54 protein-coding genes (2 of these 54 cut by a window edge) are annotated in these 56,849 nt (G+C 66.6%); 26 read left to right on the forward strand and 28 right to left on the reverse strand.

What is annotated here, in order from left to right; genetic code table 11:
• Together ACJH6H_RS02425 and ACJH6H_RS02430 are read left to right on the forward strand one after the other, a co-directional pair.
• Positions 1–143: the final stretch of an Mce protein gene (locus ACJH6H_RS02425; protein WP_212806507.1), read on the forward strand. 466 nt of this gene lie to the left of the window's left edge; 143 of the gene's 609 nt are visible here — the last part of the coding sequence; its start codon lies off the left edge, out of view; it ends in the stop codon at positions 141–143.
• Positions 133–939, forward strand: a complete 807-nt coding sequence (locus ACJH6H_RS02430; protein WP_244872819.1) for a hypothetical protein — start codon at positions 133–135, stop codon at positions 937–939. The genes ACJH6H_RS02425 and ACJH6H_RS02430 overlap by 11 nt, the downstream gene beginning before the upstream one ends.
• 7 nt (positions 940–946) lie before the next feature.
• On the opposite strand, the gene ACJH6H_RS02435 is transcribed toward ACJH6H_RS02430, so the two are convergent.
• From ACJH6H_RS02435 to ACJH6H_RS02445, 3 genes are all read right to left on the reverse strand, one after another.
• The gene (locus tag ACJH6H_RS02435) at positions 947–2,146 is read right to left on the reverse strand and encodes a BTAD domain-containing putative transcriptional regulator (RefSeq protein ID WP_212806506.1); all 1,200 of its coding nucleotides are present in this window, start codon (positions 2,144–2,146) and stop codon (positions 947–949) included.
• Between the two features lie 88 nt (positions 2,147–2,234).
• Positions 2,235–3,374 carry an acyl-CoA dehydrogenase family protein gene (locus ACJH6H_RS02440; protein ID WP_212806505.1) on the reverse strand — a complete coding sequence of 380 codons (1,140 nt, stop codon included), beginning with the start codon at positions 3,372–3,374 and terminating at the stop codon, positions 2,235–2,237.
• A 17-nt stretch (positions 3,375–3,391) separates the two neighbouring features.
• Positions 3,392–5,152 (reverse strand): AMP-dependent synthetase/ligase, encoded by a 1,761-nt coding sequence (locus tag ACJH6H_RS02445; RefSeq protein ID WP_406774169.1) that lies wholly within the window; start codon positions 5,150–5,152, stop codon positions 3,392–3,394.
• A 188-nt stretch (positions 5,153–5,340) separates the two neighbouring features.
• On the opposite strand from ACJH6H_RS02445, the gene ACJH6H_RS02450 reads away from it, so the two are divergent.
• Positions 5,341–6,024, forward strand: a complete 684-nt coding sequence (locus ACJH6H_RS02450; RefSeq protein ID WP_212806503.1) for a TetR/AcrR family transcriptional regulator — start codon at positions 5,341–5,343, stop codon at positions 6,022–6,024.
• Positions 6,025–6,040: 16 nt separating this feature from the next.
• Here the strand turns inward: ACJH6H_RS02450 and ACJH6H_RS02455 are convergent, their stop codons facing one another.
• The 5 genes from ACJH6H_RS02455 to ACJH6H_RS02475 all read right to left on the reverse strand — a co-directional run bounded on the left by ACJH6H_RS02455 (position 6,041) and on the right by ACJH6H_RS02475 (position 11,169).
• A complete protein-coding gene (locus tag ACJH6H_RS02455) occupies positions 6,041–6,730 on the reverse strand; it encodes an Abi-alpha family protein (protein WP_212806502.1) in 690 nt (229 codons plus the stop codon).
• A 78-nt stretch (positions 6,731–6,808) separates the two neighbouring features.
• A complete protein-coding gene (locus ACJH6H_RS02460; RefSeq protein WP_226519051.1) occupies positions 6,809–7,648 on the reverse strand; it encodes a short-chain dehydrogenase/reductase in 840 nt (279 codons plus the stop codon).
• Entirely contained in the window at positions 7,645–9,162 is a 1,518-nt protein-coding gene (locus ACJH6H_RS02465; RefSeq protein WP_212806501.1) for an NAD(P)/FAD-dependent oxidoreductase, read from the reverse strand. The genes ACJH6H_RS02460 and ACJH6H_RS02465 overlap by 4 nt, the downstream gene beginning before the upstream one ends.
• Positions 9,163–9,193: 31 nt before the next feature.
• Positions 9,194–10,276, reverse strand: coding sequence for a PDR/VanB family oxidoreductase (locus ACJH6H_RS02470; protein ID WP_406774170.1), 1,083 nt, complete (start codon positions 10,274–10,276; stop codon positions 9,194–9,196).
• Positions 10,273–11,169 carry a metal-dependent hydrolase gene (locus ACJH6H_RS02475; protein ID WP_406774171.1) on the reverse strand — a complete coding sequence of 299 codons (897 nt, stop codon included), beginning with the start codon at positions 11,167–11,169 and terminating at the stop codon, positions 10,273–10,275. The genes ACJH6H_RS02470 and ACJH6H_RS02475 overlap by 4 nt, the downstream gene beginning before the upstream one ends.
• A gap of 94 nt (positions 11,170–11,263) precedes the next feature.
• Here ACJH6H_RS02475 and ACJH6H_RS02480 point away from each other — a divergent pair, with 94 nt between their 5' ends.
• Entirely contained in the window at positions 11,264–11,872 is a 609-nt protein-coding gene (locus tag ACJH6H_RS02480) for a TetR/AcrR family transcriptional regulator (RefSeq protein WP_406774172.1), read from the forward strand.
• Positions 11,873–11,888: 16 nt separating this feature from the next.
• Here ACJH6H_RS02480 and ACJH6H_RS02485 read toward each other — a convergent pair whose 3' ends face one another.
• Both ACJH6H_RS02485 and ACJH6H_RS02490 read right to left on the reverse strand, forming a co-directional pair.
• Positions 11,889–12,554 carry a helix-turn-helix domain-containing protein gene (locus ACJH6H_RS02485; protein WP_212806498.1) on the reverse strand — a complete coding sequence of 222 codons (666 nt, stop codon included), beginning with the start codon at positions 12,552–12,554 and terminating at the stop codon, positions 11,889–11,891.
• A complete protein-coding gene (locus ACJH6H_RS02490; RefSeq protein ID WP_212806497.1) occupies positions 12,551–14,005 on the reverse strand; it encodes an APC family permease in 1,455 nt (484 codons plus the stop codon). The genes ACJH6H_RS02485 and ACJH6H_RS02490 overlap by 4 nt, the downstream gene beginning before the upstream one ends.
• A gap of 185 nt (positions 14,006–14,190) precedes the next feature.
• On the opposite strand from ACJH6H_RS02490, the gene ACJH6H_RS02495 reads away from it, so the two are divergent.
• From ACJH6H_RS02495 to ACJH6H_RS02520, 6 genes are all read left to right on the forward strand, one after another.
• Positions 14,191–15,531, forward strand: coding sequence for a diiron oxygenase (locus ACJH6H_RS02495; protein ID WP_406774173.1), 1,341 nt, complete (start codon positions 14,191–14,193; stop codon positions 15,529–15,531).
• A gap of 77 nt (positions 15,532–15,608) precedes the next feature.
• Positions 15,609–16,037: a nitroreductase family deazaflavin-dependent oxidoreductase gene (locus tag ACJH6H_RS02500; protein ID WP_212806496.1), complete on the forward strand. Its 429-nt coding sequence runs from the start codon at positions 15,609–15,611 to the stop codon at positions 16,035–16,037.
• Positions 16,038–16,393: 356 nt separating this feature from the next.
• Positions 16,394–17,140 (forward strand): ABC transporter permease, encoded by a 747-nt coding sequence (locus tag ACJH6H_RS02505; RefSeq protein ID WP_406774174.1) that lies wholly within the window; start codon positions 16,394–16,396, stop codon positions 17,138–17,140.
• Positions 17,137–17,283 (forward strand): hypothetical protein, encoded by a 147-nt coding sequence (locus ACJH6H_RS02510; RefSeq protein WP_346416855.1) that lies wholly within the window; start codon positions 17,137–17,139, stop codon positions 17,281–17,283. The genes ACJH6H_RS02505 and ACJH6H_RS02510 overlap by 4 nt, the downstream gene beginning before the upstream one ends.
• Positions 17,259–17,384, forward strand: coding sequence for a hypothetical protein (locus ACJH6H_RS02515; RefSeq protein WP_346416854.1), 126 nt, complete (start codon positions 17,259–17,261; stop codon positions 17,382–17,384). Before ACJH6H_RS02510 ends, ACJH6H_RS02515 begins: the two co-directional genes overlap by 25 nt.
• Positions 17,381–18,481: a hypothetical protein gene (locus ACJH6H_RS02520; RefSeq protein ID WP_346416853.1), complete on the forward strand. Its 1,101-nt coding sequence runs from the start codon at positions 17,381–17,383 to the stop codon at positions 18,479–18,481. The genes ACJH6H_RS02515 and ACJH6H_RS02520 overlap by 4 nt, the downstream gene beginning before the upstream one ends.
• 10 nt (positions 18,482–18,491) lie before the next feature.
• Here the strand turns inward: ACJH6H_RS02520 and ACJH6H_RS02525 are convergent, their stop codons facing one another.
• Positions 18,492–19,445 (reverse strand): helix-turn-helix transcriptional regulator, encoded by a 954-nt coding sequence (locus tag ACJH6H_RS02525; protein ID WP_244872826.1) that lies wholly within the window; start codon positions 19,443–19,445, stop codon positions 18,492–18,494.
• A gap of 335 nt (positions 19,446–19,780) precedes the next feature.
• On the opposite strand from ACJH6H_RS02525, the gene ACJH6H_RS02530 reads away from it, so the two are divergent.
• Positions 19,781–20,362, forward strand: a complete 582-nt coding sequence (locus ACJH6H_RS02530) for a PAS and ANTAR domain-containing protein (RefSeq protein WP_346416879.1) — start codon at positions 19,781–19,783, stop codon at positions 20,360–20,362.
• 30 nt (positions 20,363–20,392) lie between these two features.
• Here ACJH6H_RS02530 and gap read toward each other — a convergent pair whose 3' ends face one another.
• Positions 20,393–21,412: a type I glyceraldehyde-3-phosphate dehydrogenase gene (gap, locus tag ACJH6H_RS02535; protein WP_346416852.1), complete on the reverse strand. Its 1,020-nt coding sequence runs from the start codon at positions 21,410–21,412 to the stop codon at positions 20,393–20,395.
• A 133-nt stretch (positions 21,413–21,545) separates the two neighbouring features.
• Here gap and ACJH6H_RS02540 point away from each other — a divergent pair, with 133 nt between their 5' ends.
• Complete coding sequence (locus ACJH6H_RS02540; RefSeq protein WP_406774175.1) at positions 21,546–22,754, forward strand: ROK family protein; 1,209 nt, start codon at positions 21,546–21,548, stop codon at positions 22,752–22,754.
• On the opposite strand, the gene ACJH6H_RS02545 is transcribed toward ACJH6H_RS02540, so the two are convergent.
• Complete coding sequence (locus ACJH6H_RS02545; RefSeq protein ID WP_406774176.1) at positions 22,743–23,768, reverse strand: DNA topoisomerase IB; 1,026 nt, start codon at positions 23,766–23,768, stop codon at positions 22,743–22,745. The genes ACJH6H_RS02540 and ACJH6H_RS02545 overlap by 12 nt on opposite strands.
• Before the next feature lie 338 nt (positions 23,769–24,106).
• Here ACJH6H_RS02545 and ACJH6H_RS02550 point away from each other — a divergent pair, with 338 nt between their 5' ends.
• A complete protein-coding gene (locus ACJH6H_RS02550; protein ID WP_212806484.1) occupies positions 24,107–24,337 on the forward strand; it encodes a hypothetical protein in 231 nt (76 codons plus the stop codon).
• Positions 24,338–24,410: 73 nt separating this feature from the next.
• Here the strand turns inward: ACJH6H_RS02550 and ACJH6H_RS02555 are convergent, their stop codons facing one another.
• The 3 genes from ACJH6H_RS02555 to ACJH6H_RS02565 all read right to left on the reverse strand — a co-directional run bounded on the left by ACJH6H_RS02555 (position 24,411) and on the right by ACJH6H_RS02565 (position 28,549).
• Positions 24,411–25,292 carry a universal stress protein gene (locus tag ACJH6H_RS02555; RefSeq protein ID WP_318984182.1) on the reverse strand — a complete coding sequence of 294 codons (882 nt, stop codon included), beginning with the start codon at positions 25,290–25,292 and terminating at the stop codon, positions 24,411–24,413.
• On the reverse strand, positions 25,289–27,115 hold the full coding sequence (locus ACJH6H_RS02560; RefSeq protein ID WP_318984183.1) for an amino acid permease: 1,827 nt from the start codon (positions 27,113–27,115) through the stop codon (positions 25,289–25,291). Before ACJH6H_RS02560 ends, ACJH6H_RS02555 begins: the two co-directional genes overlap by 4 nt.
• 108 nt (positions 27,116–27,223) lie before the next feature.
• Positions 27,224–28,549 (reverse strand): PucR family transcriptional regulator, encoded by a 1,326-nt coding sequence (locus ACJH6H_RS02565; protein WP_406774177.1) that lies wholly within the window; start codon positions 28,547–28,549, stop codon positions 27,224–27,226.
• A gap of 116 nt (positions 28,550–28,665) precedes the next feature.
• Here ACJH6H_RS02565 and ACJH6H_RS02570 point away from each other — a divergent pair, with 116 nt between their 5' ends.
• Complete coding sequence (locus tag ACJH6H_RS02570) at positions 28,666–29,415, forward strand: hypothetical protein (RefSeq protein ID WP_406774178.1); 750 nt, start codon at positions 28,666–28,668, stop codon at positions 29,413–29,415.
• 3 nt (positions 29,416–29,418) lie between these two features.
• Here the strand turns inward: ACJH6H_RS02570 and ACJH6H_RS02575 are convergent, their stop codons facing one another.
• The 3 genes from ACJH6H_RS02575 to ACJH6H_RS02585 form a co-directional block, all read right to left on the reverse strand.
• Positions 29,419–30,258, reverse strand: a complete 840-nt coding sequence (locus ACJH6H_RS02575; RefSeq protein ID WP_406774179.1) for a cutinase family protein — start codon at positions 30,256–30,258, stop codon at positions 29,419–29,421.
• Positions 30,259–30,438: 180 nt separating this feature from the next.
• The gene (locus ACJH6H_RS02580; protein ID WP_406774180.1) at positions 30,439–31,173 is read right to left on the reverse strand and encodes a sulfite exporter TauE/SafE family protein; all 735 of its coding nucleotides are present in this window, start codon (positions 31,171–31,173) and stop codon (positions 30,439–30,441) included.
• A gap of 62 nt (positions 31,174–31,235) precedes the next feature.
• The gene (locus tag ACJH6H_RS02585) at positions 31,236–31,895 is read right to left on the reverse strand and encodes a cysteine hydrolase family protein (protein WP_162563619.1); all 660 of its coding nucleotides are present in this window, start codon (positions 31,893–31,895) and stop codon (positions 31,236–31,238) included.
• A 135-nt stretch (positions 31,896–32,030) separates the two neighbouring features.
• On the opposite strand from ACJH6H_RS02585, the gene ACJH6H_RS02590 reads away from it, so the two are divergent.
• From ACJH6H_RS02590 to ACJH6H_RS02600, 3 genes are all read left to right on the forward strand, one after another.
• Positions 32,031–33,485, forward strand: a complete 1,455-nt coding sequence (locus ACJH6H_RS02590) for an aldehyde dehydrogenase (protein ID WP_061006329.1) — start codon at positions 32,031–32,033, stop codon at positions 33,483–33,485.
• A 182-nt stretch (positions 33,486–33,667) separates the two neighbouring features.
• On the forward strand, positions 33,668–35,497 hold the full coding sequence (locus tag ACJH6H_RS02595) for an acyl-CoA dehydrogenase (protein WP_061006330.1): 1,830 nt from the start codon (positions 33,668–33,670) through the stop codon (positions 35,495–35,497).
• Between the two features lie 127 nt (positions 35,498–35,624).
• Positions 35,625–37,277, forward strand: a complete 1,653-nt coding sequence (locus ACJH6H_RS02600; protein ID WP_406774181.1) for a CocE/NonD family hydrolase — start codon at positions 35,625–35,627, stop codon at positions 37,275–37,277.
• Here ACJH6H_RS02600 and ACJH6H_RS02605 read toward each other — a convergent pair.
• Together ACJH6H_RS02605 and ACJH6H_RS02610 are read right to left on the reverse strand one after the other, a co-directional pair.
• Positions 37,264–38,235 (reverse strand): NADPH:quinone oxidoreductase family protein, encoded by a 972-nt coding sequence (locus ACJH6H_RS02605; protein ID WP_061006332.1) that lies wholly within the window; start codon positions 38,233–38,235, stop codon positions 37,264–37,266. The two genes, ACJH6H_RS02600 and ACJH6H_RS02605, sit on opposite strands and share 14 nt — an antisense overlap.
• A gap of 56 nt (positions 38,236–38,291) precedes the next feature.
• Entirely contained in the window at positions 38,292–39,146 is an 855-nt protein-coding gene (locus ACJH6H_RS02610; RefSeq protein ID WP_406774182.1) for an EamA family transporter, read from the reverse strand.
• 69 nt (positions 39,147–39,215) lie between these two features.
• On the opposite strand from ACJH6H_RS02610, the gene ACJH6H_RS02615 reads away from it, so the two are divergent.
• Genes ACJH6H_RS02615 through ACJH6H_RS02625 form a run of 3 tightly spaced genes read left to right on the forward strand, consistent with a single transcriptional unit; the run spans position 39,216 to position 42,851 of the window.
• A complete protein-coding gene (locus ACJH6H_RS02615; RefSeq protein ID WP_406774183.1) occupies positions 39,216–40,307 on the forward strand; it encodes an NAD(P)-dependent alcohol dehydrogenase in 1,092 nt (363 codons plus the stop codon).
• Between the two features lie 59 nt (positions 40,308–40,366).
• Positions 40,367–41,323: an alpha/beta fold hydrolase gene (locus ACJH6H_RS02620; protein ID WP_406774184.1), complete on the forward strand. Its 957-nt coding sequence runs from the start codon at positions 40,367–40,369 to the stop codon at positions 41,321–41,323.
• A 55-nt stretch (positions 41,324–41,378) separates the two neighbouring features.
• Positions 41,379–42,851: a flavin-containing monooxygenase gene (locus ACJH6H_RS02625; protein WP_406774185.1), complete on the forward strand. Its 1,473-nt coding sequence runs from the start codon at positions 41,379–41,381 to the stop codon at positions 42,849–42,851.
• A gap of 10 nt (positions 42,852–42,861) precedes the next feature.
• Here ACJH6H_RS02625 and ACJH6H_RS02630 read toward each other — a convergent pair whose 3' ends face one another.
• From ACJH6H_RS02630 to ACJH6H_RS02650, 5 genes are all read right to left on the reverse strand, one after another.
• Positions 42,862–43,200 (reverse strand): MmcQ/YjbR family DNA-binding protein, encoded by a 339-nt coding sequence (locus ACJH6H_RS02630; protein WP_346416850.1) that lies wholly within the window; start codon positions 43,198–43,200, stop codon positions 42,862–42,864.
• A gap of 85 nt (positions 43,201–43,285) precedes the next feature.
• The gene (locus ACJH6H_RS02635) at positions 43,286–44,197 is read right to left on the reverse strand and encodes a LysR family transcriptional regulator (protein ID WP_318984196.1); all 912 of its coding nucleotides are present in this window, start codon (positions 44,195–44,197) and stop codon (positions 43,286–43,288) included.
• Between the two features lie 12 nt (positions 44,198–44,209).
• Complete coding sequence (locus tag ACJH6H_RS02640; protein WP_406774186.1) at positions 44,210–46,594, reverse strand: CoA transferase; 2,385 nt, start codon at positions 46,592–46,594, stop codon at positions 44,210–44,212.
• Positions 46,595–46,599: 5 nt separating this feature from the next.
• The gene (locus ACJH6H_RS02645) at positions 46,600–47,784 is read right to left on the reverse strand and encodes an acyl-CoA dehydrogenase family protein (protein WP_318984198.1); all 1,185 of its coding nucleotides are present in this window, start codon (positions 47,782–47,784) and stop codon (positions 46,600–46,602) included.
• A 1-nt stretch (position 47,785) separates the two neighbouring features.
• Positions 47,786–48,889 carry an acyl-CoA dehydrogenase family protein gene (locus ACJH6H_RS02650; RefSeq protein ID WP_318984199.1) on the reverse strand — a complete coding sequence of 368 codons (1,104 nt, stop codon included), beginning with the start codon at positions 48,887–48,889 and terminating at the stop codon, positions 47,786–47,788.
• 244 nt (positions 48,890–49,133) lie between these two features.
• Here ACJH6H_RS02650 and ACJH6H_RS02655 point away from each other — a divergent pair, with 244 nt between their 5' ends.
• The 4 genes from ACJH6H_RS02655 (at position 49,134) to ACJH6H_RS02670 (ending at position 51,893) form a co-directional block, all read left to right on the forward strand.
• Positions 49,134–50,606, forward strand: coding sequence for an acetyl-CoA acetyltransferase (locus ACJH6H_RS02655; protein ID WP_318984200.1), 1,473 nt, complete (start codon positions 49,134–49,136; stop codon positions 50,604–50,606).
• Between the two features lie 140 nt (positions 50,607–50,746).
• Complete coding sequence (locus ACJH6H_RS02660) at positions 50,747–50,929, forward strand: hypothetical protein (protein ID WP_318984201.1); 183 nt, start codon at positions 50,747–50,749, stop codon at positions 50,927–50,929.
• A 77-nt stretch (positions 50,930–51,006) separates the two neighbouring features.
• Complete coding sequence (locus ACJH6H_RS02665; protein ID WP_318984304.1) at positions 51,007–51,375, forward strand: DUF4345 domain-containing protein; 369 nt, start codon at positions 51,007–51,009, stop codon at positions 51,373–51,375.
• A 179-nt stretch (positions 51,376–51,554) separates the two neighbouring features.
• A complete protein-coding gene (locus tag ACJH6H_RS02670; RefSeq protein ID WP_406774257.1) occupies positions 51,555–51,893 on the forward strand; it encodes a DUF1589 domain-containing protein in 339 nt (112 codons plus the stop codon).
• Positions 51,894–52,564: 671 nt separating this feature from the next.
• On the opposite strand, the gene ACJH6H_RS02675 is transcribed toward ACJH6H_RS02670, so the two are convergent.
• Positions 52,565–53,722 carry a phosphotransferase family protein gene (locus tag ACJH6H_RS02675; protein WP_318984203.1) on the reverse strand — a complete coding sequence of 386 codons (1,158 nt, stop codon included), beginning with the start codon at positions 53,720–53,722 and terminating at the stop codon, positions 52,565–52,567.
• Positions 53,723–53,766: 44 nt separating this feature from the next.
• Between ACJH6H_RS02675 and ACJH6H_RS02680 the strand changes: the two genes are divergently transcribed.
• Both ACJH6H_RS02680 and ACJH6H_RS02685 read left to right on the forward strand, forming a co-directional pair.
• Complete coding sequence (locus tag ACJH6H_RS02680) at positions 53,767–54,375, forward strand: TetR/AcrR family transcriptional regulator (protein WP_212806463.1); 609 nt, start codon at positions 53,767–53,769, stop codon at positions 54,373–54,375.
• A 228-nt stretch (positions 54,376–54,603) separates the two neighbouring features.
• On the forward strand, positions 54,604–55,479 hold the full coding sequence (locus tag ACJH6H_RS02685) for a glycoside hydrolase family 16 protein (protein ID WP_318984305.1): 876 nt from the start codon (positions 54,604–54,606) through the stop codon (positions 55,477–55,479).
• 94 nt (positions 55,480–55,573) lie between these two features.
• On the opposite strand, the gene ACJH6H_RS02690 is transcribed toward ACJH6H_RS02685, so the two are convergent.
• Positions 55,574–56,849: the 3' portion of an APC family permease gene (locus tag ACJH6H_RS02690; RefSeq protein WP_406774187.1), read on the reverse strand. Its footprint extends 146 nt past the window's final position; only the last 1,276 of its 1,422 coding nucleotides appear in the window; the start codon falls outside the window, past its right edge; it ends in the stop codon at positions 55,574–55,576.

Consider the following 56,849-nt stretch of genomic DNA (forward strand, 5'->3'; position numbering starts at 1 on the left):
TGAAGCAGGACGTCACCAGTGCCGGGGTCAAAGAGAAGCGGACCGATTACGTCAGCGTGTCGATGACGATGCGCAAGGTGGGAGACAGGTGGCTGGCGGCCGAGGTGCTGCTCGCCGGAGCGGACGGTAAACGTGGCAAGTAGAGTCCGGGCGGCCCTGGCTGCCGTGGGTGCAACGGTGGTCGCCACGACGTGTTTGACTGGCGCGCCCGTCGCCCACGCGGCCATCGATAGTTTCTGCTCGCAACTCGGCGCGGTCTGGGACGGCGGTGCCTGCACCGCCGTCGTCAAATCTCAGCGAGAAGCCGAAATGCTGCTGTCCCTGCGGGTTCCGGCCGAACTGATCGACAACCCGACCGCCGGGCCGGTATTGCGTGACTACTACACGCGGCTGTTCAACGGCTGGCGTGCCACCGGCAACACCACGCCGCGGGACAGCAGTGCGCGTGCCGACTACGAGATCATTCCCGGGCCCGGGGGCCTGCAGTCGGTGGTCGTCCACGAGACGTTCGAGCCTTTCGGCATCCAGTCCAACAACGCCTACCGGTCCTTCCTCTTCGACATGAATGCCGGCCGCCGGCTGTACCTGCCCGATTTGTTCCGGGCGGGAGTCAATGCCAATCAGGCGGTTTCGGCTGCCGCCGCACCGATCCTGCCGCCGGTGCTCGACGCCGCCGCGCCGCCGCACGCACCGGGCACCTATCCGTTCACCGTGGAGGAGTTCCAGCCCGACGGCGACGGTCCGGGTTACTCGGGCAACTACCGGGCGTTCGCGCTGACCGGTGATTCACTGCGTCTCTACATGCCGGACCAGCCGATGTCCCGTGAAAGCCCAAGTCCACGAGATCGTTTCAGCTGGTCGATGGACGGTGGGACCGTCGTCGCCAATGTGCCGCTGGCGTCGTTGGCGGGTCAGCTCAAGCCGCAGTACGGCGGCTGAGCTCGGGTCAGTCCCGGTCACCGTCCCGCGCTGTAGCCGGCGGGTAGGTCTGGAAGACGAACACCTGACCACCCACTCGAATGGTGTCGCCGTCGTGGAGTTCAGCCGTGGCGCGGATGCGCTCGCCGTTGACATGGACGCCGTTGGCAGACCCGAGGTCGGTGATGATGTGGGTGGAGCCGGTGTTGTTGATGACGGCGTGGTGCCGGCTGACCTTGTCGTCGGCCACGACAAGGTCGTTGTCGGGGTTGCGTCCGATGCGGGTGGCCGCCCCCTTGAGTCGATGAAGGTGATCGTGCACGTCGCGCAGGGCCGCGGTGACAGGGTCGATCAGGGTCGTCACATCGGGTTCGAAGGCGATGATCGTCTGGGCCGCAGCCTGGGCATTGCGCTGTACGTCGAGCGGTTCCTGGCGCAGGATTTGTTCGTACAGGGTGCGCAGTGCCGGCGCGGGGTCGATGCCGAGGTCATCGGACAACGTTGTCTTGAGCCGGTGATAGGTATCGAGTGCGTCGGATTGGCGGTCGGTGAGGTAGTACGCCGTGATCAGTTGCGCCCAGAGCGGTTCGCGGTAGGGATGTTCGCCGACCAGGGTTTCGAGCTCACGAACGACGGTATGGGCTCGGCCACAAGCGATCTCGGCGTGGGCGCGTGCGGTCTGCGCAACGATTTTGTCCTCGGCTAACGCGTTGCGCAGCGCCTCCGTGAAGGCGAAGTCGCGCAGGTCGTCGAGGACGGGGCCGCGCCACTGGCGCAGCGCAGCGGTGAGGTGAGCACTGGCCGCCTCGAAGCGTCCGGCGGCCACGGCGTCGATCCCGGCTTGCTGTTCGGTGGCAAACCGGGCCAGATCGCTTTGTTCTGGGGTGATTTCGAGTCGGTAGCCATGGGGTGCGGTGGACACCACGGCATGGGCATCGACGCCCGCCTCGGTGAGGATGCGGCGCAGATTCGACACGTACGCACTCACGGAGATGCGAGCGGCGGCCGGTGGCTCGTCTTCCCAGATTGCGGTGATCAAGTCAGTGGCACTGACGGCGCGGTTGGCGTTCGCCACCAACATGGCAAGTACCGCGCGCTGTTTCGGCGTCCCGACCTGAATCGGCCTCGACGCGATGGTCACCTCCAGCGGACCCAGCACCCCGAATTGGATGTCGTGTTCGGCGCCACCGCGTTGAGGTGCGGGCGTCGCCGGTGTCTGGCCACCCATCAATAGCTCCCCGCTTGGCCGAACCTACCCAATTGCACGGGTAGAGGGTTGCACACCAAGCCCGATCAGGACGGCCGAATCATCCGGGCTAGAGGTGGCGCGCGATGAGGTCCTTCATGACTTCGTTGGCACCGGCATAAATCCGCGAGATCCGACTGTCGACGAACAGGCGGGAGATGGGGTATTCCTCCATGTACCCGTAACCGCCATGTAGTTGCAGGCAGCGATCGACGACTTGTGTCTGTTGTTCGGAGCACCAGAGTTTGACTTGCGCGGCGCGTTTGACGTCGAGGTCGCCGCGGACGTGACGTTGAATCGCGTCGTCGACGAACGTGCGCATGACGTCGATCACGGTGGCGATCTCGGCCAGTTCGAAACGGGTGTTCTGCAGGGCGAAGAGGGGTTTCCCGAACACGTGGCGCTCCTTGACGTACGCCAGCGTGTGGTCGTATGCGGCTTCGACCGCGCCCAGGGCGGCGACGCCCACGATCAGGCGCTCCTGCGGCAACTGCTGCATCAGCTGGACGAAGCCGCGACCTTCGACGCCGCCGAGCAGGTTCTCCGCGGGGACACGAAGTTCATCGAAGAACAGTTCGGTGGTGTCCTGCCCTTTCTGGCCGATCTTCTTCAGCTTGCGGCCGCGCTGGAATCCCTGAGTGTCGTCGCGAACTTCGGCGGCGAACAGCGACAACCCGGCCGCACCCTGCTGCGGATCGGTCTTGGCCGCGATGATGATGAGGTCGCACGTCGCGCCGTTCGAGATGAACGTCTTGGCGCCGGAGATCACGTACTCGTCTCCCACGCGAACGGCTCGCGTCGAAATGGCCTGCAGATCTGATCCGGTACCGGGTTCGGTCATGGCGATCGCACCGATCCATTCACCGGCAGCGAGTTTGGGCAGCCAGCGCAGCTTCTGCGCGGAGGTGGCGTAGGCGTTCAGGTAGTGCGGGACGATGCCCGTGTGGACGCCCAACTGCATGGACAGATCACCGGCGTAGGCCTGCTCCCGGAAGAGCACCGCCTCGTGCGCGAAAGTCGCGCCACCGCCGCCGAATTCCTCCGAGATCGACATCAATAGCAACCCCAGGTCGCCGGCACGGCGATACAACGCGCGGTCGGGCTCGCCGGCGGCGGCGAATTCCTCGTGACGCGGAACGACTTCCTTGGCGAAGAAGTCGCGGGCCAAACCGGACAGGTCGGCAAGTTCGGTCGTCGATGCGGGGGTCACTGTCTTGTTCCTCTCCTTCAACGCGCGTACAGCGCGTCGATCTGTGCGGCATATTTTTCGGCGATGGGTGCGCGGCGCAGCTTGAGCGTCGGCGTCAGCTCATCCCCGCCGGGAATCCAGTACTGCGGCAGGACTTTCCAGCTCCGAATCTGCTCCACCCGGGATAGCCGGGTATTCGCCGACGCCACCGCATCAGACACCGCCTGCTGTGTCGCCTCGTGGTCGACCATCTCGTCGACGGTGGCGCCGGCGAATCCATGCCGGGAGGCGAAGTCAGCGGCCGCATCGGGGTCGAGCGTGATCAGCGCGGCGATGTGCGGACGGTTGTCACCGATGGCAGCGACAGCGCCGATCAGCGGGCTGGCCGCTTTGAGTGCTCCCTCGATGTTGCTGGGGGACATGTTCTTTCCGCCGGAGTTGATGATCAACTCCTTCTTGCGGTCGACGATACGCAGATACCCGTCGGCGTCGACCGAGCCGATGTCGCCTGTGTGGATCCAGCCGTCGACATCGAGGATTTCCGCGGTGCGACCGGGATCGCGGTGGTAGCCGCGCATCACCCCACATCCGCGGACCAGAATCTCGCCATCGGTGGCCAGTTTGATTTGTGTGCCGGGGATTGGTTTACCCACCGTGCCGAGCTTGAGCCGGTCTCTGGGATTGACGGTCGTTACCGCGGAGGTCTCCGACATGCCCCATGCCTCCAACACGGGAATACCGATCGCAAGCATGAACTCGAGTACGGAGACATCGATGGGGGCAGCGCCCGACACGGCCGCGCTCAGTTGGTCCATTCCGAGGCGCGCGCGAATCTTGGACAACACCAACACGTCCGCCGCGACGGCGGCTGCTTCGTCGAGCAGTCCCAGCCGGCCTCCCACCAGGGTGGCTCCCGCCTTTTTCTTGCCGGCTGCCAGGGCCCACCGCGCGAGCGCGCCTGCCGGTCCGGTCTGCTCCGCGATGAGTGCCTCGACGCGAGCCCGAATCTTGTACCAGAGCATCGGTACCGCGACGAAGAACGTCGGGTGCACGCGGCCCAGTACGTCGATCAGCATCTTCGGGTCATCGACATCGGTGACCGTGATGCCGAAGTACATCGGCGCGTACTGGCCGATCCAACGGTTGATCAGGTGTGCATCCGGCAGATAGGACAGCACTCGACCCCGGCTGAGATTGCCCACCACACTGGGGATCACCTCGAGTTGGTACAGCAAGTTGCCGTGCGTCAGCTCTACGCCTTTGGGGTGCCCTGTGGTCCCGCTGGTGTAGATGAGGGTCAGGATGTCGTCGCGCTGAACGGCTTTCCACACGGCGTCGAAGTCGAAATCCTCAGCACCACCATCTGCTACCTCATCGAGGGTGAGCACACCGTGGTTCGGTTCGTCGACCGAGATGACGTTGCGCACATCGGTTCCTGACGAGGCAGCGAGCACCTTCTCCAGATATTGCGCCTCGCTGACCACGACTGCCGGCTGGGCGTTGTCGAACAGGTACGTGATCTGCGCCGCGGCGCTGGTGTTGTACACCGAAAAGCCGATCGCACCGAGATGCATCACCGCCGCGTCGACAACGTGGAACTCGGGACGATTGGTGAGCATCATCGCCACCACATCGCCGCGCCGCACGCCCAGCGCGGCCAGACCGGCGGCCACTCTTTGAACTTGGTCGCCGTACTGCGACCAGGTCAATGCCACTGTGCCGTCGGCGCGGCAAATCGCCGCGGTGTCACCGAGTTCGGCAACGCGCCGCTGGAAGTGCGCGCACAGACTTTCGCTCATCACAACCCTTCTCGCAGCAGTGCCGTGCGGGGTCCGGACCGGGGGTGCGGCCGCAACGGCTCAGGCTGAAACAGTAGAACATATTGCGTATGATTGTTTCAATCGTGGGCGATGGAGAGGTCTCACGCACGTCGTCCGGTGCCCGCTGTGTTCAGTGAAATACCTTGCCCGACAAAAGGAGAGCCGTGATGTTGGCAACTCGACGTCAACCGAACGGCACGTGCTGCCAGGCGCGCCCGACTGCCACCGACAGTCCGAGCACCACCGGTCGTGACCGAACGACGATCACCAACCGTGGTGATCACGCCCGTACGGCGATCTTGACAGCGCTACGCGAATTGCTGGATCGAAACCCGATTACGGAGGTTTCAGTACAGGCGATCACTCGGCAGGCCGGTGTCACGCGAACCGCGTTCTATTTCTATTTCGAATCCAAGTACTCCGCCCTGGCGGAACTGCTGCACGGACGCACCACTGCCGCGATGCTCGATAAGTCGTTTGCGTTGCGGACACCGGGGGAGTCCACTCCGGCATTGGTCGCACGGGTCATCGCCGGTATCCGTGCCGCCCTGGCTGCCGACGACCCGGTGTGGGCCTCGTGTCGCGCATCGTCAGGCTACGAACCGGAGATCGCCGAGATCGTCGCCGCCGTGGAGGACGCGATTACTCGCCGCATCGTGGAGATTGTGTCGGCCGAGGTACATCAAGGCGCCCAACCGATCTCGACCGACCTCCCTGCTCTGGTGCGTGTCCTGACCACCGCGACGGTCGCCGGCAGTGCACCCGCGGGTGTCGGTGCGCAATCCGCCCACCTCGATCGCACTATCGACGCGGTGTCAGCCCTATGGCGGAACGCATTGTGGCCCAGGTAGTTCGAGAATTTGTGCCTTACCGGGAACTGTCGCACGTCGTTGTCGTCCACAGCTCGCGTCCCAGGTCGGACAGGCGCAGACTGAGCCGTTCCACCCGAGTGGACTGCCGCGCCGCCTGCGCATCGGCGATTGCGCGCCTGACGCTTGGTTCGGCCATGAGCACCTCGTAGCCGGGCTCGGATCCGTCTGCGTGGGGTCCGATTTCAACCAGACCGAGCCGCAACAGGTTCGCGACGTAGATCGGCACCATGGTCGGCAGCGTCACGCCCGCGGTGCGGCCGATCAGCGAGGTGTTGGTCACGACGGCTCGAGGCAAGGACCACCGCCGAGACTGCGCATAGACGTTGACCAGGGGAGAGGTGGTGCCGTCCGAAAGTGCACGGAGAATCCTCGCCTCGTCGGCAACAAGCTGGTCGACGATACGGTCGTAGAGCTCCAGCCGCGTCTCGCCCGTGCTCTGGTCCAGTGAGCGGTCCAACAACTCGGCCATTCTGGTGCGCAACGATTCCTTCGACTGCGACGAATCATTCTGTGTCGCAACGTCGGCATCGGCCGGCCGCGATGGCCCGTGCGGCGGCCCGCCGGCCTGCTCGCGCGACGGCACCTCCGGCACGGGGATATCGGCTCGCCCCGCCACGGATAGCCGGCGCCGGGCGAATGTCGTGGCGGTCGCGATCAGGCCGTGCACGTCGGAGGTGGTGACCATCGTGTGATCTCTTTTCTGGAGGGCGGTTCTTTCGACTGATGCGGGTTGGTGATCTGGCTTCCGCTGCGAGGCAGCGTGTTAGCGCTCCAGTTGCCGGATGATGGCGGCCACCGTCTGGTTGGCCGCGAGTTGCTGATCGAGGAGCACGTTGATGACACCACGAAGCCAGGCATAGGGGATCCATGCGCGCGGCATGGTGCTGCTGGCTCGGCGCCGGCCGACTGCGTCGACAATGCTCGCGGCAGCGTGACCGGCGTCGATGCGCTTGTTCAATGGCCAGGGCAACAGTTCGCCGATGCGTTGGCCCATCGGATCGTCATCGAGTGTGGTGCGGGCCAGCGCCGTGTCGACGATTCCGAAGTAGGAGATTCCGACCGTCACCTGGTGGGTGGCGAGCTCGATCCGCAACGCTCGCCCGAGCTGTTCGACACCGGCTTTGCTGATCATGTACGCCGCACCGCCCATGCCCGGTGCGAATGCGGCGCATGACCCGATCAGCTGAATGTGTCCGCTACTGGAGATGATGTGCTCGGTGGTCGCGCGCACGGTGTGCACCGCGCCGAGCAGATTGATGTCGATAACCCGTTGGAACGCATCGGGTTCGATGGTGCGCAGGGTTGCCGGCGGCGGTGTGACGCCCGCGTTGGCAACCACTACATCGATGCGTCCCCAGGTGTGCACTGCCTGCTCGGCCGCGGCGGCCAACGCGGCGGCATCGCGCACATCGGCGACGATGCCGATGGTGTCCATCCCCAGCTGCTCCTGGGCTTTCCCGAGCTTCTCTTCGTCGACGTCGACGAGGACCACTCGGGATCCGGCCGCCACGAAACGGGAGGCCGCTTCGAACCCGATGCCCTGTGCCGCGCCGGTGATGAAAACCACTGCACCGGAAAGGGGCATCGCTGCACGTGCGGTCATCGTCCGACCACCAACTCGGCGCGGTCGGATTCGGGCGGCACGGTCGCGTAACGGATATCGAACTCCGCGAGGCGAATTCGGCGCATCTGGCGTCGGAATGTGAAGACGAAGCCAGGCCAGAAGGTGAAGTTGCGGCCAGACGGACTCAAGTAGTAGCTGTGACAACCACCGGAGTTCCACACCGAGTGCGCAAGACGCCGGTCGACGTGCGCGACAAAATTGTCGAGGGTTTCGTTCGAGACCTCGATACTGCGGATCTGACGGCGCTGCATCTGCGCGATGGCGTCGAGTACGAAGTCGAGCTGTGCCTCGATCGTCACGATCTGCGACGTGTACACCACCGAGTTCGGGCCGAGGATCATGAACAGATTCGGAAAGCCCGGAATGACGGTGCCCAAGTGCGCTTTCATCTCTCCGCCGGTCCACACCTCCGCGAGGCTGCGGCCATCTCGGCCGTGGATGCGGGTGAATCCGTCGTTATGGGCCAGTTTGAACCCGGTTCCGAAAACAATGGCGTCGAGGCGATGGTGGTGCCCGTCGGCGGTTTCGATCCCGTCTCTGGTGACCCGCCGGATCGCGGCGGTTTCCACGACGGTGTTGTCCGCGGCCAGCGCGGGGTAATAGGTGTTGGAGAACGTCGGTCGTTTGCATCCGAACGCATACCTCGGTGTCAGCTTTTCCCGCAGGTTCTCGTCGCGGACCTGCCTGCGGAGATGCCACGTGCCGACGGCCGCCATCGGCTGGAGCAGCGCCGGGAGATGGACCAGGCCGGGCACCATCGCTTCCTGGACGAGGCTGACCGCCGAACGGGCTGCGCGCTGGACGAGCGGGGCCGTGCGGAACACCGAACGCACCGCGGGCCCGACCGGGCGGTCCGGATGGGGCAAGATCCACGTCGGAGTTCGTTGAAACACAACCAGTTCGGCGGCGTCAGGCTGAATCCGGGGGATGAACTGCACGGCCGAAGCGCCGGTGCCGATGACACCGACCGCCTTTCCGCGCAGGTCGACGTCATGACGCCAGCCCGCCGAGTGAAAGGCCGGACCCGAGAAGTCTTCGAGGCCCGGAAGATTCGGAATCGAGGGCTCACTGAATGGTCCGGTGGCGAGGACCACCACGGTGGCGGTGAAATGTTGGCCACCTGCGATGATCTGCCACACCTGGGCCAGGTCGTCCCATGAGGCGTCGGTGACGTCGTGCCCCAGCCGAATGTGCGACCGGATGCCGCTGTCATCGACACATCTTTCGATGTAGGCCTTCAGTTCTCGCTGGAGCGGATACAGGCGCGTCCAATCCGGGTTCGGGGCAAACGAGTACGAGTACAGCACCGACGGGATGTCGCACTGCGCTCCCGGATAGGTGTTCGCCTGCCATGTTCCGCCGATGTCGCTGGCTCGTTCGAATACGAGAAAGTCGTCGTCGCCGGAATCCTTGAGTCGCATCGCCGCGCCGATCCCGCCGAAGCCGGCACCGATGATCGCGGTATGGACATGTGTGGGAGTGGGTTTGGTCATGGGTGTGTCCTTGCTGAGTGCCGGTGGCTGGTTAGAGCGCGACGGAGATCGAGTCACCCTGGGCGCGGGAAACGCAGATCATCAGCGAGTCGCCGTGCTGGTCGGGCGTCAGCACCCGATCTCGGTGCTCGACAACGCCATCCACCAGTCGCACGCGGCAAGCGCCACAGAAACCCTGCTGGCACGAATACTGCACGTCCGGTTTGACCCGGCGGATCGCAGCGAGGACCGACTCGTCGGCGGCCACGTCGACAGTGAGCCCAGATTCGGTGAGCTGCACGGTGAACGCTCTGCCGTCGACGATCGGTGCGGCGGTGAAACGTTCGCTGTGGAATTCTGCGGTACGGCCCGGCGCGGTCGCGGCGGCGACATCGCGAGCCCGTTCGATCATGGCGGGAGGGCCACACACATAGAACGCCGCGCGGGATGAAGCGGCCGTACACAATTCGGCCAGATCCGGTGTGCCGTAATGGTCGTCGGGCCGGATGAGCACCCGGTCGTGCCCGAGCTCGGTGAGCTCGTCGATGAAGGGCATCGATGCGCGCGAACGCCCGGTGTACACCAGGCGCCAGGGGACCGGGCCGGATGCCGCCGCACGCACCATCGGCAGGATCGGCGTGATGCCGATCCCGCCGGCGATGAACACGTACTCGTCAGCGGGGGCCAGGCTGAACGCGTTGCGGGGACCCCGGATGCGCAGCGTGTCGCCGACCCGGACGCGGTGCAGCTCGGCCGAGCCCGAGCCGTCGGGGATCCGCCGCACGGCGATTCGATAGTGGAGGGGGTCGAATTGGTCACCGACCAGCGAGTAGTGCCGTTGCCGGCCGGCCGGGGTGAACACGTCGATGTGCGCGCCCGGCGTCCAGCGCGGGAGCGGTGAACGGTCGGCCCGGCTCAAGGTCAGGCTGACGACGTCGTCGGCTACGCGTTCCGCCGCAACAACTTCGAGCCGCGCGTCGTATCCGGCCCGGCGTACCGGACGGCCCGGTGACAAGCGGTCCGCGATCCGGCTCTCGGTGAACAACCGCGAATAGCCGCGGGCCAACTGCGCCATGGCCCTGAGCGCTGGCGTCGGGTCATCGACAGATGTGGGCTGGTCGAGTAGCTCGTTCATGCGTGTGCCGCCTGCGCCGCGGGCGATACCGCCAGGTACCGCACTGCCTTGCTGATGTCGCCCATCGTCGACGGGTGAAAACCCGGCCGTAGGTAGAAGTACATCTGCGAGAACAGGAAGGACACCCCCGGCACCAATCCATGATGGGCGGCGCGGATGTACTCGAAGGGCCACGGACGACGACGCTGCACCGTCGCGTCGTTGCGGTACAGATGCGATGCCGTCGAAAACCAGAGCAGCGCAAGGCCCGAACATGCGATGAGGGCCGTGCGCGCACGGCGGGCATAGCCACCGTCGACGTACTGGTAGGCATCGAACGCGACATTGCGATGTTCGAGTTCTTCAGCGCCATGCCATCGCAGCAAGTCGAGCATCGTCGGGTCGATGCCGGCGCGATCGAAGGCCTCGTTGTCCAACAGCCATTCGCCGATGACGGCGGTGAAATGCTCTGCCGCCGCGTAGACCCCGAGGCGCTCGCTCAGCCACGCCTTGCGCGCGGGGCCGGTGATCCCGTGATCACCGAAAATCTTCTCTACCGCGAACTCGATGCGACGCAGGACCACACCGACGTCGACACCGTGTGCGCGCAGGTAGTTGCGGAAGCCCTCGTGCGACGCCGCGTGCGTCGCTTCCTGCCCGACGAATCCGATGACTTCCTCTTTGAGGCGCTCGTCGTCGATGTATGGCAGGGCCTGACTGAAGACGTCGGCCATGGCCCGCTCGCCTTCAGGCAGAACCAGGTGCATCACGTTCCAGAAATGAGTGGCATAGGCCTCGCCCGGGATGTACTCCAACGGGACGCCGGACCAATCGAAGTGGACGCGGCGGGCGTTGATCGCCAGTGCCTCGTCGTTGTACTCGCGCACCGCTCGTCCCGGTTTTCTGCTCGCCATCACACGCCTTCCTCGGCTCTGAGTCCTTCGTGCTACAGTGAAACACACTACATACAATTGTTTCAATGTTGCAGCGTCGACTATGGTCAGGTGCGTGCACACCGATCTTTTCGCGCTCGACACGGCCCGTGATGAGGGTGTCGAAGAGATCCTCGACGCCGCGTTGGACGTCTTCGCCAAGATCGGGATCCGGCGGGCGACCGTCGATGAAATCGCTCAACGCGCGGGGCTCGGCCGCGTCACGATCTATCGACGGGTCGGCGGGAAGAACGAGATCGTCTCGGCGGTGCTCATCCGCGAATCCCAGAAGCTGTTCGAAGCGGTGCGCGCCGCGGCGGCGCGTGCGGACAATTTCGCGGATCGCGTGGTCCACAGTTTTGCCACGACGATCGAGACGGTGCGCACGAACGCGGTCTGGAACCGGCTTCTGGACATCGAGCCCGACACCGTGCTGCCTCGACTGACCCTCGAAGCCTCACCGCTGCTGGCCGGGGCCGTCGCGGCGACCGCCGAAGTGCTCCGTGGCCCTGACGTGGCGGCAGTCCCGGAACCCGAACTGCTCGCACGAGCCGAAATCCTCGTCCGCATCACCCATTCGATCCTGCTCACGCCTGCGGTGCTGGCGCCATTGGAGACCTATGAACAGGTCGAACAATTCGCGCGCCAAAGCCTCCTGCCGATCGCGTCAACGCCGAAACCGTAGAGCCGCAACGCGGGCGTCAACCCGACGTCGTGCACGCTTGCGCCACCGCCCGCGCGTGGGGCGTGAGGAACGCCAGCAACGTATCGGTGTCCGCGACGCGGTGCGAGGGCGCCGAGGCTGCCAATACGGCGACGAGACTGTCGTCGGCGCTGCGGATCGGGAGAGCCAGGCAGCCATGTCCGGGCACCAGAATCCCGCGCTGGGTCGAAAATGCGGGGCGTTCACCGCGGGCGTCTGCGGCGACGATCCGTCCGATGGCCGAGCATTCCGGTTCAGCGATGACCCGGGCCGGATCCGACAGTGGAAAATCCGGGTCGATGTCGAACAGCTCCAACGCCGGCCGCCCCGTGGACCGGTGCAGGACCAGATGAATGCCGAATCGTGCTTCGGCTCGCACGGCGTCGACTGCTTCGCGTAACCGGTCCGCCGGAGTGGAGGGGATGCCGACCAATCGGTCGATCCGCCGGCCGAGGGCGAACCCGCCCAAATCCGGGGTGCGCACCAGGTATTCGCTGTCCACCAGGACAGCGAGCAATCGGTATGCCGAGGACCGTGACATCCGCAGCCGGTGAGTGATCTCCAGTGCCGTGATCCCGGGCCCCGCAGCCGCCACCTCCTCGATGATGGACAGCGCGGCGAGCGCCGAACGCGACCCGGCGTCGGGGCGCAGTGCTCGGGTCATGACGTGCCCCGCAGATAACCTCGCCACACCGACGACCGGACGGTCCCGGCGTGTGCGCCCATCGACGCGAACGCGTCCGGGCGCCTCGCACGCACGCGCAGACCGATGGCGGTCCACGCCCCCATCCAGACTGCGGACGTCACCGCTCCGGCCCAGAGCGGGCCGGTCACGGTCAGGCCCCAGAACCCCGCCAGGACCGCGGTCAGTACCAGCGCGCAAGCCGGCCCGACGACCCAGGCCACTCGGCTCGGCTCGCCGAGGCGCCGCAGCATCGCGGGCATCGCACCGGCCAGCGCGGCATACGCCAGCAGGAAACCACATACGGCACCGGCCACGAGTGAGCCGCACACGGCTTCCGCATCGGCGCCGAATGCACTGACGGCGAAAGGCACACCGAAGACGGTCGCGGTGCACAGCCAGATTCCCACCGTCGGCGCCTTGCTGCGCAGATCGGTATGTCCCAGTGCTGCCGGCAAGACGCCTTCGCGCGCCAGCGACAAGAGAACCCGGGCCGCCGCCGTCGTGGAGGCCAACGCGCAGGCGAAGAACGACAATGCCGCCGCCAGGTACATGGCGGGAACCAACGCGCGACCACCCGGATCGGCGTTCAGTGCCTGGAACCACGAGTTGGGCGTTGTGCCGCTGAGTGTTTCGGCTTGGGCCAGGGTCGCGAGCAACACGACCGCACCACCGACCAGCAGCGAACCGCGGACTGCCGCCGGCACCGTGCGCAGCGGGTTCCGCGTCTCGACCGCCAGCACGGTCGCGCTCTCGAAACCGACGAACGCGGTCATCGCGACCGCGACACCGGAGGCAAGGCGGCCGAGGTCGGGGGTGTGCGCGAGCACGGCGTCATGCAGTCGGCGTTCGTCACCGTGGCAGAGCAGCCACACCGCGACCGCAACCACGAGCAGGACCGCCACCGTCTCGGTCACCAACGAGACCCGGGCCGAGATCCGGATGCCGCGAACCAGCACCACCCCGCTGAGTGCCGCGAACCCCAGGGCCGCAACGGCGACCATCCAGCCGTGCGCCGTCATCCCGACCGCGGACACCAACCGGAGCCAGAACGCCGACGTCTCGGTGACCGCGAACATCCCGATACCGAGGTAGCCGAGCAGCAGCGCACCGGCCGTGACGAAGCCGGACAGGGGCCCCACCCCGACTGCTGCGCACGTGTAGAGCGAGCCGGCGGCAGGTACTCGCCGCGCGAATCCCCGGACCAGCCACGACACGACGAGTGCGAGCGCAAACGCGATCGCCATGCTCAGCACCACCGGACCGCCCTGCGCGGCAACGAGCAGAGGTATCGCCGCCGCGGCGCCGCACGGTGCCATGGCCGAAACGGACTGTGCCGCAACGTCGGCAGCGCCCAGCGCGCCGCGATCCAAACCACCCAGGCGCGTGCGCGGGCCCAAGCCGTGCAGCGGTACCTGATTGTCCGTGAGCATCGCCGAGTATAGAAATCCCGCTGTTTCTACCACGTTTCACCGCCGTGTCGCCCGCGTATCCCGCACTGGGACAACGCTTCCCACGCGAAGAGCCGACGCCGCAACGCGACTGACACCGGCACGCAAATGCCTGGCAGCACGCTCGTCGGCATCCCGATCCCTTCGATACCAACGGAGGTCACGCCATGACTGTGGGCTTCACCGCAACTGCCGCCGCCGAATCGCCCAGATCACACCTGAACACCGATACGCCGGCAGGACTCGACAACGACATCGCCGCATCGCTCTGCCGGGCGAGCACTCGCCGGCGTTTCGACCCGTTCGTCGACATCGACTGGGAGGCACCCGAAAACGCGCTGGATCCGAACGACGTGCGTTGGCAGCTCGACTCCGACATCGCTCCACTCGCCGCCACCGATTGGTACGCGCAGCAATCCATCGAGCGGCGAGCCGCGATGGGCCGCTGGCTCGCCGCGAACATCCTCAAGGTGACATTGCAATTCGAGATGATGTTGATCCGCGGCGTGATCCACCACGCCGGCACGTTGCCCAACGGCTCGGTGGTGTTCCAGTATCTGCTCCACGAGCTGACGGACGAATGCCACCACATCCAGATGTTCCAGGAGTTCGTCAACCGCACGGGCGCCGACGTTCCCGGTATGCGCCGCGGGTCCCGGTTCTTCGGACCCATTCTCGGCTTCCTCGGCGGCTACGCCAACATCTTCCTTTTCATCGGAGTGCTGTGCGGGGAGCAGCCGCTGCACTTCCAGCAGACGCTGCAGCATCGGGGCTCGACGGCCGTGCCGCCGCTGCTGAACAAGGTCACGTCGATCCACCTCGCCGAGGAAGCCAGGCACATCTCGTTCGCCAACCACTATCTGGCACAACGGATCGCGACAGTCGGACGGCTGCGGCGGCTGTGCTACGCCTTGGCATTTCCGATCTATCTGCGCTGGCTGATCGGCGAGATGATCACACCGCCACGGTCGTTCGCCCGTCAGTTCGGGATTCCGCGGCACGTTTTCAAGGCCGCCTACTGGCGCAGCGCCCGATCCCGGCAGCTGTTGGCCGAGTCGGCCGCCGACGTCCGGCGTGCTGCCGAAGACCTCGGTTTGCGTACGGTCTGGACCCGCTGGCTGTGGCGGTTGTCGGGTATCGATGGCCGGCTTCCCCGGTACCGCGGTGAGCCTGATCGCAGTCAGCCGTGCACCCGCGACCGTGCCGGCGTGGCAGTGGTGTGGGGCCGAATCGTGGCCGCGGTGATTGCGGCCGGTATTGCGATGGCGGCGACGCCGGTCGGGCTGCGGATCATCGCGGTGGCGGCGGCGGGAACGGCCGTGTGGGCGTCGTACCACCTGCTGCGGACCCGGCTCGGTGGTGTCGTCGGCAACCAGCCTTTCGAATGGCCGCGGCTCGCTGTCTGGATCATGGTGTGCAGCATCATGATTCCCGCGGGCGGGCTGATCGGTCTCGCGCTGGTCGTGCTCAGCATCCTGGCGCTTGCCGAGTTCATGCCGGGCTTGTGAAACCCTTGCCGGCAAGTAGACCGATCGGTATATTCAGCGTATCGGGCCAATGCCATGGCCGGCAAGGAGGAAGCTTCGTGGGAACAGCGCATACCCGCGCCGAACAACGACAGTTCCGGGTGTTCCGCGCGGTCGGGCGTTACCTGCTCAATCCGACGGTGCGGGGTCTGGCTCGACTCGGCGCCGTCCGCCCAACGCAGGTAAGCGAATTGGAAACCCTCGGCCGCAAGACCGGGCAGCTGCGACGGGTCCCGGTTTCGCCGATCTTCGACGAAACCGGGGCATGGGTCATCTGTGGTCACGGCACGTTGTCGGGCTGGGGTGCCAACATCGAAGCCAATCCGAATGTCCGCATCCAGCAAGGAGATCGCTGGCGTTCCGGCATCGCGACCTTCGTGCCGGACGACGATGTGCATGCCCGCGCGCGGCGGTCCGGTGCGGCCGGGCCGAAGATCGCGTCCTACGGAACCGCGCCGGTGTCCGTGCGCATCGAATTCACCGACTAGACCGTTCCCGGTGCCGGGCAGGAGCCCGGAACTCAGACCATCGGATCAGAAGGATCGAAACGCGCCACGACGGCGCGACCGTTGCCGGATCAGCGCAGGTCTGGGCCGATTCAGGCGATGACGTAACCGTGGCGCTCACGCCGCGGTCACGCCGTCGGCGCACGGGTCCCCGTCTGTACCGGTGTTACGTTGCGGCCGTCACGCAGGTCTGCAAGGGAAGATGGATGGTATCGGCACCCGCACGCGGTTCTGGCGCGCTCAGCTCGAGCGGCGTGCCCACAACAGTTCGACCGAGCAGTACGGCCGGAGCGCCGCGGCGCCGACGCGGTAGCGGTGAGCTCACCCGGGTGGCGCTGTTGTCCGCCCTGCCAATCCTGAGTCTCGTCGTTGTCATCGTCGGCTGGGACGCCGCGGTGCGCTTCGAACTCTTCTCCGCGCGGCTCCTGCCCGCGCCCGCGCAGGTTGTGCACGCCGCACGTGAGATGTACGGCGACGGAACGCTGTTCGCTGATTCTGCCGCGAGCTTCCGACGGGCGCTCCAAGGGTTCGTCGTCGGATCGCTGATCGCCATCGTGGTGGGCACCCTCACCGGCCGCTCGCGCATTGCCCGCGGCCTGTTGGAACCCACCATCCAGATCGTTCGGCCCATCCCGGCCATTGCGCTGGTGCCGTTGGCGATCCTGTGGTTCGGCATCGGTGAAGAATCCAAGTTGTTCCTCACCAGCCTCGGCGTCTTCTTCCCGGTCTGGGTCAACACGCACGCCGGTATTGCCGCGACGCGCGACGACCATCTGCGGGTGGCCGCATCGCTGGGCGCGTCAAAGTTGTTGACGTTCACCAACGTCGTCCTGCCGGGCGCCCTGCCATCGGTGCTCACCGGCCTGCGCCAGGGGATCGCGACATCGCTCATCCTGATCGTGGCATCCGAGCAGTCCGGTGTCACCGAAGGGCTCGGCTTCCGCCTCGACCAGGCGCGCCTGTTCAGCCAACCCGACCGGTTGTTCGTCTGTCTTGCTGCGCTGGGCATCGTCGGCGCCCTCGCCGACCAGCTGTTCCACCAGGCCACGCGTCACACCGTGCGCTGGGCGAAGGAACAATCGTGACCGCCGGCGACATCGCGGTCGATTCGCTGACAGTGCGGTACCCGGGAGCGGGCCGTCCCGTCGTCGACGGCCTCGACCTCACCATCGAGTCCGGGGCCTTTCTGGCGGTCCTCGGGACATGCCGCTGGCCATCGCCGTCATGATCGTCGTGCTGGTGATCGGCATCGTCGTCGACTCGGTGTTCGGCCTGGCGGACAGCCAGATCCGCCGGTACTGGGGACTGGTCGACGGTGACCGCGAATGACCGGTGGCCTGAACCCTTTTCGCCTCTGGGCGTTCGGCGACGCCCACGTCGGCACCGATCGCCGGTTCGGCAGAGACAGCCTGGCCGAGGCGATATCGCAGTCTGAATTCGGTGGGTCCGACGGCGGCCCGGCTTTCGACTGGGACATCGCGCTCGATGTCGGCGACATGTCAGGCGCCCACCACCACCTTCCCGACGATGCCGAGGGGCGAGAGCTGCGGCGGCAGTTCGACAGCCTGCGACGCCATCGGCGCGAGGACATCTACAGCGTGTGCGGCAACCATGACCGCAGCGGTCTGGACGAACCCGAGGCCTGGTGGTGGCAGAAATGGGTCGACCCGCTCGGGCGGCACACGGCGTTTTCCGGCGTCGACAGTGCGCGCCGGCCCTTTCCGGTCGACGGCGTGTGGCAGCACTACTCGTTCCGGGTGGGGAACCTGTTGTTTCTCATGCTGAGCGACCGCAACGAACCCACGCAGTCTGTCGGTCGCGGCCCGTTGGGCGGTAACCCCGGGGGAGTCGTCAGCGGCGAGACGTTCCGATGGTGGAAAGCCATGGTGCTGGCCAACCCCGACGCGATCATCGTGACGGTGCACCACTACGTCCTCAAGGACACCACGGTCGCCTCGGGAGAGTGGGAAGGTGTGCGCCGCGATGCCGACGGGCGGTTGGTGGAGCACTATCACCGGCCGTTCGAGGCAGGCACACCGCAAGGGGCGTCATACCTGTACTGGGTGGACAGTCGGCCGGACTCGGGCGCTTTCGAACAGTTTCTGGCCGCGCATCCGGGCCGGGTTCAGCTGTGGATCGCGGGGCACACCCACACCCATCCCGACGACAATTTCGGCGGCAAGAGCCACATCGAACAACGCTGGGGCACATGGTTTCTCAACGTCGCCTCGCTGAGCCGGCACCACATGCCGATCACGACGCTGCCGCTGAGCCGGTTGTTGACGTTCACCCCGGGCAGCGCGGAAGTCCGGGTGCAGTGCTACCTGCACACCAGCCAGCACGGGCCGCAGGGTTGGTATGACAAGGCGGAGAAGGTGATTGCGCTGCAGGCGCCGTTTCGCTGGAGCGGCTCACCGGCGGACTGACGCGAGAACGTCAGCTGCGCAGCGTCTGGTGGGGACTGCAGCCGAAGGTCTGCCGGTAGGTCACCGCGAATCGCCCGGTGTGGGCGAAACCCCAGCGGAGGGCGACGGCGCTCACCGTGGTGGTCGCGACATCGCCGGCCAGCAGCTCGCTGTGGGCCCGGTGCAGCCGGGCCGTACGCAGGTACTGCATGGGCGTGGTGTCCAGATGCCGGCGGAACATGTACTGGACCGCTCGCGGTGTCACGTAGATGGCTTCGGCGATGTCACTGAGGGCGATATCGCGGTGGGCGTTCTCGTCGATGAACGCGATCGCGCGGCGCAGCAGTGGTTCGTTCGAATCCCGGCGATCGACGGGGGTCGGTTCGGTTGTCGCCGTATTGGGCAGTGCGGCAAGCACACTGGCGGCCAGATGCTGGGCGGCGGTGGCGGCCACCAGTTCCGACGTACGTGCCTCCGGTGACGGCAGCACGTGATCCCGCAGGTAACCGATCAGCGCTCCGAGTTGGCGCCCCGCCGCGGCCGAGACGGGCCGGTGTCCGAGGAGCCGCACGGGTTGTGACCGCCGACCAGGGCCGGTGTTCGCAACGCGGTTCAGTAATGCGGGATCGAACATCGTGAGGTCGTAGTGCGCGTGCGACAGCCGGCCTGTGTAGGGGAGCTCCGGTGGCGCCAGGAGCGTCACGTCGCCGGCGGTGAAGGCGTCGGACGGTTCGCCGATGATGTCCTGTTCGAGCACGCCCGAATGCATGCGGCAGATGCAGACGCGCTCCAGGGGGTTGACGGCATAGCCGACGCTGTAGGTGAAGTGGAGTTCGTCGATGCTGACCGTGCCGGCTCGTTGCCGTTCGTGGCGCAGCAACGTCTGGTCGTCGTCATCGGTTTGCAGGCGCATCTTCGCGTACCTGCGGCCCAGGAACTCCTCGGTGGCACCGAGATCTTCGCTTTCGAATATTCCCGTGTCCACATGACTCCCATCCGCTGCACGTACCGGCGGCCGAGCAGCAGGTTATGAACGCTGCCTGCGATGTCAATCGTAGGACTATCCAACAAACGCAAGGTCACGTTCGCAAACGCTTCGCTTGATGGCCTTAACACCGGCGGTGAGCGCGGCTACCGTCAGCTATCTCTTCACCGGAACTGAGGGGTTGCACTTGTCGAGGTATCGGCCCGGCCATCGCGTGATTGCGTCGACAAGTGCGCACCGCTGTGTCTGAGACACCGATTGACGAGCCCGCAATGGAGACCACCGCCGCCCAATGGGACGCGGTCACGGTCCTGTCCGGCGGTCACGCGCACGACATCGGCAGGTTCCAGTTCTTCGTCGCCGAGCAGCGCTGGGTGTGGTCCGACGAGGTGGCCCGTATGCATGGCTACCGGCCGGGACAGGTGCAACCCACCACCGAACTGCTGTTGAGTCACAAGCATCCCGACGACCGTGCCAAGGTCGCCGACATCCTCCAGCGGGTGCAGTCGGGCGGGCTGTTCAGCAGCCGGCATCGGATCGTCGACGTGCACGGGCAGACGCATTGGATGGTGGTGGTGAGCGATCATCTGACCGACTCGGCGGGGAAGGTGATCGGAACCCAGGGCTACTACATCGACGTCACTGCAAGCCTGCAGTCGGACCTGACGGCGGCCATGGGCCACGTCGTCGAATCTCGCGCGACCATCGAGCAGGCCAAGGGCATCTTGATGATCGCTTATGACGTCGATGACGCCCGGGCCTTCGAGATTCTCAAGTGGCGTTCGCAGGCGACCAAACAAAAGCTCAAAGACGTTGCGGCACAGTTGGTCGGTTCCTTGCGACGCACCGGTCTGTCGGCCGAGAGCATCAGCACCATCGACCAGCTGCTCCTGGCCGACGAGCGATCCGCGCAGTAGGCGCGAATCGCATCGCCGGCGTGCGTGCGGCTACAGCGACTTCGCGACCAGTGCGGCGAGATCTCCGATGCGGTTGGAGTAGCCCCATTCGTTGTCATACCAGGACACGACCTTGGCTTGGTTGTCGATGACCTTGGTCAGTCCCGCATCGAACAGCGAACTGTGCGGGTCGGTGACGATATCGGACGACACGATCGGCGCGTCGTAGTACTTCAAAATCCCCTTGAGCGGTCCCTCGGCCGCGGCCTGCATCGCGGCGTTGATCTCCGCCGCCGACGCCGACTTGCCCAGCTCGGCGGTCAGATCGGTCACCGACCCCGTCGGCACCGGCACCCGCAATGCATACCCGTCCAACTTGCCCTTGAGTTCGGGCAGCACCAGGCCGATGGCCTTGGCCGCGCCGGTGGAGGTCGGCACGATGTTGATCGCCGCCGCCCGGGCCCGGCGCAGATCCTTGTGCGGCCCGTCCTGCAGGTTCTGATCCTGGGTGTAGGCGTGGATCGTGGTCATCAGGCCGCGCACGATGCCGAACTCGTCGTTCAACACCTTGGCGATCGGGCCCAGGCAGTTCGTGGTGCACGAGGCATTGGAGATGATGTTCTGACTACCGTCGTACTTGTCGTCGTTGACGCCCATCACGATGGTGATGTCCTCACCGGTCGCCGGTGCGGAGATGATGACCTTCTTGGCGCCGGCCTCCAGATGCCCGCGGGCCTTGGCCGCGTCGGTGAAAATGCCGGTCGATTCCACCACGATGTCCACACCCAGATCGCCCCACGGCAGCGCCGCCGGACCGTCCTTGATCGCCAGCGCCTTGATCTTGGTGTCCCCGACGATCAGGGTGTCCCCGTCCGCGCGCACCTCATAGGGCAACCGGCCCAGGATCGAATCGAACTTCAACAGATGCGCCAACGCATCCGTGGAGGTCAAGTCGTTGACCGCGACGATCTCCAGATCGGCGTTCTTCCCCGCTGCCTTTTGCGCATCCAGGGCCCGGAAGAAGTTACGCCCGATACGCCCGAAACCATTGACGCCGATCCGAATAGTCACTGCCGATACTCCTCGCTTGATCGTTTCAGAACGAACCATACACCCATTAGGATTTTCTGCAAGCTAATTATGTATTTCAAATACCTAACTAGCCCTGACTTACGCTTGCGCCGGCGTGTGTCGCCTTGCTTCAATGGCAGCCATGGCGCTCAGCGGCACGTCGGTGTCACCTACTGCCGGCGAAGTGTTCGCCGTGATCAGGGATCACCGGGCTATTACCCGCAGCGAGATCGGCCGAATCACCGGTCTGTCGCGCACTGCGGTGACTGCGCGAATCGCAGCGCTGGAAGCCGACAATCTGGTGATCGAGCCCGAGCACGTGGCAACGACGGGCGGACGTCCGGCGGCGCAGCTCATGTTCAACGTGGATGCCGGCATCGTCTTCGCGGTGGCCATCGGGCGGAGCCGCACGCAGCTGGCGTTGTGCAATCTCGCCGGCGACATCCTTGCCACCGCCGACATCGATCAGGAGCCCGGTATGGGCCCGGACGATCTGATGCCCGATCTGGTGAAGCGGCTCGGCGAACTCCTGGACGACTCCGGGCGCCGCGGCGACCGCATATCCGGCATCGGTCTGAGTCTGCCCGGCACGGTCGATCGGCAGCTCGGGGCGAGCCTGGACTCGCCGAACATGAGCGGTTGGGACGGTGTGCCGTTGGCGCCGTACTTCCGGCATCTCGCCGACGCGCCGGTGGTCATGGACAACGACGCCAATGTGATCGCACTGGCCGAACGCCGCTTCGGATTCGCCGATGTGCAGGACATGCTGGTCGTCAAAGCGTCCACCGGGTTGGGCGCCGGCATCGTGATGGGAGGCCAACTCCGGCGCGGCGCGGTGCAGGCAGCGGGGGACTTCGGGCACAGCAAGATCGCGGCGGCTGCCGGTATCTCGTGCCGCTGCGGTGACACGGGTTGCGTCGAGGCGGTCGCCGGCGGCTGGGCGATCGTGCGCGATCTGCGGCGTGAAGGGTATGCCGTGGGCCACCTGCGTGACGTCGTGGCGTTGGCGCACAGTGGGGATGCCAAGGCCCGCAGCAAGATTCGTGACAGTGGTCGACATGTCGGCGAAGTGCTCGCGGCCGCGGTCAACCTGATCAACCCCGCCGTGTTGGTGGTGGCCGGTGACATGGTCGGTGCTTACGACGTGTTCGTGGCCGGTCTGCGAGAAACCTTGTACGGCAACGCCAGCACGCTGGCCACCCGCACGCTGCAGGTCGTCCCGTCGGTGCTTCAGGAGCGCGTCGGCATCATCGGCTGCGCGACCACGGCGCTCGATCACATCTTGAGTCCGCAGATGGTCGATACCTCTCTGCAGACGAGGCTGGCCCACTCACGTACCTGATGCTCGCGCCACGCGGCGGATGAGTTGCCGGGTGGCTCTTTCCAGGATCTCCTGAGCCGCAGCGTCATTCCGCTGCTTCTCGGCACGCCTGACGGCCGCGGAAATCGTCTGACCTTGTTCGTACGCCGTCACCACCCTGGGGTCGACATACGAACTCCGCGCCACCGCAGGGGTGTTGCCGAGTTCGTCGGCGACCTCACGGAAGACCGAAGTCCGGGCGCGGCGGATGGCTGCCTTCGTATCCGCCGGCGCGACGGAGGCGAAGCCCGCGGCGGCCAACACGGTGCCGTGCCATGTTCTCAGGTCCTTGACGCTGTACTCCTCGCCGACAAGCTCTTTGAATCGGGCATTGAGGTCCTCGGCATGGAGCTCTACGCACCCCGAACCGGTGCGGCAGTAGAAGAGTCGATCGGTTGGGTCTCGTCCGCGGCGTAGCGCTCGGACCGCTCGGACCACTTGTTGGTCTGCCAGTTCCAGATGGCGCTGTACGCCGCTCTTCGCCGGGTAGTCGAATATCACTGTGCCGCTGCGCACCTCGACGTGTTCGCAACGCAGCGTGGCCAGTCCGCGCGAGTCGTTCTCCTGGGCGTACTCCTCGCCGCCGGCGCGGAAATACCCGAGGTCGATCAGATGCAGGGCCACCGCGAGCACGCGCTCGCGGTGCAATCCGCGGCCGCTGAGGTCGGCTGCGATCCGGTTTCGCCACTCGGGCAGCGCCGTGGAGAGCTGGAGCACGCGGTCGAACTTCTCCTCGGTGCGTTCCTGCTGCCACACGGCGTGATAGAGGTACTGGCGGCGTCCCGCGGCGTCGGTGCCCACCGCCTGGATATGTCCGTTGCGGTGGGGGCTGATCCAGACTTTCCGCCACGCCGGTGGTATCACCAGTTCGCGAATCCGTTGCAGCGTCGCTTCGTCGGTGACGGGAGTGCCGTCGGCGTCGTAGTAGGAGAAGCCGTTGCCGCGCCGCCTGCGCGTGATCCCGGGCGATGCGATGTCGCTATGTCGCAGCCTCATGGCTCACCTGCCCGGTGTCTGTGTCGCACCGTCCGTCCTTACCCCGGATCGCCTGCGGCGACACCTCGTCGACGCGGGCGTCAACCCCGGCGGTACCGGGCAAAATGATGCGTAGGTCACAGTGTCCTACATCACACCCTGAGCAGTCTGCTCAACATTTCCGCTGGCTGTTGACGTGCTCATCGCGACACGGCAGATTTCGCTGCACCGATTGCTTGTGGTTGGCTTTGCCGCTCCCGATCTGCTTTGGAGATTGCGGGACACGAGGGTCGGAGGTGCGAGCGGCTCGGGGCTGCGGGCACCAATCCTGCACAGGCAACAACACACTGAGGAAATTGATGTCTCGTTCACGTCTGACCAACGCCGTCACCATCCGTCGCCTGGCGGCCGCAATCGGCGCCGGCGCTCTCGTGACCATGGGGGCCGCTACCGTCGCGGTTGCCGAACCGGCGCGGGAGAACCCGGTGGGCGCCAATGGCTCGACGACCACCAAGGAGGCGCCTCCCACCGCGCCGCTGACCCCGTCGGCCAGCCCGGTCGTCAAGGCCGCGCCCTACGGCAAGAGCTAGATTGAAGCTGAAAGGCCAACTGTCGCAAGCTGTTCACAACGGCAAGCGACAGTTGGCCTTTCGGTCGACGAACTCAGGCGCGCGGCATGATCATCACCGGGACCGGTGAATGACGCAGGATTTTCGCCGCTGCCGATCCGAGGAACACCCGGGCGGACTGCCCGGCCGCGCCCGACCCGAGCAGCAGCACATCACCTGATGCCCAGCCCGTGTTCTCCACGGCCTGCTGCCAATCTCGCCCGCTGCTGACGACCATGTCCACATCGGGCACGGCCAGATCTTCGCGAATTCTGTTGAGCTGCTTGGTGACGTCGTCGGCGGTGCGTTTCGACCACTGCGCGACCACCATGTCCTCGGCACCCGCCTCGAGCGAGGGCCCGCCGAATGCCCACGCGGGCCGCACGGTGTACGCCACGATCCGCAGCTGGGCATTCCAGTCCTTCGACAGCTCCGCGGCCGCCCGGATCAATCCGTTGGTGTCGGCCTCGCCGCCGTAGGCCGCGGTGAGGCGGCGGATAGGTTCGTGGCTGAAGGCGTATCCGCGCGGCGCGATCGCCACCGGCACCTGCGCGGTGTGTACCAGCCGCTCCGTCACGCTGCCGAGAGCCACGCGTCCCAGCAGGCCGGACGACGACGATCCGAGCACCACGGCGCGGGCCTCGAACTCCTGCGCGAGCTCGAGCAAACCGGTTGGGATGGAGCCGGATTCGTGAACCAGCGTGGGTACGTCCGGTCGCCCGGGGAGGCCGTTGACGACGGCCTGCAAGGACTGGGCCGTCTGCGCCTTCACGTGGCGCAGGTATTCCTCCTCGACGGGGTCGTTGCGCGGCGGCCACGAGCGCTCGAGAACCGCTGCCGCGATGACCTTCTCGCCCGTGGTCCTCGCGATCTGCACAGCGAGGTTGATCGGGGCGCTGCCCTGCCGGGAGGCGCTGAACCCGGCGATGATCGTCACGCGACAGGCTCCTCGGCGGGAGTCATCGCGATCACGTTGGTCACCGGGATGTTGTAGTCGGACCGGGCGCGGTCGACCACATCGAAGCGGTGCCAGATCGACTGTTCCGGTGGCTCTGTCGCGATGACGATCTGATCCGGGTGGAATTCGTCGACGCCGGCGGCCAGCGCGCGCAGCGGGCGGTAGTCGCCCAGCTTGCCGTCGGCCTCCAGGTTCGCCGAGTGCAGCGCCGCCAGCGTCTGGTCGAGACGTTGCTGGGCAAGGACTTTGGTGGCCTCCCAGACATCGAGGGGGCTGTGCGAGGCGGCGGCGCCGGTCTCGATCGGGCTGACCGGCACCACGACGTGATAGGTCGTGGCGTTGTCGGCGCCGATGGCGCGCAGTTCGTCGAGCAGCTCCTCGGAGCCGACGGTTTCGTTGGCCAGCACCAGCACTCGGTGCGGCCGCTCGGTCGCGATGACGGGCTCCGGGACCGGCCGGCGGGAGTTGAACCAGCGGTTGGCGAAGAACAGCCCGATCACCACGGCCCAGGACAGCAGGCTCAGCGTCAGGGCCCTTCGGTTGTCTCCGCCCTGGACGTACATCTGAACCAGGATGGCGGTCATCGCCAGCGCCGTGATGATCGACAACACGGGGAACAGCCACATTTTGACCTTGAGCTTGTCGCCGCCGTTGCGGTACCGCAGCACGATCTGGGAGATGGCGATCAAGAGGTAGACGAAGAGGATGACCGCGCCGCTGGAATCCAGCAGGAACTTGAAGATGAAATCGGGCGAGAAGGCCGAGGCGATGACACCCAGGAACCCGATGACCGACGATGTGAGAATGGCGGCCGCCGGAACGCCGCGACGGGTGACGGAGACGAGCTGGGCGGGCGCCTCTCGGCGGGCGGCCAGCACGAACAGCATGCGCGAGGCGGTGTACATGCCCGAGTTCAGGCAGCTCAGGACTGCGGTCAGGACAACCGCGTTCATGATGTGGTCGGCGTAGGGGATACCCATCGCGGTGAAGGCCGAGACGAACGGCGACGCGGCGAGCTGCTTGCCGTTCCACGGCAGGATGGTCACCAGCAGGAACGCCGAGCCGACGAAGAAGACGGCGATGCGCATGATGACCGAGTTGGCGGCCTTGGCGACGGCGCGCTCGGGGTCGGTGGACTCGGCGGCGGCGATGGTCGCGATCTCGGCGCCCACCATCGAGAAGATCACGGTGACGACACCGACGGTGACCGCGGACGAGCCCAGCGGGAAGAACCCGCCGTGCGCGGTCAGGTTGGAGAAATCCATGGATTTGTGCGGCCACAGACCGAGCACGAAACAGGAGCCCAGTCCGATGAACACGATGATGGCCGCGACCTTGATGCTGGCGAACCAGAACTCGAACTCGCCGAACGATGACACCGAGAACAGATTCGTCGCCGTCATCGCGATCAACAGCAGTAGGGCTGTGAGCCATATCGGTGCCGCGGGCAGCCAGTACCGAATGATCTTCGCGCCGGCGATCGCCTCGAATCCGACGACGATCACCCAGAAGTACCAGTACAGCCAGCCGATCGAGAAGCCGGCCCAGTTGCCCAAGGCGTTGCGGGCGTAATCGGCGAACGAGCCGGTCGACGGATTGGCCACCGCCATCTCGGCGAGCATCCGCATGATCATGATGATCAGCACGCCGGCGAGCGCATAGGTGATGAACGTGCCGGGGCCGGTGTCTTTGATGACGACACCTGAGCCGACGAACAGCCCGGCACCGATCACGCCCCCGATGGCGATCATGGACAGTTGGCGTTGGCTCAGTGCCTTGTTGAGGGTCGGTGTCCCGCTCACGTCGTCTCCTTCGCGCTGCCCCGACGGCGTTGTCAGGGCGTTTTCAGCCCACGCCCAGCGACAGATGTGAGCTGCACCACTATTTGGTGTGTGCGAATACTAAGCCGGTCAGCACGGCACGCGGGGGCCAAAGGAGGCGCCATCTTGTCGGAACATCCGGCCGTTTTTCCGACAGCAGTCGGAAGGCCGCCGGCGCCTGGTATCAGCGGCGGCGCAGTCGGGCCAGCCGGATGCTGAGCATGAGGTCGAAGCGGGCTTCGCCGTCGGTGAGGTCGGTGACGTCGTCACGAGAGCCTGGGTGATCTTCTCCAAGCGGTAGTACAGCGTCGAGCGATGCAGGTGCATGGTGTCGGCCGCGCGCCGGGCATCGCCGCCAGAAGACAGATAGGCCTCGAGCGTCTGGATGAGGTCGTCGCGTCCCTCGGCCAAGAGCGCCGCGACGCCCGGATGGATCAGCGCGTCGAGTTCGTCTGGAGCATCGGCGAGGCTGTCGGCGAGCAGCGCGACCGCCCGCCACGACCCGGCCGCGGTCCAGTCGAGCGCCGCCTCGCCCGGGCCGGCGCCCGCGGCGGCCAGGGTGCAGGCCAGACGGGCATCCCGAAATGACTGGGCGGCCTGGGCCAGGGGCAGCCGGCTACCGGACCAGCCGATGACCGGCGCGTCATCGAAGGTGGCCCGGATCGACGAGGTCACGGTCTCGGCGAGTCGCTGCGGCGGGACCCGCACGTGCGCGGGGCAGAAGGCGAAGATGCTCACGGGATTGCCGGGCAGGATGAACCAGTTGTGCGTTCGCTCGACGGTGGACAGCCGCAGGCGTAGTGCGGTGAGACGCTGCTCGGTCTCCGCGGCGTCCCCGGACGGGACGAACGCGAAGACGGTGAGCAGGCTGTCCGGCTGTGCCATGCCCTGGGCGCTGAGCTCGAGGAGCACCGCGTTCAGCGGCTCGCCCGCACCGGCCGCCAACAGGCGGCTCAGCAGGGCCTGACGCGCGGACTCGACGGCCCGCTCGGCGGTCTGGCGCCGATCCAGGACCGCCACCAGATCCGCGCCGGCCTGGTTCGCCAGTGCACGTTCGGCCGCGCTCAGTGACTGCTCCGGGTCGATCACCCACAGGTAGCCGAAATGATTCGCGGCCGATCGAACCGGCACGCAGTACCGCGCCACCATGGCGTACTGGGGCAGCGGCGGAATCGCGACGCCTGGGTCGGCGTCATCGATTCCGAGGGCCTGAAGCTCTGCTATGACTTCGGGTTTCGTGGTGCGCTCGAGGAGGCTGTGCATCCGCACGTCGTCGACGGTCCCCAGCTGGCGGCTGAAGGTCATGGGCGTCATCGCCGTGTCGTCCAGCAGGACCGCGCGATTCAGCGATCGGGCCAGCAGGTCGACGATCAGCTGAATGTGGGCACTGGGATCGGTGCCGTGCGGTTCCGCCATACGCTCCCATTCGGATCTGTGTCGGCGGCACTGCGCTCACAGGAACCGCAACGTTTGTTGCCGGTATCGTCGCACGCGCTCCGCGGCGGACGGGGCGTTGACGGTGGAGATGGACGATGTTGCCCGCAGTGTGGTCGGAAGTGCGTTGGGCCTTCACGCCGCCGCGCACCTGGCTGCTGGGCGTGGCGGCCAACGTCGTTCTCGCCCTGCTGTGGCTTGCCGTGGAGCCGCTGACCTCCGGGGGACGGCATCACCACGATTGGGTGATCCTGGTCGGCACGTACTTCTCGTCGTTCGTGCTGGCCGACACCACGACAACCAATGTGCTTGGCGCCGACCATGATCGGGTCCGGCAGCGGCTGGCCGAATCGGTGTCGCCATGGCGGATATTGCTGCAGAAGAACCTGGCGCTGCTGATTCTCGTCGGACTTCCGACGCTCGTGGTTGCCGCGGTGCTCACCGTCTGGTTGGAGACTCCGGCCCGGCTCGGTGTGACGATCCCGAATGTCGCGGTGCCGATCGTGTCCTGGCTGGGCGTCGGCAACGCGGTGTCCGTATTGCTGCCGGTTGCTGAAGTGCGGTTGGTGCAGCGGTGGGGCCAGCGTCACGACCGGCGCCGGATCGCATTCTGGCTGTCGTCGCTGGTGCTGCCGTACGTTCTGTATTTCGTCGCCGACCCGGTCGGCGGGGTGGAGCACCGGGAATTGTGGCGGAAGCTACCGAACGCCGTCGCCCATGTTTTCGGTCCCGTCCTCGGCCGCGACACCAAAAGCGCTGTGCACCTTGGTATCGCGGTCGGTGCGTGGATCGCCGGGACACTGTTTGCCGATTGGTGGGTGCGGCGCCGTGGCGTGCAGTTCCGGTAGCGGCTACGGGGCCGGCGCTGCGTCCGGTGCCGTCGCGGCCTGCTCCGGTCCCGGGAGCCACGGTGCGCTCGCCGGCATATGGGCCGGCGCCGCGGTGGACGGCGGAGTCCCGGCGGGCGCGGGCCGACCGCGCCCGGCCTGATCGGCGGCCTGGATCGTCGTCGATGACCACGGCGCGGGTCCGGCCAGTGCGTCGGCCGCCCACCCCGCCTGCAGTTGCCTCACGGCGAAGTTCACGCCCTGGTTGACCAATCCGCTGTCCACGTAACTGTTGTGGGCGTCGAAGCTCGATCCGTGCGCGTCGCACACCAGGTCGTTGGGGGCACAGAGATCGGTGGTTTTGGGTTGGTAGACCGGGCCGACCGTGACAGCGGGAGAGCCGATGGCGCGCATGAACCGTGGCGAGGGCTTGCCGAACAAGGCTACGGCGGCAACGTGATCCGCGACGTCGGGTGGCATGGGAGTCGGCACTTCGGCGACGGAGACGCCGTCGGGAATGGTGCCGGCGGTGACGAAGCCCGCAACGGCGGCGCCCTGCGAGAACCCGCCGAGCACCATCTTGGTCCGGGGACAGGCCGCCGCGGTCGTCACGATTTGCCTACGCGCGTCACGGATTCCGTCGACGGCGGTGGGGAAGTCGGTGGTCGCGGGATAGTCGACCGCGTACACGTCAAGGGTTTTCGGGCTGATGGCGGTGCGCAGCGAATCGATGAACGCCGTCCCGACCCCGCCGGGTCCGGGCGCTTCATCGGTGCCGCGGGCGAATATGACCTGGGCGTCGGGGCATTCGGCCGCGTGTGCTGTCTGCGGTAGGGCCGCGGAGATCAATCCTGGCGGTACCACCAGGATTGCGGCCGTAGTCAGGCTTCTGATGCGGCTTCTGCTTTTGCTTGGCCTCACGGGTTCATGCTGACACACCGGCACCCCATCCGCTCGTTAGCTGGGCCCGGCGCTTTCGAATCGTGACATACCAAAAGTCGGTTATTGCGTGTTAGCGGTGACGAATTCGGCGATGGCGCGCCGCTACCGCAGCATCATGACGGTGAACGCGACGACACTGACGACGACGATGCAGGCGCGTAAGGCGTTGGGGGGCAGGCGGCGTCCGATCTTCGCCCCGATGTAGCCGCCGATGGTCGAACCGACGGCCAGCAGCAGCGCCGGTAGCCACGCCACCTGGCCGACGACGATGAAGATGATGGCCGCGACCGAATTGACCAATCCCACAGAGATGTTCTTCACGCCGTTGAGGCGCTGCAGATCTTCTGACACGAACAATCCGAACAGGGCCATCATGATGATGCCTTGCGCCGCACCGAAATAGCCGCCGTACACCGCACACCCGAACACGCCCGCGTACAGCGGCGCGGCATGGTCGGTGGACCGCGGCGCGCCGCGGCGCGCATCGAGCGCGCGGCGCAACGCGGGCTGCACCAGGACCAGTGCGCCGGCCAGCAGGATCAGCCACGGTACGACCGCGGTGAATGCGCCGGGCGGCAGTTTGAGCAGCAACACCGCACCGACTATCGCCCCGGCCAGTGAGACCACGCCGAGCCGGAGGATGCGGGGGCCCTGGCCGCCGAGCTCGTGCCGGTAGCCGTAAGCGCCGGTGAAGTTGCCCGGCACCAGTCCCACGGAGTTCGACATGTTGGCGACCAGCGGTGGGTAACCGACGGCCATCAGTACAGGGAAGGTGATCAGGCTGCCGGAGCCGACCACGGCGTTGATCACTCCCGCGGCGATGCCGGCCAGCAGCACCGCGGTGATCGCGAGGGCGGTCAGGGGCGCGTCTTACTGTGCGGTCTCACCCCGTGAATTCTTCACTGGCGTTCCTGTGAGGTTGCAGCGGCCTGGAAGAACTGCTCGACGTCGGCGGTGGTCAGCGTCTCGACGCCGATCAGCGCCAGGTCGGCGAGCCGCTCGGGCGTCACCTGCGAGGTGGCGTCGGTGACCAGCGCGGCGCGGAAGTCCCGCTCGGAGGCGTCGAACAGAGTGGCGCGCGGACAGTTGGGCAGGTTGCAGCCGGCCACCACGACGGTGTTGACGGCGAGGTCGCGCAGATGCTCTTCCAGCGCCGTGCGGTAGAACGCCGACCACCGTGGTTTGAACATGACGACCTCGCCCGCCGCCACGTGCTGGACGCCGCCCGCGAGTAGCGAGTCGTAGTCGAGGGGATGTGCCAGCAGTTCCCCGGGTACCGCGGCTCCGTCGGTGTGCGGGGCGGCGATCTGCTTCCCGGACTCGATGGCGGCCCGGCGTGGTGGGTCGGCATCGCTGCCGCCGGGGACGTACAGCCGCACGATGTGCACGATCGGCCGGTGCGCCGCGCGGAACGCCGCGAGCAGCCGGGCCATCGCGGGCACCCGTTCGGCGGTGCCGTCGACTTGCGACGGGCCCGAGACGAAATCGTTCTGCACGTCGATCAGCACCAGGGCGCTGCGTGCCAGGTCAGGGGAGGTGTAGTCGTGGCCGGCAGACACAGCTGCGATCTTTCCAGACAACCTGCCGACGTGAGCCACTCTTGACGACCTGATCGCGACAATGCTAAGCAACTGCACAGCATTTGTTGCGTGCCCACCCCCGGGCGCGCGCTCGCTGACGATGAGAGGCACGCGATGACGCTGCAGTCGGTCTTGGAGGACATCCAGAAGCGCCCGGGTACGGGTGAGCTCATCCCGATCATCGATCCGGTGAGCGAAGAGCAGATCGGCGAGTTCACCGATTGCGGGCCCGAGTTCGTCGATGAGGCCGTCGCCCGCGCCAAGTCGTCCTTCGAGGCCGGTGTGTGGTCCGGACTGCCCGGCCGGGAACGCGCCAAGATCCTGTGGCGCATCGCCGACCTGATCGACGAGCACACCGCTGAGTTCGCGGCCATCGACTCGGCCAACACCGGCATGATGAAGATGCAGTCCGAACTCGTCGTGCCGACGTGCGCCGAGTTCTTCCGCTACTACGCCGGCTGGTGTTCCAAGATCAACGGCACCGCCTACGACATCCGCACCAGCGGCATCGCCTCGGACGCCTACGTCGACCAGCACGGTTACACGCTGCGTGAGCCCTACGGCGTCGTCGGCCTGATCTTCCCGTGGAACGGCCCCATCTTCAACGCCTGCGCCAAGATCGCCCCGGCGCTGGCCGCGGGCTGCAGCAGCCTGGTGAAACCCGCTGAGGAGACTCCGCTTTCGGCGTTGCTGCTCGATCGGCTGATTCACGAGGCCGGCGTGCCAGAGGGGGTTGTCAACCTGATCACCGGGTACGGCCACACCGCGGGCGCCGCCATCACCGCGCATCCTGACGTCGAGAAGGTCGCCTTCACGGGCTCGACCGAAGTTGGCAAGGAGATCGTCAAGGCCTCGGCGGGCAATCTGAAGAAGGTCATGCTGGAGCTCGGTGGCAAGTCGCCGGTACTGATTTTCGACGACGCCGACCTGGACAAGGCCATCTTCGGCGCGGCCATGGGCATCTTCATCCACTCCGGGCAGGGATGTGTCTGCGGCTCAAGGATTTTCGTGCAGCGCGGCGTCTACGACCGGGTGGTCGAGGGTATCGCGAACGTCGCCAACTTCATGAAGTACGGCGGGCCGGATGAAGAGGGCGTGATGAGCGGCCCGCTGATCAGTGCCAAACAGCTCAACCGGGTGTTGGGCTTCATCGACGAAGGCAGGAACGACGGCGTCGAGATCGTCGCCGGCGGCTACCGGTTGGACCGCAAGGGCTACTTCGTGCACCCGACCGTCCTGACCAACGTCGACCCCGGCATGCGCCTGTACCAGCAGGAGATCTTCGGGCCGGTGGTCAGCATCCTGCCGTTCGACACCGAAGACGAGGCCGTCGCCATGGCCAACGACACCAGCTACGGCTTGGCGGCCACCGCGTGGACCACCAACGTCAGCCGGGCGCACCGCATCGTCAAGCGCCTGCAGGCCGGCAGCGTTCAGGTCAACTGCCAGTTGGTCTTTGACCACGACCTGCCGTTCGGCGGCTACAAGCAGTCCGGCTGGGGCCAGGAGTTCGGTCGTGAAGGGCTCGAGGCCTACCTCAAGAACAAGAGCGTCGTCGTCCAGCTGTAGTCACCCGCGATTTGTGCACGATTTTCCGCGCCGACCGCGAAGAATCGTGCACAAATCCTCGACGACGCACCATGTGACGGAGGTCACGTGGCGGCGTGACCTCGCACCCTTCGGCTGCGTAACCGTAGGTTGCCGCTACCTACGGTTGCGTACCTTGCGGGCCGGCGCGGATCCTTTGCCGTGTGAGTCACTACATCGCCAACCTGCGCGATATCGAATTCAATCTTTTCGAAGTGCTACCGCTGGGTGCGGCCCTGGATGCGGGCACGTACGGCGATCTCGATGCCGATACGGCGCGGTCGATCCTCGACGAGGTCTCGAAGCTGGCCGAAGATGTTGCCGCAGAGACGTTTGTCGAGGCCGACCGCAACCCGCCGGTGTTTCTTCCCGACGAGCACCGGATCACGATCTCGGAGGACCTGGCCAAGACGGTCCGGCTGGTCAAGGAAGCCGAGTGGTGGCGGCTGGGACTCGATGAGCGGGCCGGTGGGACGCCCGCACCGGCGGCGCTGGTGTGGGCGACCCAGGAAATGCTGATCTCGGCCAACCCGTCGGCGACCTTCCTGTACGGCCTCGGGCCGGCGATGGCTCACACGCTGGCCGAGGTGGGCACCGAGGAGCAGCAGCACTGGGCACGCACGGCGATGGACAAGGGCTGGGCCGGCACCATGGTGCTGACCGAGCCGGATGCCGGCTCCGACGTCGGCGCGGGACGCACCAAGGCCATCGCCCAGGAGGACGGCACGTGGCACATCGAAGGCGTCAAGCGCTTCATCTCCGGCGGCGACGTCGGTGACACCGCCGAGAACGTCTTCCACCTGGTGCTGGCCCGGCCCGAAGGCGCGGGGCCGGGCACCAAGGGTCTGAGCCTGTTCTTCGTACCGAATTACCTTTTCGACCCCGAGACTCTCGAACTGGGCGAGCGCAACGGCGTCTACGTCACCGGCCTCGAGCACAAGATGGGCATCAAGTCCTCGCCCACCTGTGAGCTGACGTTCGGCGCCCACGGCAAGCCCGCCATCGGCTACCTCGTCGGCGGCGTGCACAACGGCATCGCGCAGATGTTCAAGGTCATCGAGAACGCGCGAATGACGGTGGGGGTCAAGGCCGCCGGTACCCTGTCCACCGGCTACCTCAACGCGCTGGCCTACGCCAAGGAACGCATCCAGGGCGCCGACATCACCCAGATGGCCGACAAGACCGCCCCGCGTGTGGCGATCATCGAGCACCCCGACGTGCGCCGCAGTCTGATGACGCAGAAGGCGTACGCCGAAGGGCTGCGGTCGGTCTACCTGTACACCGCGGCGTACCAGAATGATGATGTGGCCCAGCTTGTTTCAGGTGCCGACGCCGATCTGGCGCACCGGGTGAACGACCTGCTGCTGCCCATCGTCAAGGGCGTGGGCTCCGAACGCGCCTACGAGATGCTGTCCGAATCACTGCAGACTCTCGGCGGCTCGGGGTTCCTGCAGGACTACCCGATCGAGCAGTACATCCGCGACGCCCGCATCGACGCCCTGTACGAGGGCACGACAGCCATCCAGTCGCTGGATTTCTTCTTCCGCAAGATCATCCGCGACCAGGGTTCGGCGCTGGCCCACGTGTCGAGCCAGATCACCGCGACCATCGACGGCGCCGCACCGGATCTCAAGCCTGAAACCGACCGGCTGGCAACGGCTCTGGCCGACGTTCAGGCCATGGCCGCGGCGCTGACCGGTTACCTCATGGCAGCCCAGGGCGATCCCGAGCAGCTGTACAAGGTCGGCCTGGGTTCGGTGCGGTTCCTGCTCGCGGTCGGCGACCTGATGATCGGCTGGCGGTTGATCCTGGCCGCTCAGATCGCCCAGGCCGCGCTCGACGGCGCCGCCGAACGCGACCACGCGTTCTACACCGGCAAGGTGGCGGTGGCGAAGTACTTCGCCAAGAACATGCTGCCGCTGCTGACCTCGGTGCGTGAGGTGATCGAGACCCTCGACACCGACGTCATGGAGCTGGAGAACGCCGCCTTCTAGCCCGCCTTCCAGCGATTTGTGCACGATTTTCCGCGACAGCCGCGGAAAATCGTGCACAAATCGCCAGTGGTCGAACAGGTCACAGTTCCGGCTCTCAATTGCTGTGGATCCGGTCCCGCCGTGGAAAATGGTCCAAGGCCCTACGACAGGACGAGGAGAGTGTGACGTGCGACGCGACACCCCGGCATGGCTCGGCGCCCGCGCACTGACCCGCCGACTGGGTCTGCCGCGCGCCAAGAGTTTCCGGGTGGAACGGTCGCTGCCGGTGCCGATGCGCGACGGCGCGGTGCTGCTGGCCGATCACTACGCGCCGCGGACCCGCAAGCCCGCCGGCACGTTGTTGATGCGCGGGCCCTATGGCCGCGACGGCCTGCCCAACCGGGTGTTCGCCGGGCTGTACGCGGGGCAGGGTTTCCACGTCGTCCTGCAGAGCACGCGCGGCACCTTCGGGTCCGACGGTGCGTTCGAGCCCGGTCGCCACGAGGTCGACGACGGCGCCGACACCGTCGAGTGGCTGCGCGAACAGCCTTGGTACGGGGGAGAATTCGCCACCGTCGGCGCTTCCTACCTCGGTTTCACCCAGCTGGCGCTCCTCGTCGACCAACCTGCCGACCTGACCACGTCGGTCATCACCATGGCGCCTCATGATTTCGGTCATTCGGTGTGGAGCACCGGGTCATTCGCACTCGGCGATTTCCTCGGCTGGAGTTATCAGGTGGCGTGGCAGCACCGCGGTGGCTGGATCCGTCAGATCCTCCGTGGCATGGCAACACCGCGCACGCTCAAGCCGGTGCTGGAGACGCTGCCGCTCGATCCGGCCGCCGCCGAACTACTGGGCGGACGCACCCCGTGGTTCAACGCCTGGCTCGAACAGCCGGACCCGTCGTCGCCGTACTGGGCCGAGAACGGTGTGGCGGCCGCACTCGACAACCTGCGCGGCCCGGTACTGCTGATCACCGGCTGGCAGGACGTGTTCGTCGACCAGACACTCGAGCAGTACCGGCGGCTGCGCGCCCGTGGCGTCGAGGTGGCCCTGACCGTCGGGCCGTGGACGCACGGCTCCGGCGGCACCGAGGCCATCAAGGAATCCGTGCTGTGGCTGGACGGCTCGCGCCGCGCCGCGGCTCCGGTGCGGATCTGCGTCGCCGGCGGTGACCGGCTTGACATGCAGGAGTGGCCGCCACCGACCGCCGAACGGGTGTGGCACCTGCATCCCGGCGCGGCGCTGGCCGAGACTCCACCGGACAGTGGGGCGCCGTCCACGTTCGTCTACGACCCGGCCGACCCGACACCGAGTATCGGTGGGCGCCTTCTGGTTTCGGGCAAGTCGGGCTACATCGACGACACCGCGCTGGCCGAGCGGTCCGACGTCCTGTCTTTCACCAGCCCCGTGCTGCCCGCCGACCTCGACGTCATCGGAACCCCGTACGTCGAGCTGGACCACCGGACCGACAATCCGCATGCCGACGTGTTCGTGCGCATCAGTGACGTTGCGCCCGATGGACATTCGACCAACGTCACGGACGGCTACCTGCGGCTCACCGCGGCTGACGCCCCCGAAGCGCTGCTGCGCCTGGAGCTCGACGCCACCGCGTACCGGTTCGCCGCCGGCCACCGGATCCGCCTGCTGGTCGCCGGCGGCTGTTTCCCGCGGTTCGCGCGCAATCTGGGCACCGGCGACCCGCTGGGGACCGCAACCCGGATGGTGCCCTCGGTGCACACCGTCGCACACGGCGACGGCGGGCAGTCCCGGCTGGTGCTGCCCGTCAGCGCAACGTGACGACCACTTTGCCCTTGGCGGAACGGTTTTCCAGCGAGGCGATGGCGTCTGCGGCCCGCTCCAGCGGATAAACCTCCGGCACCGGCGGGATCACCGCGCCGGAGGCCAGCAGCGGCTCCAGCTCCTCCCACTGCTCGGCGAGGTAACCCGGGTGGGTCATGGCCCACGCACCCCAGCCGACACCCACCGCGTCGACGTTGTTGAGCAGCAGCCGGTTCACCTTGACCGTCGGGATATCGCCGCCGGTGAACCCGACCACCAACAGCCGGCCGCCGGGGGCCAGTGAGCGAAGGGAATCGGTGAACCGGTCGCCGCCAACCGGGTCGAGGATCAGGTCGACACCCCGACCGCCGGTCAGCTCGCGCACCGCGTCCTTGAAGCCCTCGGCAAGAACGACGTCGGAAGCTCCGGCAGCACGGGCGATTTCGGCCTTGTCCTGTGAGCTCACCACCGCGATGGTGCGGGCGGCCCCGAACGCCGACGCCAACCGCAGCGTCGACGTGCCGATACCGCCGGCGGCGCCGTGGACCAGTACGGTCTCGCCGGGCGTCAGGCGGCCGCGGGTACGCAGCGCGCAGTGCACTGTCAGGTCGTTGAACAGCAGTCCGGCGCCGGCTTCGAACGACACCGTGTCGGGCAGCTTGAAGACCCGGTCGGCCGGTAGCGCAACGACTTCCGCCATCGCGCCGGACAGCATGGTCAACGCCGCGACGCGGTCGCCGGCCACGACGTGCGCGCCCTCGGGCGCGCTGCGCACCACGCCCGCGAGTTCGGCGCCGGGGGTGTACGGCAACTCGGGCTTGTGCTGATACAGACCGCGGGACTGCAGCGTGTCGGGGAAGGCCACGCCGGCGGCGTGCACCTCGATCACCACGGCGCCGGTGCCGTCAGGTTCGGGAATCTCCTTCAGTTCGGCTGCTGACGGGCCGTCCAACCGGGCGATCTGAATGGCGCGCATGGTGCTCTTCTCCTGTGGGGCTGTCGGTGAGTCACTGTCACTGTCGCATGCCGCCTTCAGCGTCCGCCCCGGGCACCGAGTAAAAGGCCGGCCACCACCAATCCGATGCCGGTGATCTCGCCGATGCCCGGCACTTGATGCAGCACTGTCAGGCCGATGATGGTGGCGGTCACCGGCAACAGCGCCAGGAGGATCGCAAACCGCGCTTGGCCGACCTGGCGGAGGACGACCTGGTCGAGGCCGTAGGGGATGGCCGTCGACAGCAACCCGACGCCCAGGCCGAGCAGCCAGGTGCGGGCGTCGAAGAACACCGCAGCGTTCGTGTGGGCCTGCAGGCCGATGATGATCGGTGCGAAAACGGCTGCAGCGGTGGACATCCCGAGTGCGAGAGTGTCCAGCCCGCCGTGCGCGTCCGCCACGCGTTTGCCCACCAGGATGTAGCCCGCCCACAAAGCCGCGGCCGCCAGTGCCCACGCCACTCCGGCGAGTTCGGAGGTGAATTCGATGCCGGCCAACAGCGCGACGCCGCCGGCGGCGAGCGCGGCCGCGAGGAGGTCCCGCGGTCGGCGTGAGCCGAGCGTCGCCACCAGGGTGGGCCCGATGAATTCCACGGCGACGGCAGTGCCCAGGGGGATGCGCGCCAACGCCTCGTAGAACGCGATGTTCATGCCGACGGTGATCAGCCCGAACAATGTCGCGATCGTGACCCGGCGGCGGGTCAGCCGCATCCGCCACGGCCGGCGCCAGGCCGCCAGCGCCAGCGCGCCGGCCGCGGCCCGCAGCCAGGCCACCGTCGCCGGTTGCGTGGTCGAGAACAGGAAGACGCCGATCGCGGCGCCGAGATACTGCGACGCCGCACCGGTGACAAAGACGAAGGGCACGGACCACCGCGGCAGATCACGATGCTTCACCCGCGCGGCACCCGACGGTTGTCGATCCCGGTCACCCGGCGCAGATTACCGTCGACCTACCATCCGTGGATGATCGACGCACGTGCCGCAGTGTTGCTCCGCCCGGGTACGACCCCCGAACTGACCGACGTCCAGATTCGTGAACCGCAGGGCAACGAGGTGCTGGTCGGCATCAGCGCGGTGGGCATCTGCCATACCGACATCAGTACGGCGGCGCGCTGGCCGGAGAAGCGACTGCCCATGGTGTTCGGCCACGAGGGCGCGGGCACCGTGCTGGCCGCGGGCCCGGACGCCCGCATCGACGTCGGCAGTCGGGTCGTCCTGACCTTCGCAAGCTGCGCGCAGTGTGCCGCCTGCTCGTCCGACACGCCGGCCTACTGCGACAACGCGACACGCCTGAACATGGCCGGCGACCGCGGTGACGAGTCGAGCGCCCTGCGGCTGGCTGGTCAGCCCGTTCGCGGTGGATTCTTCGGCCAGTCCAGCTTCGCCACGCACGCGCTGGCCAACACGTCGAATGTCGTGGTGCTGCCCGACGGCATCGACGCTCAGTTGGCGGCGCCGCTGGCCTGCAGTGTGCAGACCGGGGTCGGCGCGGTGCTGAACACCCTGGCGGCGGGGCCCGACGACGTGGTGGTGGTGTGGGGCGCCGGCGCGGTCGGTCTCTCGGCGGTGATGGGTGCCCGCATCGCCGGGTGCCGCGCGATCATCGCGGTCGATCCGATTGCCGAACGACGTTCGCTGGCAATCGAATTGGGTGCGACCGGAGCCGTCGACTCGGCCTCGGAGACCCTGCCTGCCGAGATCATGGAACTCACCGGCGGTGGCGCGACGCTGGCCGTTGACACCACCGCGCGTGGCGACGTCATCAGCACCGCGCTGAGCATGCTGCGCAAGTGCGGCACGCTCGCGCTCGTCGGGCTGGGTGCGCTCACCGCGGAACTGCCCGTCGGCCTGATCCTGGCCAACGGGCTCCGCTTGCAAGGGGTCATCGAAGGCGACAGCGAGCCGCACACCTTCATCCCGCGGCTCGCCGGGCACGTCCTCCGCGGTGAGTTGCCCATCGACAAACTGGTGCGGACCTACCAGTTCGACCGTTTCGCCGACGCCTGGTCCGACGCCGCGGCCGGTCGCGCTGTCAAACCCGTGCTGGTTATTTAGGTAGGCTCGCTGGTACGGGATGTCCCGCCGGCAACGTCGCCGAACCCGAACGGAGCAGTATGACCGCCTTCACCTCATCCAAGCTGGTCAGACCCGGACGTCCCGCGCCCCTGCCACCAGGCCGTGCCATGGAGATCAAGGCCGTCGACGGCACCCGGCTGCATGCCGAGGTGTTCGGTCCCGAACACGGGCAGCCGATCGTGTTCGCCCACGGCATCACCTGCGCCATCGGCGTGTGGGGCAACCAGATCGCGGAGCTGGCGACCGACTACCGGGTCATTGCCTACGACCACCGCGGGCACGGCCAGAGTGCCGCTCCCAAAGGCCGTCACAAGTACAACCTGGATTTTCTCGCGGCCGATCTCGATGCGGTGCTGAGCGCGACGCTCAGGCCAGGGGAGCGGGCCGTCATCGCCGGGCACTCGATGGGCGGCATCGCCATCACGTCCTGGGCACAGCGCTACCCGCAGCGTGTCACCGAATGTGCGGACGCCGTCGCCCTGATCAACACCACGACCGGCGACCTGCTGAAGTTGGTCCAGCTGGCACAGGTCCCGAACTCGCTGGCCAAGTCCCGGGCCTACGCCGCCGGACGCATCCTGAAGACGTTCGGCGGGGCTCCGCTGGTGCCGGGTTCGCGGAAAGCGGCGCGCCAGTTCGTCGCCATGATCGCCGTCGGACGTGACGCCGACCCTGCCGTCGCCGACTACGTCTACGAACTGTTCATGGGCACCTCCGCGGCCGGCCGTAATGGATGGGTGAACGCTCTGGTGGACAACCTCGATGCGCATCACATCGGACTGGACAACCTGACGGTGCCGACGTTGGTCATCGGCAGCACCAAGGACCGGTTGCTGCCCATCGCGGCGTCCCGCCGGATCGCCAGGAGCGTGCCGAATCTGTGGTCGTTCGTCGAACTGGGCGGCGGTCACTGTGCAAACCTGGAACGTCCCGAGCAGGTCAATCAGCATTTGCGGGCGCTGCTCGTCGGCTCGGCCCACAGCTCGACGGCCTAGGACCGCCATGTCCTAAGGTGATACCGGCGGTACCGGATTTGATCAAGGGAGATTCATGACGGCCAGCGACGACGGCGAGTTCTTCGATGTGCTGATCATCGGTGCCGGTATCTCCGGCATCGGAGCCGCGTACCGGCTACATCAACGCAATCCGCAGGTGACCTACCGGATCCTGGAGCGGCGGACGCGCATCGGTGGCACCTGGGACCTGTTCCGCTACCCGGGTATTCGATCCGACAGCGACATTTTCACGCTCAGTTTCCCGTACCAGCCGTGGGAGCGGCCGGAGAACATCGCCGACGGCGATCACATCCGCGAGTACCTGACCACCGCGGCACACACGCACGGCATCGACCGTCACATCACCTTCAACACCCATGTGCAGTCGGCCGACTGGGATTCGGCGACCGACACCTGGACGGTGCACGCCGTGGAGAACGGCGAGGCCAGGTCCTACCGCGCCCGATTCCTGTTCTGCGGCACCGGCTACTACAACTACGACAAGGGCTACACGCCCGACTTTCCGGGCATCGACACCTTCGCCGGCGACGTCGTCCATCCGCAGTTCTGGCCGGAGTCACTGGATTACGCCGGCAAGAAGGTCGTGGTGATCGGCAGTGGTGCCACCGCGGTCAGCCTGGTGCCGGCCATGGCGAAGACCGCCGGGAAGGTGACCATGCTGCAGCGGTCACCCACCTACCTGATGTCGCAGTGGCAGATCGACCCGATGGTCAGCTTCATCCGGAAGCTGTTGCCGGACAAGATCGCTCACCGCATCGTGTGGTTCCGCAACGTGCTCATCAGCGTGCTCAGCTACAACCTGCTCCGGAAGTTCCCCAAGGGCGGCCGCCGCCTCATCCGCAACCGGGCCATGGCCGCGTTGCCGCCGGGCTACCCCGTGGATGTGCACTTCAACCCGAAATACGACCCGTGGGATCAACGCCTCTGCGCGGTGCTCGACCGCGACATCTTCACCGCCATCGGTGACGGCCGCGCCGAGGTCGTCACCGACCACATCTCCCACTTCGACGCCAACGGCATCGTGCTGAAATCCGGTGCGCGCATTGACGCCGACATCGTCGTCACCGCGACCGGGCTGGAGTTGCAGGCCCTCGGCGGCATCTCCCTGTCGGTCGACGGGGTCGCGATCACCCCGTCCGACCGCTACGTCTACAAGGAATTCCTGCTCGAGGACGTGCCGAACATGGCATGGTGCCTGGGCTACACCAACGCCTCGTGGACCCTGCGCGCCGACATGACTGCCCGTGCGTTCGCGAAACTGGTGGCGTACATGGACTCTCACGGCTACACCCACGCCTATCCGCATCTGGGTGACGTCCCGATGGACGAGAAGAAGACCTTCGACCTCGACGCCGGCTACATCAACCGCAACCCCCACGCGTTGCCCAAATCCGGTACCCATCGCCCGTGGCACGTCCGGCACAACTACGTGCTCGACGTGATCGACCACCGCTTCGACCGCATCGAAGAGTCCATGGTGTTCGGACGGGTGCGGCAGCGGGTCTGAGCCTTCCGGATCAGGATTCCGGCTGCTCGGTGAGTCTGGGCGGGGCAGCCAGTCGCCACGAGTCGGCGAGGATGTCGGTCAGTTCCTGCTCATCGTCGAGCGCCTCCAGCCGGACCCGCACCCACGACGACGCCGCCTCGTGTCGCGGCACCCAGAACTTGTGCGGTTCGGCCGCGATCAGCTCTTCGCGGTCGAACCTCGGGCAGCGCACCGCAAACGAGGTCTGATCGTCGGGCACCGTGACGAACATCTTGCGCGCCACGTCGAAAGTCGGGTGGCCCCAACGCTCCTTCTCTGTGGTCTCCGGGAGGGACAGCGCGATGCGGCGCACGTCATCGGCATCGAGCACGTTTGAACCTTCCGGAGCTGCGTTGGTGGAGTTTGTCCGTCGAGGCAGCCTACCGTCGGGCGGTGACAGGTATTTCGCGCGCGACTCAGCGCAGGACAGTGGCGAGCTGTTCGACGAGTGCCTCGATCTCGGCTGGATCACGCAGCCGGTCCGGCGCCCACGCCAGCGCGATCTTGGCCGGCGCCCAGGTGCTTTCATCGATCGGGATCAGCTTGAATTCGGGCGGCGAGAAGATTCGGCCCAGCGTGGAGGCGGGCGCGTAGCTGACGAGTGCGACGAGATACCGGTTGAACACATGGCTGGCCATCTCCAGCTCACCGCCCAGCTGACTGACGGCGCGCACGATGCGCGTGACGCCGCGTTCGTTGAGGCCCCGCGTCATCTGCGCCAGCACCACGGGATTGGGCCGCGCGAAGTCGATCACGACATCGCGGTCCCGCAGGTCTTCGATGGCGATGGTGTCGTTGGCGGCGAGCGGGTCGTCGAACCGCACCGCCGCCGCGCCCGGATAGGTGGCCACAACCCGGTGCCGGATGCGCTTGTCGGCGGCCGGCAGATGGATCAGACCGAGATCCGTGTGCCCGGAAACGAGTTTGGCGATGACCTCCGCCGCGGACCCCGGCACGCTGAACTCGGTGGGTATCGCGAGGCCGGCCACCGCTTGCTCGAATCTCGCCAGGAAATCCGATGGCGCGTAGGCGGTCGCATCGATGCGAACGGGGTTGCTCGCCTGCGTGATTCGTGCCGCGGTGGCCTTCAGTTCCTCCACCCGCCGCAGGATGTCGCGCGCCGGCTCCAGCAGCTGCATACCCAGCGGTGTCAGGCGGACGTCGTGGTAGGTGCGCTCGAAGAGTTCCCCACCCACTTCGCGCTCGAGCAACTTGATCTGCTTGCTCAGCGGCGGCGGCGTGATCATCAGCCGATCGGCAGCGCGCTTGAAGTGCAGCTCTTCGGCGACCGCGACGAAGTAGCGAAGGCGGGTGAAATCGATTTCCATGGGACGGGGTGGTTACCGTCCCGAATGTGGTGCTGCCGCAGGTACTTCGAGGACGGCGCGGGCAATCAGATCGTCGATTGTCTGATCATCCAGGCCGAGTAGTTCGGCCGCGATCTCACGGGTCTGCTCGCCGAGCAGTGGCGCTTGCCCCAGCGGGGGATCGGGGATCAGGTCAGCGTGGATTTGCACGTTCTCCATCATGAACGGTGCGGTCCCGTGCGGATGTAGTTCCTCCCGGAAAGCCCGTCGCTCGACGTAGTAGTCCCAGGCGGGGACCTCCACCGCGTGCAGGACAGCCCCGGCCGGGACGCCCGCCGCCTGCAAACGCGCCATGGCCTCTGCCGGTGGGTGCCGGGATGTCCAGGCGCTGAGCGCCTCGTCGAGCCGCGCGCGCTGACGATCCCGCCCGGATCGCGAACCCAGCTCCGCATCGGCAGCGAGATCGGGCCGGTCGATCGCCGCGCACAGCGCTGACCAGTCGGCGTCGTCGCGGACCGTGACCGCGATCCACGTGTCATCACCAGCGCCGGGAAACAGGCCCCACGGTGCGTCATGAGCCGGCTGGTCGTCGCGAGCATGACCACGCCGGGTGAGCACCTCGCCGGCGATGTCGTCGGCCAGGTGACTGAGCATCACCTCGGCTTGGGCGATGCTCGCCGATCCGCCGCCACCGCTGCGTTCGCGGCGCAGCAGGAGCGCGACGGCACTCAACGCCCCGATCCGCGCCGCCACGTGATCGGGGTACACCGTGACGGTGTCGCAGAACGCATCTGGGTCATCTGGGTAGGTCCACAGCTCGGTGAAGCCCGCCGCGGCGCGAACCAACGGCCCGTAGCCGAGTCGTTTCGCCCACGGCCCGGTGGCTCCGTACGCCGAGCTGTCGACGACGACGACGCCCGGATTCACCTGCTGCAGTGTCGCGTGATCCATGCCGAGCGCCGCTGCCACACCGGGTTTGAAGTTGCTCAGCACGACGTCGGACTGCGCTACCAGCCGGTGTGCCAGCGCGCGGCCTTCCGCGGACCGGAGGTCGATCCCGATCGACCGCTTGTTGCGGTGACCGGCGGCGTAGGCCTGCGTCATCCGGGTGAGGCTGATGCGGAGCCCGTCAGGGAAGGCGGAGTTCTCGATCTTGACGACGTCGGCGCCGAGGTCGGCGAACAGGCGGCCGGTGTCGCTGCCGACGACGATGACGCCGAGGTCCAGTACGCGCAGCCCCTCCAGGGGCAGTCCGAGGCCGCTGCGGGTGCGCGCGGTGAGCGTGGGTGCGTCGCGGAGTCGTCGCTCACTCGGCGCCTTGATGTTCAGGCTGCTCGCCCGGTGCCCGTCGATCTCGACGACACCGACCGGTACGGGTGCGGTCAGACCGGGGGAGAGCTCCGTCTCGCGGAAGAATCCGCGCGCGGCAACCTGCTCGGTGGACAGCGCCTCGGCCAGGCTCAGCACCGCGGCCGTCGGCACGCCGTGCCGTTGTCCGGCCAGTTCGAGCTCCGCGCGGGTCTTGTCGGCACAGAACTGCTCGATGGCGCCGAAGAGGGTGGCGGACGCGAAACGCTCACGGAGGCTGTTGAACTTGGGATCGGCGAATTCCGCCGGGCGCCCCATCCACTCGAACATGCCCTGCCACTGGCGTTTTGCCAACACACACATGCGGACGTGGCCGTCCTTGCATTTGAAGATCGGATAGCGCTGCTGCTCGGCGATCCAGTCGCGCTGCTGTTCGCTGATGGGCACGCCGGCCGCCGCGCTGCCTGCCGTGCCGAATGGCGGGTCGAGGGTCTGCATCGCACCTTCGAGCACCGAGAAATCGATGAGATCGCCTGTGCCCGTGCGCAGCCGATCCAGGAACACACAGAGGGTGAAGAAGGCGGCCTGGGCCGCGGCGACGTGGTACGGCAGGTCCGTGCTCGGCGGCACCAGCGGTGGCTGTCCCGGGATGCCAGAGCGGGACAGCTCGCTGGTCAACGCGTGCAGCACCGGAGTGGTGGCCTGCCAGTCGTGATATCGCGTATCGCGACCGAAGTCACTGATGGACAGGATGACCAGTGCCGGATGGTCAGCGTGAATCTGGTTGACCGCCAAGGATTCCTCGGCCGCCGATCCCGGGCGCGTGTTCTCGATGAGGATGTCGGCGGTCGCCACCAAGTCGGTCCACGCCTGCTGCCCGGCCGGGGTCGACGGATCGATCTCGACCGAAGGGATCCCGTGTCGGTTGATGGCGGTGCCGATGGGCACTCCGCCGATGCGCGGTCCGGTGGTGTCGGTCGCGGTCACACCGGCCAGGTGCACCGACGTGACGTGGGCACCGAGATCGGCCAGAAGCCGGCCGACGGCTGTGACGGGTCCGGCTGTCAGATCGAGTATCTCGATGCCCGACAGCGGCGGATCGTAGGCCATGATCGTCAACTGCGTCGCGCCTGGCGGAACGGGATGTCGCGGTCGGTCTCGGGTTCCTTCGCCAGCCCCAGCACGCGTTCGCCGATGATGGTGCGCTGAATCTGGTCGGTGCCGCCGCCGATGGAGGTGAAGAACGCGTTGAGGGACAGGAAGTTCACGTCGTCGGCCTCGGGGTTGTCGGGACCCGCCAGCAGTGATTCGGTACCGATGATCTCGGTCTTCAGCGCGGCCTCCGAGTGCAGGATACGCGACATCGCGAGCTTGCCCAGCGACATGATCGAACTCGACGTGCCCTGACTGGTGGACGCCTTGGCGCGAAGGTTGTTGAGCCGGTTGAGTTCCCGCAACGCCAGCACGTCCGCGAGGCGCTCGCGCAGGGCGGCGTCGTCGAGGCGGCCGTGCTCGCGAGCCAGTTCCACGAGGCTGTCGGCCTTGGACTTGTTGCGCGAGCCGCGGCCGCCGTCTCCCATGATGGAGCGTTCGTACGCCAGGGCGGTCTGCAGGACGCGCCAGCCGTTCCCTTCTCCGCCGATGAGATTCGCATGCGGCACGGTGGCATCGGAGATGAACACCTCGTTGAAGTGCGCCTCGCCGGTGATCTGGACCAGAGGCCGCACCTCGATGCCGGCCTGCCGCATCGGGATGATGAAGTAGCTCATGCCCTTGTGCTTGGGCGCATCCCAGTCGGTGCGTGCGATCAGCAGACCGTACTCGGACGTCGCAGCTCCGGAGGTCCACACCTTCTGGCCATTGACCACCCAGCGGTCGCCGTCGCGCACCGCGGTGGTGCTCACCCCGGCCAGATCCGATCCGGCGCCGGGCTCGCTGTAGAGCAGACAGGTGCGGGCCGCGCCGGTCAGAAAGTCCCGTAGCAGTTCATGTTTCAGCTCGTCCGAGCCGAACGCGAACAAAGTGTTGGCAGGAATGTTGTGCTTGTCCTGGCAGGCGCCGGGGGCCTTGACGGCGCGAAACTCCTGCTGGATCACCGCGGCGAGCTTGCTCGGGTAGCCGCGGCCGAACCAATCGGGCGGATATGTGGGCACGGCGTAGCCTGCATCGAGAACCTTTTCACGCCAGTCGATTTCCTCGGGTGAGCTCACCCAGGGATCGTCCGACGGAGGCAACGTGGTCCAGTTCTGCGCGAGCCAGTCACGAACCTCGGTGCGCAGCTCGTCTGCGGTGGTCGTCATCTCAGGCCCCCTTGGATGCCAGGTAGCGCTCACGATGGTCACGTGAACTGCCGAACAGTTGACGGCCGGTGCGTGCCCGGCGCAGGAACAGATGCGCGGGGTGCTCCCAGGTGAAGCCGATGCCGCCGTGCATCTGGATCGATTGCATGGCGGTGGTGTGATAGGCCTCCGCACAGGCGAATCCGGCCAGGGCGACGGGACCGTCGGCGCCCACCGGGTCGGCATCGAATTGCGCAGCGGCATGCTGTGCCGCCGAAGTGGCGGATTCGACTTCCAGCAGCAGGTCGGCCGCCATGTGCTTGATCGCCTGGAAGCTGCCGATGGGCCGCCCGAATTGGATACGGGTCTTGAGGTATTCGACGGTGAGATCGAACAGGTGACGGGCCCCGCCGACCTGCTCACCGGCGAGGGCGATCACCGTGAGGGACAACGCATTTTCGACAGCCGCCCAGCCGCCGGTGCCGATGCGACGGGCCGGGGTCTGGTCGAACGTATACGTCGACAGCCGGACGGTGGGGTCGAAAACCGTTGCGGCGGTGCGGTCGAAGCCGGGTGCGTTCGGGGCGACCTCGAAGATCGCGATGCCCTCGCCGGTCTTCGCCACGGCGAGGACGACATCGGCGATCTGCCCGTCGAGCACATAGTGCGCGGAGCCTGTGAGTTGGTACCCGTCGCCGTGCCGGTCTGCCTGAATCGCAACACCATCTGGTGCCCACGTGCCACGGGGCCCGGTGGCTGCCACGGTTGCGATCGACGAACCTTCGGCCAACCCCGGCAAGAGCCGTGCCTTGTCGTTGTCGGTGCCGGCGGCCTGGATCAAGGCCGTGGCGAAGACCGCACTCGACAGGAACGGGGCGGGTAGCAACGCTGCGCCCGTGACCTCGGCGACCGCCTCGAGCTCCTGTGCGCCCAGCCCGACGCCCCCGTGGTCCGGGTCGACGAGCAGGCCCGCCACACCCTGGGCGGCCAGCTTGTTCCAGAGGTCGCGATCGAATCCGGTGTCGGTGCTCATCACGCGGCGGACGTCGGCTTCGGTGCAATGTTCACTGAGCAGGTCCTTGACGGCCGCAGCGAGTTCGGCTCGTTCGGCCACGCTCATCGTCATGTGTTCACCCTTCTGCAGGTCCATGCACCGTCTCGGCTCCATGCAATGCTGTCGGCGCCCGCCTGTAAATCGCATTGTGCGACACCTATACGTTTCCTCATGCGACATCTGCGAGTCTTGAGGGCGGGCAGATGTCGCGAACGCTCATGTGCGGATTTTCGCGCTGGTCGTTTACAGTGCCGCCCGCATGCCGCCAAGGTGGAGGTATTCCGGAGCAGGTCCGGCGCCAGAAGAGGAAACGTCAGTGTCACTTGATCCCAGAACCCCGGTGCTCGTCGGCTACGGCCAGGTCAACCAGTACGACGAGAACCCGGCCGGCGAGCCTGTCGACCTGATGGAGGCCGCGGCCCGGGCCGCCGCTGACGCCCGCGTCCTCGAGGCGGTCGACGCCGTCCGGATCGTCAACCTGCTGTCGGTGCGGTACCGGGACCCCGGCTTACTGCTGGCGCAGCGCATCGGTGCGGCCGACGCCGTCACCCGGTACACCCCGATCGGTGGCAACGTGCCGCAGTCGCTGGTGAACCAGGCGTGCCTGGACATTCAGCAGGGCCGCAACGACGTGGTGCTGATCGCCGGCGGGGAAACCTGGCGTACCCGAACACGGTTGAAGGCGCGCGGCGAACGACTCACCGGCACCGAGCAGGACGAGTCGGTGCCACTCGCACCCAGTGACCCCGAATTCACCATGGCCGGGCCCGCAGAACTGCGGATCGGGCTGGTGGCGCCGTCGCACGTGTACCCGATGTTCGAGCAGGCGTTGCGGATCGCGGCGGGGGAGGGGATCGAGGAGCATCGGCGCCGGATCGGCGAGCTGTGGGCACGGTTCAGTCAAGTGGCAGAAGGCAATCCGCACGCCTGGAGTCGGGACGCGGTGTCTGCCGAGCAGATCTGGCAGCCCGGTCCGGACAACCGGATGATCAGCTGGCCGTACACCAAGCTGATGAACTCCAACAACATGGTCGACCAGGGTGCGGCGCTGATCCTGACCTCGGTGGGCAAGGCCGAAAAATTGCAGATTCCCAGGGACCGGTGGGTTTTCCCGCACGCCGGCACCGACGCCCACGACACCTATCTGATTGGGGAGCGGGCGAGCTTCTCCGGCTCGCCGGCGATCCGCATCGCGGGCCGTCGGGTGCTGGAGCTCACCGGGCTCGGCATCGATGACATCGATGCGGTCGACGTGTATTCCTGCTTCCCGTCGGCGGTGCAGGTCGCCGCCCGTGAATTGGGACTGGCCCTCGATGATCCGGCGCGTCCGTTGACGGTGACCGGTGGCCTGACCTTCGCCGGTGGGCCGTGGAACAACTATGTGTCGCATTCGATCGCCGCCATGGCGGAGCGGCTGGTGGCCAATCCTGGCCAGATCGGGCTCATCACCGCCAATGGTGGTTACCTGACCAAGCACAGTTTCGGCGTCTACAGCACCGAGCCGCCGGCACATGAATTCCGTTGGGAAGATGTGCAATCCGAGGTCGACGCCGAACCGACCGTGGTGGCCGAGGATGAATGGTCCGGAACCGGCACCGTGGAAACCTGGACCACGCCGGTCACCCGCGAGGGCGTTCCCGAAAAGGTCTTCGTGGCTGTCCGGACACCCAGCGGCAGCCGGGCCCTCGCCGTGATCACCGACCCGTCGCAGGCCGAGGCCAGCACCCGCGAGGACCTCGCGGGTGCCAAGGTCACCGTCGGCGCGGACGGCACCGCCGGGCTGGAGTAAGCCGACAGCGAACAATGGCCTGCCGCGGGGAATAGATCAGGTACCTCCGTCGCTGAACCTGTGCACTAGTGCCGACGGTGCCCGTCGCCGAGGTTGTGCGATCCCAAAAGCATTGTCGGAGTTCGTGAAGGGACACCGCGATGGCCACCAACTCTGCGTCAGTTGGCTTCCACCCCGCCGCGGCCGCGATGCACTGGTGGTCGGACAAGACCACCGCGTTCGTGACCCGGTTGCATCTCGCTGCGAAAGTCCGCCAGCCGGAGACTTTCCGTCACGAGGCATTCGAGCAGGCCGCCACCGAGCGCGAAATGTGGCGACTCTGAGTCGTTTCGCGTGACGACATGACCCACATACGTCATGCTGATTGCCGGTCCGTCGTCGTCGGGAGGTAACGGTGTCAGTGGCGTCGAACGTCGTCGTCGGCGTCAACGCGGTGTTCTTTGCGGGCATGGGCCTGCGGGCCCTGACCGCCCCGGCAGAGATGTTGCGGCCCTTCGGAATCACGTTGGGCGGCCCCGCATCTCGGGCAGAGGTACGGGCGGTCTACGGCGGTTTCGGGTTGGCCATCGCGGCGATCCTCGGATACGCCATCGCAGCTCCCGAGCAGATCCGTACCGGCATCGTGGTCACCGTGAGCGTGGCGTTGCTCGGGATGGCATTCGGGCGCATCGTGTCCGCGGTCGCCGGTGACCGAACATCGTTCTACCCCAATTGGTTCTACGGCTTTGTCGAAGTTCTGCTCGCTGCATCGCTGTGGTGGGCCGGCTAGCGCCACCAAAGACAAATGTTCCCCGATACGCCGTTGTATCGGGGAACATTCCTGTTTGCTCCTGAAGAGCAAAACTAGGGGGCCATCGTCAGCCAGTCCGGGAAGCCCGACGGATCGTGGCGACCGAGCGCGCCGTGCTCGAACAGGCCCCAGCCTTCGGCAGACGGCTTGTTGCCCTCATGGCACACCGCACGTCCGACGTGGTCGATGACGCCGAAGCCGGAGCGAGCGATGATCGCCGGATCGGTCATGTCGTAGGTGAGGCGCTCGGTGAACTTCTCGCCCTTCCACGTGCCGTGCAGCCAGTCGGCGTCACCGCCGTAGCCGCCGCCCACGTGGATCGGCACGGGCAGCTTGGATTCCACGTCGAAGCGGACGGGCGTGCCGTCCAGCGCCGTCGCCTCGATGGTGGCCCCGGTGGGAATGCGGGTACCGGAGACGTAGTGGATCTTCACGCGCGGCCAGCCGAGCTGCTCGACGCGGCCGTCCTTCCAGACGCGGCTGCAGTCGTTGAGTGACCGGAAGCCGTCGGGGGCCTCTTGGATGATCATCACGAGCGAGAATTCCTCGAACGCCAGCGGTACGTACAGCCACCACATGCCCTCGAAAGGCGGGTCTGCCGGCCGGCCGGCGGGCTCGGCCTCACCGACGGGACGGATGCCCCAGGACCGGTCACGCGAACCGATCCACGTGTCCGGGCTGACCTTGATGTCCTCGCCGTCGATGGCGAGGGTGCCGCTCCAGGAACCCAATTGCGCGAAGCGCTGCGCGTTGAGCGTGACGCGGTTGCCCTGGCGCATGATGTGCGGCTGCTCCTGCACGACGTCGAACAGGCCGTTCCACGTCAGGTCAGCGGCGATGCCCTCGGTCTCGTCGAGCACGATGCGCACCTGGTGCAGTGGGTCGGTGACCTCGATGCGGTAGCCGACGACGTGCTGATTCAGGCGGTCCTGGTCGATGGCGTCGGACAGGTGCACGGCGGTCTGGGTATCACCGCGGCGGACCAGGAAGTAGGCGTCCTTCACCCCGAGGTTGGGGTAGTAGCCCATGCCGGTGATGACGAAGATGTCGCCGGTGCGGTCGTGGGCGTTGAAGTAGCAGCGGTCGTAGAAGTTCCGGTCGCTGGACCCGGGCCACGCGATGGGCTGCGGGACCTGGTGGATCGGGTATTCGTCCATGGGGCCGAGCATCAGGCTGTTCCTTCCAGGAGCTTCTCCAGCAGCGACTTGTGGTAGAAGAGCGACTCGAGGTCGTCGGGCTGTTCCATCTCGCCGAAGTGCACGCGGCGGGCGCCGGTGCGCATGAACACGCAACACCACACCACGCCGGAGTAGATGTAGAACCAGCGCAGGTCACCGACCTCGACGCCGGTGAAGTTCTTGTAGGTTGCGCGAACGTCCTCTTCGCGCAGCACATCCGGCAGGCCGGGCAGCCCGGCCAGGCCGCCGAGCTCTTGGAACACCTTGTGCGCGAAGATGATCCATGAGACGTCGAACTCACGCGGGCCGACAGTGGCCATCTCCCAGTCCAGGACCGCGGAGGGGCGGAAGTCCTGGTACATCACGTTGCCGATGCGCGAATCACCCCACACGAGAACCGATTCGGATGCCGCGACGTCCTCGGGGAAGTTCTCCTCCAGCCAGACGAGGGCACGCTCGACCAGCGGTGAGCGGCCCAGGCCCGACGCCGCGAACTGGTACCACTCGTTGAGCCAGCCGAAGTGCCGGCGCAGTGCAGTGTCGCCCGGCGGGTCGATTTCCTGGAGAAAGCCGAAGGTCTTTTCCGCGTCGGGGATCGAGTGCAGCTTGGCGATGGCCTCCACGGTGCTGTCCTGCAGCGTGCGTTGCTGCTCCGGGGTGGCGTCGGCGAACCAGTTGCCGCCGAATGTATACGGCATGACGTCCGGCGGCACCACGCCCTCGACGCAGTCCATCAGGAAGAACGGGGAGCCGAGCACCTCGCCGGTGTTCTCCAGCCAGCGCACCCGGGGGACCGGGACGTCGGTGAGTTCGGCGGCCAGGCGCATGACGTCGAACTGGTGGTCCAGTCGGTAGGACGAGAAGACGGGGACGTCCTCGGTGGTCGGCGCGACCCGGACGACCCACTTCTGCTCCACCGGCGTGCCGCCCTCGGTCCACCGGCCGGTGATGATGATTGTCTCGGAAGACATTCCGTTCGAGTCGACGCCGCTCTCGACGGTGATCTCGGGCTTGATGCCGCCTTCCATCACGGTGGACAGCCACTGTGACAGGATGTCCGGAACTGTTGTCACGTCACGGCTGGAGCGCTGAATATGGTCGACGTTCGTCTCGACCGTGACGGAGCTGTCCGCCGGTTGGTTCGGCACTGAACCTTCCTTCCCGAGATAATTACGATACGATGCGTAGCGTTATGAAATCAGACCTGCAAGCGGTTGACAAGCCCTCTGGCGCCGGTCGGCCACGCGATCCCCGGATCGACGCCGCGGTGTTGACCGCTGCCGCCGAGCTGCTGCCCGAAGTCGGCTACGCCAATCTGACGATGGCGGCGATCGCCGAACGTGCGGGAACGACGAAGACGGCGCTGTACCGCCGCTGGTCGAGCAAGGCCGAGTTGGTGCATGAAGCGGCGTTCCCCACGACGCCGACCGCGCTGTCGACCCCGGAAGGGGACATCGTCGGCGACATCCGCGCCATGATCGCCGCAGCACGCGACGTGTTCACCAGCCCGGCCGTGCGGGCTGCGCTTCCGGGACTCATGGCGGACATGAGCGCCGACGAGGAGCTCAACGCGCGGGTCGTCGCACGCTTCCACGGGCTGTTCGACGTGGTACGGGTGCGCCTCGAGCATGGCATCGAACGCGGCGAGGTCCAGGCTGACGTCAAGCCCGAACGGCTCATCGAGATCATCGGTGGCGCAACGATGCTGCGGATGCTGTTGCATCCCGAGAGTGAACTCGACGAGCTGTGGGTCGACGAGACGGCGACCATTGTCACGCATGGAGTGATCAGCGGGGCTTGACGGTCTCGCCGGAAGCTCTTGGGCGCCAGCGCCTTTGAATCAGCATGGGACCTGATCGCAGTGTTGCCGAGTGCGGTTCTGAACCTTGTCATCCGCGTGCCCTCGGGCTGTCGCGAGCGAATGGCCGTTGGCATCCGCCACGGCGACGAGCGCGAACACTTCCGCAATCAGGCTACTTGTTAACCGTGTGGCGACGGTGCGTCGCCTACGATTGCTGGTGTGCCGGATATGGATCGTCGCAAGATCATGATGATGGTTGGCCTCGGCGCGGTTACCACCGTGCTGGGATCCCCGAGGGCTGACGCCGACCCGTTGCCCGTTGCCCCAGGTCCGGGGACTGGCCCGGGGGCCGCGCCTGCTGCGCCTGCCGGCTCATCGGCAGGCCCGGCAATGCTGTTCCGGGACGAATTCAACGGCCCCGCGGGTGCCCCGCCGGACCCGGCGTGGTGGTTCATCGTGCCTGAGCGCGAGGTCATCCGAAACCCCGTCGAATGGGACCAGCCGTACAACATGGGCCGGTACGTGACCGATCAGGAGCACGTGTTCCAGGACGGCAAGGGCAACCTCGTCATCCGGGCCACCCGTGGTCCCGGCGCGAACATCCGGGAGCGTTACGCGAGCGCCAAGGTCGTCGGCAACTGGCGCGGCGGGGTCGGCACCACCTGGGAGGCGCGGATCAAACTGAACTGCCTCACGGACGGCGCCTGGCCGGCCTTCTGGCTGCTCAATGACGATCCGGTCCGCGGCGGCGAGGTCGACCTGGTCGAGTGGTACGGCAACCGGGACTGGCCATCGGGAACGACGGTGCACGCCCGGTTGGACGGCACGTCGTTCGCCACCGACCCGCATCCGATCGACAGCGGGTGGCATACCTGGCGGATGACCTGGCAGCCGACCGGAATGTACTTCTGGAAGGACTACGCGCCGGGGCAAGAGCCGTTCTTCACGGTGCCGGCCAATTCGTTGGACGACTGGCCCTTCAACGATCCGGGGTACACCTTGGCCCCGGTGTTCAACCTGGCCATCGGTGGGTCCGGCGGTCGCGAGCCTGCTGGTGGCAATTACCCCGCCGAGATGCTGATCGACTGGATCCGCGTCTTCTGATCAACGGTCCGGCGATGGCCGGTGTCCGGTCCGTGCGCCGTCGGCGTGATCGGCTCGATTCGGGTGCCTTGGTGATGCCGAGCGGTTCTGCCGTCTAGTTGGCCGACAGCGCCCGCGACGGTCGCCAGGCCGCAAATCCGACGACGAGCCCGAGGAACGGGATCGCGGCCAGAACCGTGCTGAGCGTCGCGCTGCCACCGGTGACGAGCGTGAAGTTCGACAGCACCAGCCACAGGCTGCCCAGCAGACCGAGCACGGCCAACGCCGGAGCGATGCGCGTCGTCCACAACCCGTCCATCCCCAGCTCTCGGTTACGCAGGAAGAACACCAGCACTGCCACCGAAGTGGTCAGCATCAGTAGGACCATGCCGACCGTTGCGACCCCGGCCATCGAGCCGAACACCCCGACCAGCGGATCGATGCCGAGGATCGCCAGTACGGCGACAATGATTGCGGCGGTGGCAGTTTGCACCAGCGAGGAGAACGACGGTGATTCGTGGTCGTCGTGCACTGTGGCCAGCCGAGCGGGCAGCAGGCCCTTGCCGGCCAACACGAACTGATAGCGCGCGATCACGTTGTGGAAGGACAGCACGCAGGCGAAAAGGCTGCTCAGCAGGAGGACGTTGACGATGTCGCGGCCCACGATGCCCAGCATGTCGCCAGTGGTGTCCAGCAGCATATTGCCCTTGCCGGCAAGGGTTTTCCGCGCCACAGTGGCGACCTGATCTGGCCCGACGGCCACCACGAACGCCCACACCGTGATGGCGTAGAACGCGCCGATAATGATCACCGCGGCGTAGGTGGCGCGCGGGATGGTCTGCTCGGGATCACGGGCTTCATCGCGGAACACCGCGGTGGCCTCGAACCCGATGAACCCGGTGAGGGCGAACAGAATGGCGATGCCGAGGGTGCCCTGAGTGAAGGTGGCGGGTGCGAAGGAGGTGAAGGTGACACCGGCCGGGCCGGGTTTGGCGACCATCACCGCGTCCAGCACGACCACGATGCCGATCTCAAGGGCCAACGCCACGCCCAGGACCTTGGCGCTCAGCTCGATGTGGCGGTAGCCGAGCACTGCGACGATTGCCAGCACGATGAATGAGTAGACGGGCCAAGCGATTACCGGGCCGTGATAGTGGGCGACGGTGTCGGAGATCGCCCATCCGATGTAGCCGTAGATGCCGATCTGGATGGCGGTGTAGGCGATCAGTGCGACGACCGCGATGCCCTTGCCCATGCGCTCGCCCAGGCCGACGGTCACATACGAGAAGAACGCCCCGGCCTCGGGAACGTGTGGCGTCATGGTCACGAAGCCGACGCTGAAGACCAGTAGCACCAGGGCGGCGATCACGAATCCCACCGGGGCGCCGGCG

The sequence above is a fragment of the Mycobacterium sp. SMC-21 genome, from assembly GCF_045310825.1.
GTDB lineage: Bacteria > Actinomycetota > Actinomycetes > Mycobacteriales > Mycobacteriaceae > Mycobacterium.

Coding starts and splice junctions, on each gene's coding strand:
- ACJH6H_RS02620 (WP_406774184.1), top strand. CDS start 40,367: ATGACCGCCTTCACCTCATCCAAGCTGGTCAGACCCGGACGTCCCGCG.
- ACJH6H_RS02650 (WP_318984199.1), bottom strand. CDS start 48,889: ATGACGATGAGCGTGGCCGAACGAGCCGAACTCGCTGCGGCCGTCAAG.
- ACJH6H_RS02465 (WP_212806501.1), bottom strand. CDS start 9,162: ATGACCAAACCCACTCCCACACATGTCCATACCGCGATCATCGGTGCC.
- ACJH6H_RS02605 (WP_061006332.1), bottom strand. CDS start 38,235: ATGCGCGCCATTCAGATCGCCCGGTTGGACGGCCCGTCAGCAGCCGAA.
- ACJH6H_RS02670 (WP_406774257.1), top strand. CDS start 51,555: ATGGCACACCGCACGTCCGACGTGGTCGATGACGCCGAAGCCGGAGCG.
- ACJH6H_RS02640 (WP_406774186.1), bottom strand. CDS start 46,594: ATGGCCTACGATCCGCCGCTGTCGGGCATCGAGATACTCGATCTGACA.
- ACJH6H_RS02470 (WP_406774170.1), bottom strand. CDS start 10,276: ATGAACGAGCTACTCGACCAGCCCACATCTGTCGATGACCCGACGCCA.
- ACJH6H_RS02685 (WP_318984305.1), top strand. CDS start 54,604: ATGGATCGTCGCAAGATCATGATGATGGTTGGCCTCGGCGCGGTTACC.
- ACJH6H_RS02625 (WP_406774185.1), top strand. CDS start 41,379: ATGACGGCCAGCGACGACGGCGAGTTCTTCGATGTGCTGATCATCGGT.
- ACJH6H_RS02515 (WP_346416854.1), top strand. CDS start 17,259: ATGCCGCTGGCCATCGCCGTCATGATCGTCGTGCTGGTGATCGGCATC.
- ACJH6H_RS02460 (WP_226519051.1), bottom strand. CDS start 7,648: ATGACCGCACGTGCAGCGATGCCCCTTTCCGGTGCAGTGGTTTTCATC.
- ACJH6H_RS02635 (WP_318984196.1), bottom strand. CDS start 44,197: ATGGAAATCGATTTCACCCGCCTTCGCTACTTCGTCGCGGTCGCCGAA.
- ACJH6H_RS02485 (WP_212806498.1), bottom strand. CDS start 12,554: ATGACCCGAGCACTGCGCCCCGACGCCGGGTCGCGTTCGGCGCTCGCC.
- ACJH6H_RS02450 (WP_212806503.1), top strand. CDS start 5,341: ATGTTGGCAACTCGACGTCAACCGAACGGCACGTGCTGCCAGGCGCGC.
- ACJH6H_RS02600 (WP_406774181.1), top strand. CDS start 35,625: ATGGTCCAAGGCCCTACGACAGGACGAGGAGAGTGTGACGTGCGACGC.
- ACJH6H_RS02680 (WP_212806463.1), top strand. CDS start 53,767: ATGAAATCAGACCTGCAAGCGGTTGACAAGCCCTCTGGCGCCGGTCGG.
- ACJH6H_RS02490 (WP_212806497.1), bottom strand. CDS start 14,005: ATGCTCACGGACAATCAGGTACCGCTGCACGGCTTGGGCCCGCGCACG.
- ACJH6H_RS02445 (WP_406774169.1), bottom strand. CDS start 5,152: ATGAGCGAAAGTCTGTGCGCGCACTTCCAGCGGCGCGTTGCCGAACTC.
- ACJH6H_RS02520 (WP_346416853.1), top strand. CDS start 17,381: ATGACCGGTGGCCTGAACCCTTTTCGCCTCTGGGCGTTCGGCGACGCC.
- ACJH6H_RS02545 (WP_406774176.1), bottom strand. CDS start 23,768: ATGAGGCTGCGACATAGCGACATCGCATCGCCCGGGATCACGCGCAGG.
- ACJH6H_RS02435 (WP_212806506.1), bottom strand. CDS start 2,146: ATGGGTGGCCAGACACCGGCGACGCCCGCACCTCAACGCGGTGGCGCC.
- ACJH6H_RS02570 (WP_406774178.1), top strand. CDS start 28,666: ATGTTGCCCGCAGTGTGGTCGGAAGTGCGTTGGGCCTTCACGCCGCCG.
- ACJH6H_RS02550 (WP_212806484.1), top strand. CDS start 24,107: ATGTCTCGTTCACGTCTGACCAACGCCGTCACCATCCGTCGCCTGGCG.
- ACJH6H_RS02565 (WP_406774177.1), bottom strand. CDS start 28,549: ATGGCGGAACCGCACGGCACCGATCCCAGTGCCCACATTCAGCTGATC.
- ACJH6H_RS02475 (WP_406774171.1), bottom strand. CDS start 11,169: ATGGCGAGCAGAAAACCGGGACGAGCGGTGCGCGAGTACAACGACGAG.
- ACJH6H_RS02660 (WP_318984201.1), top strand. CDS start 50,747: ATGGCCACCAACTCTGCGTCAGTTGGCTTCCACCCCGCCGCGGCCGCG.
- ACJH6H_RS02590 (WP_061006329.1), top strand. CDS start 32,031: ATGACGCTGCAGTCGGTCTTGGAGGACATCCAGAAGCGCCCGGGTACG.
- ACJH6H_RS02455 (WP_212806502.1), bottom strand. CDS start 6,730: ATGGTCACCACCTCCGACGTGCACGGCCTGATCGCGACCGCCACGACA.
- ACJH6H_RS02645 (WP_318984198.1), bottom strand. CDS start 47,784: ATGACGACCACCGCAGACGAGCTGCGCACCGAGGTTCGTGACTGGCTC.
- ACJH6H_RS02495 (WP_406774173.1), top strand. CDS start 14,191: ATGACTGTGGGCTTCACCGCAACTGCCGCCGCCGAATCGCCCAGATCA.
- ACJH6H_RS02615 (WP_406774183.1), top strand. CDS start 39,216: ATGATCGACGCACGTGCCGCAGTGTTGCTCCGCCCGGGTACGACCCCC.
- ACJH6H_RS02540 (WP_406774175.1), top strand. CDS start 21,546: ATGGCAGCCATGGCGCTCAGCGGCACGTCGGTGTCACCTACTGCCGGC.